The sequence below is a fragment of the uncultured Parabacteroides sp. genome (assembly GCF_947855115.1).
Taxonomy (GTDB): Bacteria; Bacteroidota; Bacteroidia; order Bacteroidales; family Tannerellaceae; genus Parabacteroides.
The window spans coordinates 1-57,671 of sequence record NZ_CANTZW010000011.1; the positions used below are offsets into that span (position 1 = coordinate 1).

The 57,671-nt window shown below is 41.0% G+C and carries 47 protein-coding genes (1 of these 47 running past the window's edge); 23 read left to right on the forward strand and 24 right to left on the reverse strand.

Translation table 11 applies throughout. The annotated features are described in order from the left end of the window. Positions 1-165 precede the first annotated feature (165 nt). A complete protein-coding gene (locus Q0110_RS08510) occupies positions 166-1,074 on the forward strand; it encodes an SMP-30/gluconolactonase/LRE family protein (RefSeq protein WP_297905835.1) in 909 nt (302 codons plus the stop codon). A gap of 138 nt (positions 1,075-1,212) precedes the next feature. Beyond that, positions 1,213-3,396: a ribonuclease R gene (rnr, locus tag Q0110_RS08515; RefSeq protein WP_297905718.1), complete on the forward strand. Its 2,184-nt coding sequence runs from the start codon at positions 1,213-1,215 to the stop codon at positions 3,394-3,396. 77 nt (positions 3,397-3,473) lie between these two features. On the opposite strand, the gene Q0110_RS08520 is transcribed toward rnr, so the two are convergent. The 19 genes from Q0110_RS08520 to Q0110_RS08610 all read right to left on the reverse strand — a co-directional run bounded on the left by Q0110_RS08520 (position 3,474) and on the right by Q0110_RS08610 (position 25,515). Further along, on the reverse strand, positions 3,474-3,686 hold the full coding sequence (locus Q0110_RS08520; protein WP_297905720.1) for an immunity 17 family protein: 213 nt from the start codon (positions 3,684-3,686) through the stop codon (positions 3,474-3,476). Between the two features lie 3 nt (positions 3,687-3,689). Further along, the gene (gene tsaE / locus Q0110_RS08525) at positions 3,690-4,109 is read right to left on the reverse strand and encodes a tRNA (adenosine(37)-N6)-threonylcarbamoyltransferase complex ATPase subunit type 1 TsaE (RefSeq protein WP_297905722.1); all 420 of its coding nucleotides are present in this window, start codon (positions 4,107-4,109) and stop codon (positions 3,690-3,692) included. Between the two features lie 162 nt (positions 4,110-4,271). After that, positions 4,272-5,822, reverse strand: a complete 1,551-nt coding sequence (locus Q0110_RS08530) for a PglZ domain-containing protein (RefSeq protein ID WP_297905724.1) — start codon at positions 5,820-5,822, stop codon at positions 4,272-4,274. Between the two features lie 167 nt (positions 5,823-5,989). Then, entirely contained in the window at positions 5,990-7,009 is a 1,020-nt protein-coding gene (locus Q0110_RS08535) for a cysteine peptidase family C39 domain-containing protein (protein WP_297905726.1), read from the reverse strand. Beyond that, the gene (locus tag Q0110_RS08540; RefSeq protein ID WP_297905727.1) at positions 7,006-7,563 is read right to left on the reverse strand and encodes a nucleotide disphospho-sugar-binding domain-containing protein; all 558 of its coding nucleotides are present in this window, start codon (positions 7,561-7,563) and stop codon (positions 7,006-7,008) included. Before Q0110_RS08540 ends, Q0110_RS08535 begins: the two co-directional genes overlap by 4 nt. Before the next feature lie 808 nt (positions 7,564-8,371). Further along, entirely contained in the window at positions 8,372-10,462 is a 2,091-nt protein-coding gene (locus Q0110_RS08545) for a S46 family peptidase (RefSeq protein ID WP_297905729.1), read from the reverse strand. Between the two features lie 8 nt (positions 10,463-10,470). After that, on the reverse strand, positions 10,471-12,774 hold the full coding sequence (locus Q0110_RS08550) for a carboxypeptidase-like regulatory domain-containing protein (protein WP_297905731.1): 2,304 nt from the start codon (positions 12,772-12,774) through the stop codon (positions 10,471-10,473). 72 nt (positions 12,775-12,846) lie between these two features. Beyond that, a complete protein-coding gene (locus tag Q0110_RS08555; RefSeq protein ID WP_297905733.1) occupies positions 12,847-14,367 on the reverse strand; it encodes a radical SAM protein in 1,521 nt (506 codons plus the stop codon). A gap of 139 nt (positions 14,368-14,506) precedes the next feature. Next, positions 14,507-14,665, reverse strand: coding sequence for a hypothetical protein (locus tag Q0110_RS08560; RefSeq protein WP_297905736.1), 159 nt, complete (start codon positions 14,663-14,665; stop codon positions 14,507-14,509). 80 nt (positions 14,666-14,745) lie between these two features. After that, on the reverse strand, positions 14,746-16,257 hold the full coding sequence (locus Q0110_RS08565) for a radical SAM protein (RefSeq protein ID WP_297905738.1): 1,512 nt from the start codon (positions 16,255-16,257) through the stop codon (positions 14,746-14,748). Between the two features lie 17 nt (positions 16,258-16,274). Then, positions 16,275-16,442 (reverse strand): hypothetical protein, encoded by a 168-nt coding sequence (locus Q0110_RS08570; protein WP_297905740.1) that lies wholly within the window; start codon positions 16,440-16,442, stop codon positions 16,275-16,277. Between the two features lie 18 nt (positions 16,443-16,460). Next, the gene (locus tag Q0110_RS08575; protein ID WP_297905742.1) at positions 16,461-17,426 is read right to left on the reverse strand and encodes a glycosyltransferase; all 966 of its coding nucleotides are present in this window, start codon (positions 17,424-17,426) and stop codon (positions 16,461-16,463) included. A 6-nt stretch (positions 17,427-17,432) separates the two neighbouring features. After that, on the reverse strand, positions 17,433-18,581 hold the full coding sequence (locus Q0110_RS08580) for an HlyD family secretion protein (protein ID WP_297905744.1): 1,149 nt from the start codon (positions 18,579-18,581) through the stop codon (positions 17,433-17,435). Positions 18,582-18,588: 7 nt separating this feature from the next. Further along, the gene (locus Q0110_RS08585) at positions 18,589-20,790 is read right to left on the reverse strand and encodes a peptidase domain-containing ABC transporter (protein WP_297905746.1); all 2,202 of its coding nucleotides are present in this window, start codon (positions 20,788-20,790) and stop codon (positions 18,589-18,591) included. Between the two features lie 10 nt (positions 20,791-20,800). Continuing rightward, complete coding sequence (locus Q0110_RS08590; RefSeq protein WP_297905747.1) at positions 20,801-21,520, reverse strand: glycosyltransferase; 720 nt, start codon at positions 21,518-21,520, stop codon at positions 20,801-20,803. Between the two features lie 2 nt (positions 21,521-21,522). Beyond that, positions 21,523-22,647: a glycosyltransferase gene (locus tag Q0110_RS08595; RefSeq protein WP_297905749.1), complete on the reverse strand. Its 1,125-nt coding sequence runs from the start codon at positions 22,645-22,647 to the stop codon at positions 21,523-21,525. Positions 22,648-22,662: 15 nt separating this feature from the next. Beyond that, positions 22,663-22,905, reverse strand: coding sequence for a hypothetical protein (locus Q0110_RS08600; protein ID WP_297905751.1), 243 nt, complete (start codon positions 22,903-22,905; stop codon positions 22,663-22,665). Between the two features lie 57 nt (positions 22,906-22,962). After that, positions 22,963-23,358: a DUF3244 domain-containing protein gene (locus Q0110_RS08605; RefSeq protein WP_297905753.1), complete on the reverse strand. Its 396-nt coding sequence runs from the start codon at positions 23,356-23,358 to the stop codon at positions 22,963-22,965. Positions 23,359-23,520: 162 nt separating this feature from the next. After that, a complete protein-coding gene (locus Q0110_RS08610; protein ID WP_297905755.1) occupies positions 23,521-25,515 on the reverse strand; it encodes a tetratricopeptide repeat protein in 1,995 nt (664 codons plus the stop codon). Positions 25,516-26,151: 636 nt separating this feature from the next. Here Q0110_RS08610 and Q0110_RS08615 point away from each other — a divergent pair. The 7 genes from Q0110_RS08615 to Q0110_RS08645 all read left to right on the forward strand — a co-directional run bounded on the left by Q0110_RS08615 (position 26,152) and on the right by Q0110_RS08645 (position 38,349). Next, positions 26,152-26,697: an RNA polymerase sigma-70 factor gene (locus tag Q0110_RS08615; protein WP_297905757.1), complete on the forward strand. Its 546-nt coding sequence runs from the start codon at positions 26,152-26,154 to the stop codon at positions 26,695-26,697. A 75-nt stretch (positions 26,698-26,772) separates the two neighbouring features. Then, the gene (locus Q0110_RS08620) at positions 26,773-27,702 is read left to right on the forward strand and encodes a FecR family protein (protein WP_297905759.1); all 930 of its coding nucleotides are present in this window, start codon (positions 26,773-26,775) and stop codon (positions 27,700-27,702) included. Between the two features lie 162 nt (positions 27,703-27,864). After that, positions 27,865-31,098, forward strand: coding sequence for a TonB-dependent receptor (locus Q0110_RS08625; protein ID WP_297905761.1), 3,234 nt, complete (start codon positions 27,865-27,867; stop codon positions 31,096-31,098). A 13-nt stretch (positions 31,099-31,111) separates the two neighbouring features. After that, positions 31,112-32,725, forward strand: coding sequence for a RagB/SusD family nutrient uptake outer membrane protein (locus Q0110_RS08630; RefSeq protein ID WP_297905763.1), 1,614 nt, complete (start codon positions 31,112-31,114; stop codon positions 32,723-32,725). Between the two features lie 62 nt (positions 32,726-32,787). After that, complete coding sequence (locus Q0110_RS08635) at positions 32,788-34,335, forward strand: glycosyl hydrolase family 65 protein (protein ID WP_297905767.1); 1,548 nt, start codon at positions 32,788-32,790, stop codon at positions 34,333-34,335. An 84-nt stretch (positions 34,336-34,419) separates the two neighbouring features. Then, positions 34,420-36,273, forward strand: a complete 1,854-nt coding sequence (locus tag Q0110_RS08640; protein ID WP_297905769.1) for a beta-L-arabinofuranosidase domain-containing protein — start codon at positions 34,420-34,422, stop codon at positions 36,271-36,273. 24 nt (positions 36,274-36,297) lie between these two features. Next, entirely contained in the window at positions 36,298-38,349 is a 2,052-nt protein-coding gene (locus Q0110_RS08645) for a beta-L-arabinofuranosidase domain-containing protein (protein ID WP_297905771.1), read from the forward strand. A 74-nt stretch (positions 38,350-38,423) separates the two neighbouring features. Here Q0110_RS08645 and Q0110_RS08650 read toward each other — a convergent pair whose 3' ends face one another. Then, a complete protein-coding gene (locus tag Q0110_RS08650) occupies positions 38,424-39,923 on the reverse strand; it encodes a potassium/proton antiporter (RefSeq protein WP_297905773.1) in 1,500 nt (499 codons plus the stop codon). 220 nt (positions 39,924-40,143) lie between these two features. On the opposite strand from Q0110_RS08650, the gene Q0110_RS08655 reads away from it, so the two are divergent. The 9 genes from Q0110_RS08655 to gldN all read left to right on the forward strand — a co-directional run bounded on the left by Q0110_RS08655 (position 40,144) and on the right by gldN (position 50,892). Further along, positions 40,144-42,804, forward strand: a complete 2,661-nt coding sequence (locus tag Q0110_RS08655) for a transglutaminase domain-containing protein (RefSeq protein ID WP_297905775.1) — start codon at positions 40,144-40,146, stop codon at positions 42,802-42,804. 90 nt (positions 42,805-42,894) lie between these two features. Next, on the forward strand, positions 42,895-43,686 hold the full coding sequence (locus tag Q0110_RS08660; protein WP_297905777.1) for an SAM-dependent methyltransferase: 792 nt from the start codon (positions 42,895-42,897) through the stop codon (positions 43,684-43,686). A 14-nt stretch (positions 43,687-43,700) separates the two neighbouring features. After that, on the forward strand, positions 43,701-44,264 hold the full coding sequence (locus tag Q0110_RS08665; protein WP_297905779.1) for a cob(I)yrinic acid a,c-diamide adenosyltransferase: 564 nt from the start codon (positions 43,701-43,703) through the stop codon (positions 44,262-44,264). 70 nt (positions 44,265-44,334) lie between these two features. Beyond that, on the forward strand, positions 44,335-44,556 hold the full coding sequence (locus tag Q0110_RS08670) for a DUF2795 domain-containing protein (RefSeq protein ID WP_005633363.1): 222 nt from the start codon (positions 44,335-44,337) through the stop codon (positions 44,554-44,556). A gap of 149 nt (positions 44,557-44,705) precedes the next feature. Then, the gene (locus Q0110_RS08675; protein ID WP_297905780.1) at positions 44,706-45,653 is read left to right on the forward strand and encodes a type IX secretion system membrane protein PorP/SprF; all 948 of its coding nucleotides are present in this window, start codon (positions 44,706-44,708) and stop codon (positions 45,651-45,653) included. Positions 45,654-45,656: 3 nt separating this feature from the next. After that, positions 45,657-47,084 (forward strand): SUMF1/EgtB/PvdO family nonheme iron enzyme, encoded by a 1,428-nt coding sequence (locus Q0110_RS08680; protein WP_297905781.1) that lies wholly within the window; start codon positions 45,657-45,659, stop codon positions 47,082-47,084. A gap of 51 nt (positions 47,085-47,135) precedes the next feature. Continuing rightward, complete coding sequence (gene gldL, locus Q0110_RS08685; protein ID WP_297905782.1) at positions 47,136-48,215, forward strand: gliding motility protein GldL; 1,080 nt, start codon at positions 47,136-47,138, stop codon at positions 48,213-48,215. A 6-nt stretch (positions 48,216-48,221) separates the two neighbouring features. Then, positions 48,222-49,790, forward strand: a complete 1,569-nt coding sequence (gene gldM / locus Q0110_RS08690; protein WP_297905783.1) for a gliding motility protein GldM — start codon at positions 48,222-48,224, stop codon at positions 49,788-49,790. Between the two features lie 10 nt (positions 49,791-49,800). Continuing rightward, entirely contained in the window at positions 49,801-50,892 is a 1,092-nt protein-coding gene (gldN, locus tag Q0110_RS08695) for a gliding motility protein GldN (RefSeq protein ID WP_297905784.1), read from the forward strand. A 70-nt stretch (positions 50,893-50,962) separates the two neighbouring features. Here gldN and Q0110_RS08700 read toward each other — a convergent pair whose 3' ends face one another. Further along, positions 50,963-52,150 carry a DUF418 domain-containing protein gene (locus Q0110_RS08700; protein WP_297905785.1) on the reverse strand — a complete coding sequence of 396 codons (1,188 nt, stop codon included), beginning with the start codon at positions 52,148-52,150 and terminating at the stop codon, positions 50,963-50,965. 106 nt (positions 52,151-52,256) lie between these two features. On the opposite strand from Q0110_RS08700, the gene Q0110_RS08705 reads away from it, so the two are divergent. Together Q0110_RS08705 and Q0110_RS08710 are read left to right on the forward strand one after the other, a co-directional pair. Next, a complete protein-coding gene (locus Q0110_RS08705; RefSeq protein WP_297905786.1) occupies positions 52,257-52,766 on the forward strand; it encodes a GNAT family protein in 510 nt (169 codons plus the stop codon). Continuing rightward, positions 52,763-53,389, forward strand: coding sequence for a chloramphenicol acetyltransferase (locus Q0110_RS08710; protein WP_297905787.1), 627 nt, complete (start codon positions 52,763-52,765; stop codon positions 53,387-53,389). The genes Q0110_RS08705 and Q0110_RS08710 overlap by 4 nt, the downstream gene beginning before the upstream one ends. Here Q0110_RS08710 and Q0110_RS08715 read toward each other — a convergent pair. Then, positions 53,386-54,003 (reverse strand): HAD family hydrolase, encoded by a 618-nt coding sequence (locus Q0110_RS08715; RefSeq protein WP_297905788.1) that lies wholly within the window; start codon positions 54,001-54,003, stop codon positions 53,386-53,388. The genes Q0110_RS08710 and Q0110_RS08715 overlap by 4 nt on opposite strands. Before the next feature lie 153 nt (positions 54,004-54,156). Between Q0110_RS08715 and Q0110_RS08720 the strand changes: the two genes are divergently transcribed. Continuing rightward, on the forward strand, positions 54,157-54,627 hold the full coding sequence (locus tag Q0110_RS08720; RefSeq protein WP_297905789.1) for a GNAT family N-acetyltransferase: 471 nt from the start codon (positions 54,157-54,159) through the stop codon (positions 54,625-54,627). Positions 54,628-54,655: 28 nt separating this feature from the next. Further along, positions 54,656-54,967, forward strand: coding sequence for a hypothetical protein (locus Q0110_RS08725; protein WP_297905790.1), 312 nt, complete (start codon positions 54,656-54,658; stop codon positions 54,965-54,967). Between the two features lie 19 nt (positions 54,968-54,986). On the opposite strand, the gene Q0110_RS08730 is transcribed toward Q0110_RS08725, so the two are convergent. Beyond that, positions 54,987-56,135 (reverse strand): acyltransferase, encoded by a 1,149-nt coding sequence (locus tag Q0110_RS08730; protein ID WP_297905791.1) that lies wholly within the window; start codon positions 56,133-56,135, stop codon positions 54,987-54,989. Positions 56,136-56,444: 309 nt separating this feature from the next. Further along, positions 56,445-57,302 carry a helix-turn-helix domain-containing protein gene (locus Q0110_RS08735; RefSeq protein WP_297905792.1) on the reverse strand — a complete coding sequence of 286 codons (858 nt, stop codon included), beginning with the start codon at positions 57,300-57,302 and terminating at the stop codon, positions 56,445-56,447. Positions 57,303-57,445: 143 nt separating this feature from the next. On the opposite strand from Q0110_RS08735, the gene Q0110_RS08740 reads away from it, so the two are divergent. Then, a protein-coding gene (locus Q0110_RS08740; protein ID WP_297905793.1) for an outer membrane beta-barrel protein crosses the window boundary here: on the forward strand, positions 57,446-57,671 show its 5' end (the start). 452 nt of this gene lie beyond the right edge of the window; 226 of the gene's 678 nt are visible here — the first part of the coding sequence; it begins with the start codon at positions 57,446-57,448; its stop codon lies off the right edge, out of view.

Here is a 57,671-nt window from a genome sequence, read left to right on the forward strand (position 1 = left end):
GGTAATTCTCTCAAAGTCCTTTGTATAAGGAACTAACAAAGGTATTCCAAAGTTAGAGAAATAATCTTTCATCATGGCATTATAAAACAAATTTATACCTTTGTAAACTCAGATTCATTGTATGGCATGAAAAAAATAGTTATTAATTTAATATTGGCATTTATCATGTTTAAAGGAACCTCTTGCACAAACGAGCCTGTTATAATCCAGCCAGATCTAGCGTTTCGGGCAAAAGCTACTACAGGAGAGGGGGCGATCTGGCATCCTGATCGCAATACGCTTTTCTGGGTAGATATAGAAGGCAAGACGTTGTATGAATATATGCCAGGGCTGGAAGACTGTCGTTCATGGCAATTTGACCGTATGGTATCTACCGTCGTGCCGGAAACGGACAGTACGGTAGTCGTCGCTTTACAAAACGAGATTATCCGTGTAAACTTAACGGATGGAAACCAGACCTCTATCGCCCCAATCCCAGACAATAACGGGAAAATTCGTTGCAACGACGGGAAATGCGACCCGTCCGGACGCCTATGGATCGGTACCATGGGATTTGGCGCACCTAAAGGAGCAGCCGGCCTTTACTGTGTCTGGGCGGACGGAACCGTGGAGACGAAGCTGACAAAAGTAACAATCTCCAATGGAATCGTATGGTCTTCCAACAAGAAATACATGTACTATAACGACACGCCTACCCGTAGAATCATTCGTTTCCGGTACGACAACAGTTCCGGAAACATATTGTACGACGGCATAGCCGTAAATATACCCGAAGGCTCCGGTTCCCCGGATGGAATGACAATCGATAAGGATGATAATCTTTGGGTAGCTCAATGGGGAGGTGGCGGTGTCTATTGTTACAATCCTTACACGGGAGACTTATTGACAAAAATAGTAGTACCGGCCCCACACGTCGCGTCATGCGCTTTTGGCGGGAAAAGGCTCGATACACTGTATATAACAACCGCCCGCGCCGGGTTAAGCGAGGAACAACTTGAAAAATACCCTCTAAGCGGCAGTGTATTCTGTTGCGCCCCCGGAGCAACAGGATTACCGGCGAATTGTTTCCATTAATAATCCGGAAGTATAAATCTAATTAACACAATTGTCAACCAAATATTGATTTTAATTGTTTCCTTTGTAGACATGGCATATAAAAGACGAGACATATCCCTGTCCCCCATAAAAAACAAATGCTAATAATTATACAGAATGGCAAAGAATAGACCTGCAAAAAAAGATAATAAGGAGAAAAAAGGTAAGAAGGACAAGAGCGCTGGTAAGCGCATGAAAAAAGAAGCGATGATCCAAGCTATCATCTCCGTTTTCCAATCCTCTCCCAAAGAACCTTTCAACTATAAACAAATCAGTAAGATCATCGGAGTCGAGAACCAAGTGCAAAAACGGCAAGTGGTAGACATCTTATATGACCTATCCGCGGAAGATATCATCACCGAGCTAGACCGCGGCCGCTACCGGCTCAACGGACTGGGGACCGTGGCCATAGGAACTTTCTCCCGCCGTAGTAACGGAAAGAACTCTTTCATTCCTGAAGATGGAGGCACGCCGGTATTCATCGCCGAACGTAATTCCGGCCATGCCATGGATGGCGACAAGGTGAAAGTGCAACTTTTCGCCAAACGCAAAGGCGCGGAACCGGAAGGCGAGGTCGTAGAAATCCTTGAGAGTAAGGAACGTACTTTCGTAGGCAAACTCCAAGTAACAAAGGGGTTCGCTTTCTTAGTCACGGAGAACAAGACGCTGGCAAACGATATTTTCATCCCTAAAGATAAACTGAAAGGGGGCAAGAATGGCGACAAAGCGATCGTACGTATCATAGAATGGCCCGATGGAGCCAAGAATCCGCTGGGTGAGGTTGTCGATATCTTAGGCATAGCCGGGCAGAATACCGCCGAGATGCACGCGATCCTGGCCGAATTCGGACTGCCTTACAAATATCCCTCCTCGGTAGAGAAAGCGGCAGATAAGATCCCGGAAACGATCTCTCCGGAGGAGATAGAGCACCGGGAGGATTTCCGGGAAATAACAACATTCACGATCGACCCGAAAGACGCAAAAGACTTTGATGACGCCCTTTCCGCACGCCGTTTGGATAACGGTAACTGGGAAGTCGGCGTACATATCGCCGACGTAACGCATTACGTGAAAACAGATGGTATCATCGACAAAGAAGCACAAAGCCGTGCGACTTCCGTCTATTTGGTAGATCGTACGATTCCAATGCTTCCCGAGCGGCTTTGCAACCAAATATGCTCCTTACGCCCCGATGAGGAAAAATTATGTTTTTCCGCCATATTCGAGTTAAATAGTGATGCCGTGGTACAAAATTCCCACATCTGCCGAACGATTATCAAGAGTGACCGCCGTTTTACCTATGAGGAGGCACAAGAGGTGATCGAGACCGGTGAAGGAGACTACAAAGAGGAGATATTGGCTTTGAACAACCTTGCCAAGAAATTAAGGGAACGCCGTTTCAAGAGCGGTGCCATCAACTTCGACCGCTATGAGGTTAAATTCGAGATCGACGAACAAGGGAAACCTGTCCGTGTTTATTTCAAGATCTCAAAAGACGCAAATAAGCTAATCGAGGAGTTCATGCTACTGGCCAACCGTACCGTAGCCGAATTCGTCGGCCGTCCTCCCAAGGGAAAGAGCAAGAAGACATTCGTCTATCGTATCCATGAGCTTCCAGACCCGGATAAGATGGAGAATTTCGCCTCTTTCATTCGTCGCTTCGGCTATAAATTGAAAACAGACGGAACAAAGACCGATGTATCCAAGGGAATCAATCTCTTATTGGACAATGTACAAGGGAAACCGGAAGAGAACCTGATCGAGACAGTAGCGATCCGCGCCATGCAAAAAGCCCGCTACTCCACGGAGAACATCGGCCACTATGGATTGGCTTTCGAGTATTATACGCATTTCACCTCTCCTATCCGACGTTACCCGGATATGATGGTACACCGATTGCTGGAACGTTATCTGGCAGGTGGGCGCAGTGTTATACAAAAGAAGTATGAGGAGCTGTGCGATCATTGCTCCAGCATGGAGCAAGTAGCGGCCAATGCCGAGCGTGCATCTATCAAATACAAGCAAGTGGAATTCATGCAAGATAAGTTAGGCATGGTATTCGATGGCGTAATCTCCGGTGTCACCGAATGGGGGCTTTACGTAGAGCTGAATGAGAATAAATGCGAGGGACTTGTGCCTATCCGTGATCTGGATGACGATTACTATGAGTTCGACGAGAAAAATTATTGCTTATTGGGCCGCCGCAAGAAACGTCAATATCGTTTGGGAGACCCGATTACAGTCAAGATAGCGCAAGCGAACCTCGAACGCAAGCAGCTCGATTTCCAATTAGCGGAATAAATCTGCCGGCGATACGACCGCCATAAGTATTCAAGTAAGTTAATTTCATGAGTTTATGAAATTAACTTACTTTTTTATTACCAGTAGGCCAGCCCCAACGCTCCGCAAGTAACCAATCCGGCCCCCAGCAACGCATAGAAGATACGCGCGCCGCCACGGCCCAACCAATTTACGAAAGTCATCGCCCCGCTGGTCTTAAAATACCAATCGAAATTAAAGATCGCCGCTACGATCGAGAATACACCTAGAGCGATAAACAAGACTAAGATAAAATACTCAGAAGGATCCATAACTTACTTAACCTCTACAGTACGCGAGCCATCCGGGTTCTCCGAGATCAAGACGTTCACCACGTCTCCGGGTAATAACTCTTCTATTTTCTCCGGCCATTCGATAAAACATAAAGCGCCGCTATAGAAATAGTCTTCCGTCCCGATATCCTCGGCCTCACTTAATTTATTGATCCGGTAGAAATCAAAATGATAGATCAATTCTCCTGTCGTACCACTACGGTATTCATTGATAATAGCGAATGTAGGGCTATTAATCACGTCTTCTACGCCTAGCTCCTCGCATATCGCCTTGATAAAGGTTGTCTTGCCAGCTCCCATCGGCCCTTGAAAGGCAAAAACCGTACGATCATCCATGCCGGCGATAAACTCTTTGGCTGCCTCATGGATCTTATCCAAGCTTTCTATTTTTATCGTGCTCATCTTATCTAACTTAACTATTTTCCAATCTTGTTCTCTATCCAATCCTCACTTTCCATACAACGATTTTATCTCATGATTCTTACGTATTCCATCATGGATAAACCGATTTCTTCTTGCGCAAAATTAAATAAAACCTATCATCCACGAACTTAAAAACGGCATTTATTTTGGTTCCATCGTAATAAACGGCACCAGCATCTCCTCCATCGAGATTCCTCCGTGCTGGAACGTATTCTTATAATAGGAAACGTAATAGTTGTAGTTATTCGGATAAGCGAAAAAATTCTCGCCATAGGCAAAGATATATTTACTGCTCAAATTTGGAGAAGGAAGCCCCACTTTTTCCGGGTCCCGGATATCGAAGACCTCTTTCGGGTTGTAGTTTAAGTTTTTCCCTACCTTATAACGAAGGTTGGTATTTGTATTCTTATCACCGATCACCTTGACCGGATTATTTACCCGAATCGTCCCATGATCGGTCGTAACGATCACCTTCGCCCCCCGCTCAGCGATCCGCTTGAACAGCTCTAGCGTGGAAGAATGCTGGAACCACGATTTAGTCAAACTACGATAGGCCGCCTCACTCTGCGCCAACTCACGGATCATCTTGCTTTCCGTACGAGCATGGGAAAGCATATCCACGAAATTCAACACGATCACATTGAGTTGATTACGGGTAAGAGACGGGATCGTGCCCAACAGCTTCTCCCCGTATTGAGAATCGTGTACTTTATTATATGAGAAAGTGTATTTCTTTCGAAAACGATCGATCAGGGTTTGAATCAACGGGGCCTCATTCAGGTTCTTGCCTTCCTCGCTCTCCTCATCTACCCACAAATCCGGGAACATCCGCTCTATTTGCGAGGGCATCAACCCCGAGAATATGGCATTCCGGGCATATTGCGTGGCAGTAGGTAGAATGCTATAATACAAGCTCTCGTCAAAAGTGAAATATTCGGCGAGTAATTCCTTTACGACTCTCCATTGATCCAAGCGGAAATTATCGATCAAGATAAAGAAGACCTTCTCGCCATTATCAAGCATCGGGAATACTTTTTTCTTGAAAAGATCGGGACTCATCAACGGACGATCGGCCGGGTTCTGTATCCAGTTCACATAATTTTTCTTCACGAACTTGGCGAAAGCGTTATTGGCCTCTTCCTTCTGCATGCGGAGCATATCGGTCATTGCCACTTGACTGCTTTCCAGTTCCAGTTCCCAGTACACCAATTTCTTATAGACATCCATCCAATCATCCGTCGTCAAGGAATCATTGATTTGCATACCGATACGACCGAAATCTTGCTGATAACCAACTGTTGTGGCCTCCGAGATAATCACGTTCTTATGGACATTCTTCTTGATGGAGAGAAGCAACTGGTTGGGATTTACCGGTTTGATCAAATAATCCGCGATCTTATTCCCGATCGCCTGGTTCATGATGCTTTCTTCCTCGCTCTTGGTTACCATCACCACCGGTACGTCTGGGGCGATTTCCTTGATATGCGACAGCGTCTCCAGCCCTGTCAAGCCGGGCATATTCTCATCGAGAAAAATAATATCAAAAGATTGCTCCTTGCAACAGTCTATCGCATCCTGGCCACTTACCACCGGAATCACCTCATATCCCTTATCCTGCAAGAACAATATATGCGGTTTCAACAAATCAATCTCATCATCCGCCCAGAGTACTCTGTCTTTCTTCGCTGCCATAAGCTTACTAGTTTATTTACAAAAATATAGATAATCCTTCATATAACAACGAATTATAGAGATGTTTCGTATATAGGATGATTTTTAACATATCAAGAAGCCGATATCTCGCTATTCAGAGAATAGCAGAGATACCGGCTCAATAAGCAAAGTGTTAACCTATTCTATTATGCAGGTTTTGATTCTTCTCGTTTTTGTACCTCGACAAACACCCAGTATATAATATATACAACTTCCTTTATTCGAATAAAGACAGACACCCAAAGAGCGATCGACAACGAAACAGCTCCAATGCCAATCCCCAATTCAAAACTAGGCCATCCAGAAAATGCTAATAAAGCGGAAATAAAGATTGCCCACGAACCAACACGCCAATTCCATGAAATATTCCGAACCATTTCAATTTCATCCTGGTTCTTTAATCTCCCCCAATTATGTATACCAAGTTCATCTCGCCAACAAACAGCCAGTTTATACAAAATTCCGGCAGAAATCAAGATTCCACACCATCCCCACAAAGAGGAATACATCTCTTCATACAACAAGAATCCAATGCCCACAATCCAGAATACCAAATTCAATATTCCCCATATACAAAACCAAGGGAAAATTCGTTTTATCCAACAAATATCTTTCTTGCAGTCGCAAGCTGATTCTTCTATCCAATCTTTCAACAACCTATTGCGACATTCAGCCCCTTTTCGCATCAATTTTAGTACAAGTTCTCTTAAAGCATTCCTATGTTCTTTCTCGGAAAGAAACCGTTCTCCCGCAAACAAATCCAATGTAATTCCACCGATCCACATCGCCTCCATTTCCTCTGGATAATATTGGTTTAACCCCCATGAGGTATCTCCTACCAAGAAACGCCTTCCATCAGAACCGTAGCAGACAACAAAATCCCTTACCCCATCATCCTTTTCCACAAAAATGATTACTGGAAACACAATCCTTTCCAATTGGGCCATTGTCAGCCTCCGTGTAATCGCCTCAAAACCCAACAAGCGTACGGCCTTCAGCAATCCCCCAATTTTTGTAACCCCTTTTGCTGTCTCACTCCATTCCGAAATCAGCCAAGGAGTAGTATCCCCATGATTATACCGAATTAAAGACCAAACACAAGCTACTCCCGTAGGGCATTGCTTAGCAAGAACAAACGTCTTTTTTATATGATCCAAGTCCATCATGCCAATAACGAGTTAATATAATCCATAGCCGTATCCGGTTCCGCAGCTATACGAGCCTTCATCTTCCGGACATTATCCTTATAATAATCATAATTTCCCCAGATCTCATCAATCTTTCTTTTGATCGACCCCGGTGTAGCCCAACGCATATTTCCTTTTAAACCCATCCCATGATATACAACTCGTGCGGCATTTCCCGGTTGATCCCAGTTTTTATCTAAGGGATAAACCAACATAGGCACCTCATTCGATATACACTCGGTAATACTATTCATCCCACCGTGCGTGACCATTAAATCACAATATTGAAGAAGATGCAATTGTGGCACCCTCTTAAAAAGATAAACATTTCGGGAATAAGGAACGAAATCTACCGGAAAGACATTTTTGCTGATTGAGATAACAAAAGAAGCAATTCCTTCCATTTCTCTACAAACTCTTCTCAACATCATAAAAAAGCGGACAGCAAGTTTCTTGTCATTTACACTCAACGTCCCTAAAGAGATATAAACAACCTTCTCACCGTGCCCCCGTAAGTCCACAATCCTATCCACACACTCTAAATATCTAGGAGAAAACCGCTCCTGCCTATTTTCTTCACCTAAAATTCTTTTGAAAGACAATGTACTCTCAACAACTGGAAAATTGAAGGCAGTTGAAGGAATGACAATCTCTTTACCTCCCCGAAATTCCACACCTCTCGGAGAGTACCTACCATAATCAATCTCTTCGCAAATATTTTTATGTAGAATTCCAGCCAGTAATCTCAAATGATACATGATATTTTTCCCGGGGAATAATATTTGATCAATATATGAAACGCACTTAGATTTCACCCGATACCATTTCCATACGAAGCAGGCGAGTCTATATCCCATATTTGTATACTGGGGAAGAAAGCCATAACAAATCGGGAATAAATACGCATATCTTGCTGTACTTTGCATGGTCTGTATACGTAACAAACGACCTGATTTCAGATAAGAATCATACAAGAACTTCTTATAAAAATGGTGTGAGTCCAAACATACCAGATCCGGTTGTATTTGCACTAACATTTGCTTATGCGCAAAACACTCTTCTTGGATATATCGCTTATCCTCTTTCAAACGAAATCGGGAGAGACAATAAAAGAATAAACAGAAACTAATCCTTACATATCGAATAGAAAAGCGACTAGGTAAGATGTGCCTCTCAATCGGGTAAGATTCAAATCCAGCTTTTCGTACCACTTGTTCATACTTCTTCTCACAAACAAATATTACCCTATTTGTTTTCACCAGCCTATTGGCCAGTAAGATACTGGCATTGTAATGCCCTGTAGCGGGAAATATATCAAACAAGATGGTTGCCATATTCAAATTATTTACGAATCATCAACTCCTTTATAATCGAATGCGCTTTCGCATATTTATCAATGATGAATAATACATAATGCATATCCACCGTAATATTGCGGCAAACAGATTCATCATATACCACATCACCAATCGTTCCTTCCCTATTACGATCAAAATTCAATCCAATCAACTCACCCGACGCATTAAATACCGGACTACCGGAATTCCCCCCGACCGTATGATTGGTTGCGATAAAACAAGTCGGAATCGTTCCATTCACCGCATAATCACCAAAATCTTTCTTCTCATAAAGTTCATGGAATAAGGAAGGAATAGCATATACCTCATTTCTTGATCTCGCTTTTTGGAGCATGCCATCCAAAGTCGTGTAATAGCTATGCGTTACATTCTCACTCTGATAGCCTTTTATGGTACCGTACGAGAAACGCATCGTGCCATTCGCATCCGGCCAACAATTCTCGGATCCGAGTAATTCCATTCGAGCAGCTACATACTCTTTCTTCAGCGAATCCAATTGTTGGCTTAACAAAGGGAGACAACACCATACCTTCTCAACATATAAACTGGTTATCTCATTGATCAAGGAAACCGCTGGATCTTTCTTTAGCAGATCAAGATTATTTTCCAACAAAGACCGAACCATCAAAGTATCCGATAAAACTGATTGCTCATAAATAGAATCAGCCCATTCATCAAGACTAGAAGCATTCTTTGTCAAAGAAGGAAAATGAAAATCCTTTGGTACATTCTTCAGATAGGAACGCATCACTTCCACAAACCACTCTTTGTCCATACTTAAAGATAGAGAATCACTTCTTTTCTGTGTTTCCCGTAAAAATCGATTTATTTTTTTCCAGTTCAAATGATCCTTATCCAATTCAGAAACAAATAAGGCTTTCTGCAACAAAGCGATCATACCCCAGCCATTCAAATACAAGCTATAAGGAATCGCATAAGCCACTTTCTCTTGCTCCACCCGCCTCATCCCTTCCAACAAGGAACCATATTGATTATGTAACATCGGATCTTTCTTCAAGCATGCTTCAAAAAGAGACTCTTCCTCCTTCCTCTTCCCAATGCCTTGGCTTCGACTCATACCGATGATAAATCCTTGGTATCTTTTCATCACATTACTAACACTCCCATATTGAGCCGTATTTCGCATCTTGAACAAAGCGTCCCGTTCCATGTAGGTGCTTAACAAAGTAAGGTATTTGCCCATCAGATCGATTTGAACCGGATAAGATACCTGGACCTGACTCAATAAAACCTCCGAATGCTTATACTGATCCGTACTACCCGGATATCCCAGCACAAAAGAAAAATCCCCTTCCATCAAAGGCCTCAAAGATATGGTAGCAACCTTCTTCGGCCGATAAGGAACATTTGTCGGAGAATAAGAGGCCGGCAGATTATCCGGACTCGCATAAATACGAAAAAGAGCGAAATCAGCCGTATGCCTCGGCCACATCCAATTATCCACATCTTTACCAAACTTTCCCAATGCGAACGGTGGAGCACCAACCAAACGGATATCCCGAAACACTTGGTATTGATAGAGATAATACCGATTACCCGAGAACATAGGAACGATCTTCCCCTCATATCCGGAAACCTTATCCGTATATCTCTTTTCCAAAACCTTAATCTTTTCCGTTCTCACCTTCTCTGGCATTCTATTTCCACGTTCAACGCACAAGGAGTCTGTTACGTCCTCCGTCCGTACTAAGAATCTCACCGACAATCCTTCTATCGGAATCTCTGTTTTTCCCTCAGCCCAATAACCTTCCATTATATAGTCGCATTCCTTGGTGGTCACTTGCTCTACATACCGGAGCGCACAATGGTAATTGGTCATCAACAAACCTTTATCAGAAACGATTACTCCAGAACAACCTCCACCAAAACGGATGATAGCATCTTTGAGACTAATCGAATCATCACCACATAAATCTTCTATGGGAAGAGACAAACCTCGTTCCTTTATATTCTCCCAATATGAAGCACTCGCATGGGGTAACCACACTCCTTCATCCGCATATAGGCAAAGACAAAAGGACAGGCTAATTATCACTAAAGAAAATCGTTTCATAAACCTAACTATTTACCAACTTTCATAATACCAGCATCCGTGTCCGAATTATTCAATCTCTTTTGAGTACCATTCTGTTTGCGACCAAAATTTAAGTTCCAAGATAGCTGTAACACAAACAATCTGGAAGCATCGTCTACACTATTGATTTTTCGAAACGAAGCATATCGGTTATAATTTCGGACCTCATGCTCTGTCGTAGAAAATGGATTAAACATTCCAACGCCAAACACCCAATCCTTATATTTATAATTTAGTAATATAGTCTGGACATTCTCTCCTCCATTCATCTGCTCACCCCAAAACGTGTTAAACGTACTATATTGCTCATACAGCAAACTCCACTGTTTATAATTTGCGAACAATGAAGCCCTATAATATAAATTTGTATAAGTATGCCTATAAGTATGACCCTCGCTTACAAAATAATTACTCCCCCCAGTCAGAGAAAGGCTAAAGATATCCCGGAAAAAACGGGTTTTAAACGTCAAAGAACCCATCAATTGATGTAAATGCTTTTGATTCAAGTTCGTTCGAACAAATCGATCACCTTCCATATACGTTTCTTCCATAATCGCATCAGGAAAATTCATGTACATCCCCCAAAGCGAAAGAGAACTTTTACCAAATCTAAACTCTGAGTTTAAACTGAATTTATAATAATCATAAGGTTGCAACTCTGGATTTCCCCGCTGAATCTGCAAAGAATCAATATATTGATCCACTGCGCTTATATCCGCTAAAGAAGGTGAATAATTCTCTATCGAACCATTTAACCGAATATAAAACTTATCTACTGGAGTATATGTAACAGAGACTGCTGGCCGGAATGTATAAGCCTCATACTTATCCACTCCTTCTTGTTTTAACCAAGAACGGTATACACCGGCCCCAACCGCATAATCCAACTTCTTGATCTTCCCCGCAAATTGCAAATAAGCATACGTATTCGCCTCTAGCATTTTATTCGCATAGTCCACAGTCCCAGCATATTTATTATTTACTGATACCTGCGTATGCTTCAAGCCAGCGCTCAAACGTCCCTTCTCCCATGATTTCTCATAAATAGCCTCGCCGATCAAGGAATATTTGTCTCCCTTCGCCAAAGAAAGAATGTCAGAGATCTCACGCCCATCCACCGTTTCCAAATAAGTACGATCATTATCGCTACGAATATAGGTGCCAACAAGATTCAGAAACAAGCTTTGTTTTCGTTTAAAAGAATGAGACCAATATAAATCCAACCAAGGGCGATCACTCTGGTTACTGCTCAAATCTGTCATTTGTACCACCTGATTCGGATGCCAGCTATTTTTCAAATTACTATAATAATCCTCACCAAATAATCCCCTATAATATCCGATTGTCACATTTATGTAATCACGTTCTCCGGCTTGTATGCTATAATTCAGCAACAACTGATGTATGTTATTTGTCAAGTTGCCTGGTTCAGGAATCTCTTCCTTTATGAGTTCCCGACCATCCTCGAAAAAAAAATGCTCTTCATTCTTTCGCCAGACATTATTGAACTTTCGTGCCATCCCCATGTAATTAAGACCAAACTCAGACTTTTTATAACTCAATTTTGATGATAAATTATAATTACCCATCCCCTTATAAGGAGACTGAACGACATTAAACGAAACCGATCCTCCCGCTTCGTGTCGCCGAACAATATAATTGAGTACTGCGCCCGCATTCTCATATCGCATACCTGGATTTTCTATATATTCAATCCGTATAATATCTTGCGGTTGTATAGCCATCAACTCCTGTTCCGTTACTTTTACGCCATTTACCCGAAGTTGAAGACTTTCTTTTGTAGTTAAGGATACCGTATTATCCATTAGATTGACATTTAATCGAGGTAATTGGAGCGTATTCAATAAATTGATACCATTAGTTGAAGCCGCCAATTGTTTTTGATTCGGGAAGATCAACTTCCGATCCGATTTATTTATGACATTAGCAGCAGTCACGGTTACCTCACTAAGAGACTCCACCTCTTCTCGCATAACCAACTTTCCTAAATCCAAAGACTTATATAGCCCCTTTAACTCCGTTACATTATCCTCATAACCAATCATAGATACAATAAGCCTATAATCGCCTGAAGTTATTTTATCCAATAGGAAATCACCTTTTAGATCTGTGGTAGTACCTAAAACAAATGTCGAGTCTTGCTTTTGTAGTACAACATTTGCAAATTCTACTGCATGTTCATCTTCTCCCCAAACAGATCCTTTAATCTTAATATTTTGGGCAGAACAGATACATACTGGCAATAAAAATAGTAATATCAGTATTCTCATATTCTTGAATTTAAATTATCACTACATTTCAACTATAAATACTGTAAACAAAAACATTTCATCTAACAGAGATCACTTATAATTTAATGGATGGAACATTGCAGGAGCATATTTACAACGAGGATCTGGATAATCCCAATTCTCCCAACCATAGGCTTTTACAATATCCACCCAACAACGATTTCTAGCACTAAAACACTTATCAAATAAATCACAACATTTACAATTACTATTATCTCGAATTGCAGATCTATCTAAATTTGCCAAATAAAGAGCTTGTTTAGAATTCCATATTTCAGAAATAGTCTGCTCTCTTATATTTCCGATTATAAAACAAGGATTCCAATATAATTGCTCACAAATTGTTACTTTTCCATCAGGCAATATAAACATATGATTATTTAACGCAGAGCAATAAGAGCCATCAAAACTTTCACTACCATTTTCACTAGTATAAAACACCCTATTATGAATAGATTTATTCAATAAAACAGGAAATCTAGAAGAAGTGACAATCTCCTTATCCATATAGCAAAACAACTCGTCTACTTCTTTTGCAGATAATTTCAATTTATTAAATTTTAATTCATCTAAATATAATGAATTACTAATTGGAGAAATTCTCCAGTCTGTTATATTTTTAAGACTTGACAAAAAGCCATATAATTCACATATATCTTTTTGTTGTGAATTTTTACTTGTTAACACTGTTGCTATTCTATATTTCAAACCACTTTCATCTAAAGCCTTTATCGACTTTTGCATATTTAATGAATAAGAGGATGAAACACTCAACAGATCTTCTAGAACAGGAGAGGATAATGTATCTATTGATACTTGAATAGGATTATTAAATTTCGTTGATTTAAATTTGCGGATCATCAAATTCGTTAAAGGATATTTTGTTGATATATATTCAGGAGTCATGCCACATTCAACTAACTTAGCCAATATAACATCCCAGTTCTTATATAGCAGCACCTCTCCCCCTATCAAGTTTATTTGACGAATACCTAATTTTACAGCATTATCAATAAGAGCCAATATCTCATCCATAAACAAATATGTATCAATTTTCGTATTTGTATCCGCATAACAGTATTTGCATTTTGTCACACAATAATTTGTAAGCATCAATGTCAAGTTAAGTGGAGAACGATACAATCGTGATGTTTTTATATCTATATTATCATCACAAGTAAGAATATCTTCAGTATATTCCCTAAAAAAAGAATCTTGATATTTACCATATTTAGATAATGGCATCAAGAGATTTTTAGGCAATCTGATTTTTTCTTGTCTCCAGATAACATAAACTGGAGTATCATTCTCCAAAAACGGATGAATCAAATTTGCTATTTGAGATTTAGTCAGATTCAACCTCTCAGACAGTAACACTAAATTTTCCGACAAGCTTCTCTTATATGTAAAAAAACTAAATATTAAAGCTTGTACTGGATGCAAAAATGAAATCCAGTTTTTAGAACTATATTCATTAACTGTCTCTTTTGAATATAACACAATCCTATACTTATCATTTGTCATCATATAGTCAGGATTCAATACATAAATATCATTATAAGATACATCCATATATATTAGTATTTGAGGTATTTAAATAAAATAAAGAGAGAAGCATCCATAATATCCAGAAGAAAGCTTCCCTCTTTAATAAGAATAATACTCCTAAGAGGATCTATTTACACCCAGACAAACAATCGAGTTTTAAGTCTCAATTGTATAAATGCCCTATGCCGCAACCTAAAAGACAACCGCCATCGTCATCTTCGTCTTCACCACCTTGAACTTCCATAAGTTCATTAATGTCAAGCTCTTGAGCCTCCTGATTTGCAGCTAAATCTTTTTGCTGCTTCTCTTGTTTTGTGTTCATGACAATAAAATTTTAATTAAATTGAGATCATTACAAATATATCACTACAAAATCCGAAAACACAAGACTACAAATAGAAATCATTCATAATCTAAATTATTTCTCATTTTATATGCTTTTTCGCATCTAGGATCAGGATAGTCCCAATTATTCTTACCATAAGCCTTTATTATATCAGCCCAACAACGATTTCTATTGCTAAAACAAAGATCAAATAGTTTACAATATCGACAAGGACTACTTTCCTGTATGTTTTCTCTCTGAATATAAGCTAACTGCAAATTCTTATCAGACATCCAAATCTCTTTTAGAGAAGAAGCGTTGACATCTCCTGTTATAAATAGAGGATTCCAATAAAGTTGCTCGCAGATACTCACCTTTCCATCAGGTAAAACGAACAAATGTGTATTTAAAGCGGAACATACAGCTCCTTTGAATTCCTTACTATCTATCAAGCAAGTATAATAAGATTTATCAATCGCTGTTCGATTCAACAAAATTGGGAATGGAGATTGTGAAGATAAAACGTTATTCACATAACGAAAAAGCATCTCTATCTGAAATCTTTTCAATTTGATTTTAGAAAAAATATCATAATCAATCATTATAGAATTTACTGCCGGAGATATACGCCAATCACTCAAATGAGATAATGTAATTAAAAAATCAAATAACTTTCGTAGTTCTTCTTCTCTTCCATTACAAGAATACAAGACTGTTGCCACATGATAAGTTATACCACTTTCATCTAATAAACGAAGTCCCTTTTCCACTCGTTCTAAATAATCAGCATTAACTTGAAGGCTACTACACAATATATCAACATCATAAGCATCCAAGGAAATTTGCAAACAATTGGTATATCCCGTATTTTGTAGTCGGACAATTAAATCTTCTGTAAGTGGGATTTTAGTTGAAAGATATTCTGGAGACATACCCTGATCAACCAACTCTTTCAATAATATATCCCAATCTTTATACAAAAAGATTTCTCCTCCCATCAAATTGATTTGACGTACTTGCATTAACTTTGCTTCTTGAATCAATTCTAACCAACGGTAAACAGGAACTAAATGCTGGACTTTCGTTTGAACATCCGCATAACAATATACACAACGAGTCACACAGGTATTATTCAACATAAATGTAATCATTAATGGGCCAGAATAAAAACGGCGAGTGTCCAAATCAATCTCTTGGCAATCAAAATCGACCTTCATCAATCGAGAAGGAGTGAAAGGTGTTGTTAAATGTTTTTTTTGTACCAAAATATTCTTTGGAAAAAGAATTCGTTTCCCCTTCCAATTCACATAAATGGGTGTTGGATTTTCCAAATAAGGAATTACCAACCGAGAAACGGACTCCACATCCTTTTTAAAAAAAGATGAGATCAACCCGATATTTTCCCCTAATGTACGATCATAGGTAAAGAAACTGAACAACTTCGCATGAATCGGATGAATGAAGCTGTTCCAGTTTCGAGAACTATAGGCGTTAACACTCTCTTTCGCATACAAAGCGATTCTATGTATATCATTTCGTAATACATAGTCTGGATTTAATACATATACTTGATCTTTATTTAAATGCATCGCCTATATTTTAAACACTAATACACTCCTGCAAGGAAACAGCCTAAACCACAATCACCTGCATCCTCATCAACATCTATGCCTCCTTCGATCTCCAAAAGCTCATCCAAATCCAGATTTGAGGATTCCTCACTCTCATCCATGATCTCTTCTTCCAGTAATACTACTTTCTTCTTTTCTTCCATGTCATTTACTTTTTAGAGTTAACCTATTTCTTTTAATTGTTCTTCTATCAAATTCAGATATCTCTGATATCGGATTAAGGCTTCCGGATATAAATGAGGTTCTTGGGATCTCAAGTGCTCCAACATTGTTAAATAAGAAAGACGAACATCTTCCGGTAAAAAACGCAATTGAATGGAAGCAAAATGGAACAACCATATAATTTTAACATATAGCCAACTGAGTAATTCGACTTGTAATGGATTCATCATATATGGTACTGTAAATTTCATCAGCTGCTCTGCTATATACATTAATGCCTCATACCTTTTTCTATAATTAATGCTATTCATGGTAGATCCTTCCCGCTGGCGATATCCATAAAAGTTAAAATCTATTACTTTTACACTTTGAGCATAACAAAATGTTTGCGGAACCCACAATTCGTCCTCGTGAATGGTTGCCTCAAACCGGATATGATATTTCTCCAACATAGCTCTTTTATACAAATAAGTGACAATCATGGGAGAAAACGCATTTTGCTCATTTAATCGGACTAAACATTCCGGGCCAGATAACACGTCATCGAAAATGGATTTATTAGTTCGCTTATATCGGTCTATGCGTTTTCCATTATGATAGCAGAAAAGAACATTCCCCATCACCATATCGACATCAAAATCCTCCGCTATCTTTACCAAACGCTCATAAGCGGACAAGATCACCCAATCATCACTATCCACAAAAGCTACATATTTACCATTCGCCATACCTAAACCAACATTCCGAGCCATCCCCTGCCCTTGATTGCGTTGCCGAACTAGCCGAATACGAGAATCCTTATCCGCAAACGCTTGAGCGATCTCTCCTGAACGATCTGTGGAACCATCATCAACCAAGATAATCTCAATATCACGTAATGTTTGCCCTATAAGGGATCTCAAGCAGATATCTAAATAAGATTCCACATTATAAATCGGAACAATAATCGATAACATGTATCCCATAAGCCTCTATTCTTTTTTATGTAAAATTTCACTGATAGGTGTAAATATCCTAGAAAGGACACTCCGACTAGAAGTCACAATTTCCGCATTCCCCGCCAATCCCACTTCATACGGAATTTCTTTTCGGGCAGTTGTCCGTAATGAATCTGGAAAATGTATTTCCAAGGCATAACTCTTATTATACGGTACATAAGAGATAGAAGCCACATTGCCTAATAAATATCCATAGGTATGTGCCGGATATTTCACTAATTCAATATTTACCGGATCACCCACATGAAGTCCGGTTACTTCTTGTTGTGTTAGGCGCATACGTCCTACCCACTCTCCTTTATTGCTTGATAATATAGAACAAATCGTATCCCCTTCATTAACCAAATTTGTTATCGCCCAACGATTTCCCATAATAATCCTACCGGAGGCCGGACTTTTTATTAAATATTTCGCTTCCCATGCACGCAAGCCGTTTACCATGCGCTCATAAGCCAACTCTAATTGCTTCAAATTCCTTTGCCGTAAAACTTGTCTATCTATGGATAAATTAAAAAGTTCCCGTTCTACTCGTAATATCTCCAATTCATTCTTTTCGGGATGTTTTTTTAAAATCAATAGCTCCTTTTGCAAAAATTCCCGTTTGCGAGGATATACATTAAACTCATCTTCTATATAACAATCATTTACTGCCTTCGTGAATTGCTCATAAGCTCCGGTCATCTCTCCCATGATCAAATCCAATGGATACCGTTCCAAGTATTTCTTATTCCGTGTACGATAGAACCACTCTACATTAGTTAATACTTGGCAAAAATAACTCACGTCCTTTAAAGAAGCTTGGTTACGAATCATGGCAATCGTATCGTTTTTCTTTACTAAAGAGCCATCTTCTACAAAAAACTCATCGATCGGTCCGGAAGATTTTGCCATCACCCATCTTACATTCGCCAAATCATCTATCATAACCGTTCCTTCTACCGTATCCGTATATTGAAACAAGGCCGTTCCAGCCAATAACAACCCAATAATACCATATAACAGATAACTACCCGTATGTACCAACCAATCCGGCGCATCCCCCAATATATCCGAAACATCCCGGTTATAAAGTTCTATGAGGTGGAAATCCCGTGTTTCTTGTTTTTCTTTACGCTCTTCCATGCTCCCGTTAATTACTTAATTCAAGTTGGTTTCTAACTAGCTGGTAATAATCTCCTTTTAAAGCGATCAACTCATCATGCGTCCCGTTTTCAATAATACGACCTTGTTTCAACACAACAATTTGATCCGCATTCCTAACGGTACTTAATCGGTGCGCTACAATAACAACCGTCTTCTTTTCAAAAAAACGATTTAGATTTTCCTGTATCGCTCGTTCATTATTTGTATCTAAAGCATTGGTTGCCTCATCGAAAAAGATAAAATCAGGATTTCGATAAATAGCCCGTGCAATCAAGATCCTTTGTTTTTGTCCTTGACTCAAACCTTGCCCAGTACTACCAATCCGACTATTGTATTTTAAAGGAAGCGACTCTATATATTCCCGGATATTAGCCATCTCTACCGCATAAAACAACCGTTCTTTATCAACCGTACCGTCTCCTTGAGCGATATTATTGGCAATCGTATCATTAAAGATATACCCTTCTTGCATGACTACTCCGCAATGCTTTCTCCATTCCTTAAAGCTGACACGACTTAATAAAGTGTTACCCAATAAAATAGCCCCTTCAGTTGGAGGATAAAAACCTAACATTAATTTAATTAAGGTAGTCTTTCCACTTCCACTTAATCCGACAATAGCCGTTGTTTTACCCGCAGGGATTTCCAAGGATAAATCTTGGATCACTCGTTTTGACTTTGTTGATCCATATGTAAACGAGATATGATCCAACCGAATGGACTGATCACCCGCTATTTCATTCTGGTATACCCGATCTTCCAGTTCTTCATCGTCTTTACCATGAATCTCGCCCAAGCGTTCTAAGCTGAGACGAGCATCTTGTGCTTGTTGCATAAAAGAAACTAATTGCTCAACAGGACCTTGCATTTGTCCGATTATGTATTGGATAGACAACATGGCTCCCAATGTAATTTGCCCATCCAATACCGCCGTAGCGGACATAACCGTGATCAATATATTTTTCACCTCATTTATTAAAACCGCACCAACTTGTTGCCACTGTCCCAGATTTAAGGAGTTAACACTGATATGAAATAAAGAAGCTTGAATACTTTCCCATTCCCAACGCTTTTGCTGCTCACACCCCAACAATTTAATATCCTGCATTCCATAGATCATTTGCATTAAATAATTTTGGTGTATAGACATTTGCTCAAAATTTTTCCGGTTTAAATCGGCCCTTCGTTTCATGAATAGTTTTACCCATAGAACATATAGCACACTCAGCCCAAGGAATAACAGAAAAATTCGCCAACTATAAATAGCTAAGACTCCTCCAAAGACAAACATCGTTAAGGTCGCAAACAAAATATTTAATACGGATTGAGTGAGAAAGGATTCTATCCGTTTATGATCTTCTATACGCCGGATTAAATCTCCTGCTAACTTACTATCAAAGAAGCGCATAGGCAAACGCATTAATTTAGCCAAGAAATCAGAAATTAAAGAAACATTGACCCTTGAACTGATATGTAACAAGATACAGCGACGGATCACTTCAATCAAGGTCCGGCTAAAAACCAAGACCAATTGAGCGATCAATACCAATTGGATAAAATCCAAATTTCGATGCCCTATACCTTGATCTACGATAGTCTGGGTCAAAAAGGGTAAAACCAGCTGCAAGATACTTCCCGCCAGCAAACCAAATAAAAGCTGAAATACTATTTTTTTATACGGGCGAACGTATTTCAGCAAATGCCAAAGCGATAAACGCTCATAAACAATCGGCTCGGTATCATAGAACTGCGGGGTAGGTTCTAATAACATGATAACCCCTTTCTCCAAACCACCTTGCCGGGTACTCACCCAGCAATTCTTGAATTCTGCCTCCTCGTATTTTATAAGTCCATAGGCCGGATCTGCGATGTGAAATATAAATCGTCCTTTCTTTTGGGTAATCTTATACAAGACCACAAAATGAGCTTGATTCCAATGCAATATACAAGGAAGTTTCGATTGTATCTTTAATTTATTAAGCGTAGTGCGCATTCCGGTTGCCCGAAAGCCTATACTTTCAGCGGCCTCACTTAATCCCAACAAATTTACCCCAGTCCGCAGTAAAAAAGAGCTATCCCTCAATTGTCGCACAGAAAAGTTTTTTCCATAATGTTTAGCGATCATACGCAAACAAGAAGGACCGCAATCCATAGCATCTAACTGCCGGTAAAAGGGAAATTTCTTCATATGGCTTCCTTTAATTAACTATTTTCTTTAACTGGCTTGCCCAACAAGTCGTAAAATAATGAATAGCCCAAGCCGATGCTTTCCTCAACTCATAATCATCCGGCCGTTTTCCTTGGAGCAGAGCCCTGCATTCCTGCGTAGAAAAAGGAGCCACCTTTTCATCTGACATCAGATGGATTTCACTCCGATAAGTAGACATTTCATACAGGTTCGACAGAAAAATCGGCCCCGTAGACAATACCACATAAGCTATCTTATCACGAGGCAATACCTCAGGTATAGGAACACTCATGACATGATCTATCAGTTCTCTCATAAAAGGATGCCCAGCTTTCACCGCCATCAAAGCATTCCCTATACAAATATCACGATGAGCGTACACCGCATGGGAAGAAGGCTCCAATCCCAAGCAACATGTATGATCTCCTAATAAAGAATCGAATGGTTTCCGACATTCATAATCACAATCTACGTAAAACCCACCCATCTTATATAAGATAAGGTAACGTATCACATCCCAACGTTGTACGTCATAAGGAAAACGCTTAAAAATCTCCTCATATTCGGGATAATAAGTATGTACAAAACAATCCATTCGTTCATCATCCCAAAGAATATACTCCCAATCCGGATGATACCGCCGCCAGGTATCAGCCAACTTTCTGAAAATGGCAGGATAAGGCTTAAATTTAGCAGACCAAATTTGATGTATGATTTTAGGTACTTCCATATTTATCTCTTTTTAAGGTTCTCACAATGGCAAAGCAATGAATCTATAGCCTGATTCATACTTGCGTTTTTACAAATAAATAATTCTCTCATTTCTATCAGTCTTTTTGATATAGATCGTTTATTATCAATTATTTGCTGGATTTTTTCATACATGGAATTTACTGTCACATTATGCATATTACCTCTTGCTCCCAGTTTATGATAAACGATACGAGCTGCATTACCACATTGGTCAAAATGAGTGGCTTGTGGATAGACAAGCATAGGCACACCCGCTAATACACATTCCGTTAAAGTATTCATCCCCCCATGAGTAATCACTAAATCGCAATAATGCAATACATCAGATTGATTCATCCACTTAAAAATTCGCATGTTTCGGGGTAAAGGCATCAAATCCAAAGCATGGATTTTGCCATTAATGGAAACTACTAGCTCATATTCCGGATGTCGCTCACAGAGCAGCCTTAGTATCTTATAGAAATGACGCACTTTTAAAGAGTCTGAAAATCCTTGATAAGTGCCCAAGGAACAATACAATATAATTTTTCCCTCTATTTTTCTTTTCTCAAGAAATGAATATAAAGATTGCCTTTGTCTCGGAGAGGTATATACATTCTTCACCTCACTCCAAAAAGGACCTACATTCTCAACCAATGAGTTAACTTCCCCCGGATAATCCAATGGAGTAGCGGCTAATACCAATTGCTTTACCGAAGTTGTTTTGTTTTTTTTCGATTTTAAAACCCATAAGAAATTGCACACAAAATCACTAAATCTTGAATTTGTCGGGATAAATCCCGAATCCAGTGGAGGTATGCCTTGCCGTTTTAATCCGGAAAGCGCAGACTCCACATAGATAAACGGGATTCGTAAATATTCATAGAACCCGGCACGGTCTCTCAAGACCTGATCCAACAAGACCAAATCAGGGAAACACTCTTTCAAGCCATCTGGATACCAAATCTTGCCAATCCCTTCTCGCTCTAGATAGCTTGAGAATATAGATCTTGAGGTATGGGTGTAAAACACCTTATGCCTCGCTTTTCTCAAGGCTACAGCCAAAGCCAAGGTCGGCTTTACATGGCCTGTTGCATTCAATATATCAAAAAGAAATACTGCCATATTTTTTATATTAAACTAAGCAATTGCCTCACAGCACATACGCACCTTACAGCTTTCGCAACGAATCTTACCGAATACATCCATAATGCTATCGCCCTCATAATAATAGGTCTCCCGGTACTCATCGTAGTTGATTTGTAACATTAACTCATTTCGCAGATAAGAAATATACTCGAAGAATGTACTACGAGACAACTCAACCTTCTTCGCAAATCTTTCCGGACTCCCTGTACGTTCTTTCTGTATCAGGAGATCCATATATAGCATCTTTTTTAGATCTACGTATTTCATGACAATGAAATATTAAAAGGGTTACTACTTAATCTCAAAATTCCCAGTCAAAAGATCTCCCCATTGATTGGTTAGATCTAAAGTACAAGCCCCCTTAGGAATACTTGATAAATCTATTGTAATCAGATAGGCCTCCGATGCCGGATACATCTTTTCGTAAGAAAATCCATCAGCTCCTGTAATATGAACCGTGATGTCTGAACGTCCGGTCGTACATTCGATGGTTAATAAGGTTCCATTGATAGAGGCTGTTACCGGAATTACAGTTATAATGGATCTTAACCCTTCTTTCCAGCCCTCTCCATCAAAGTCTATATCATCTCCCATCATCTTAGCAGACAAGTTCAATGCATAAATACAGGTCAACAGACTTACTAATAAAAAACTGATACACTTTTGTACTAATTTTAATCTTCTCATATCCATATTATTTTAAGGTTACTCTATTGCAAAAGTAGAGTAAATATCTGGATATGTCCTAAATTGAATCGGGACACTTTAAGGACATGATAATACCATCAAAACATTAATACACAAAAACTTATACTTATAACACCTTCGGTCATGCGGACACTCAAGCCTTTAGTAGTTTATAAGGAACACATCCAGCGTTATCTTAGCATCAAGGGATCCTTCTTTACTTTGATTTATACGTTCACGGATACGAGATTTCTTTTTGGTAACGGAAGGCCCGGAAATACAAAAGACATCCGCGATCTGAGAAGTGGTAAGGCCAGCTTTTATTAGGCAACAAACTTGAATATCCATTTCAGTCAAGGAAGGAAACTCTCCTCGCAAACGAGAATAGAAATTATTATGCAATACATTCAGATTCTCAAACAAAAGCGTCCAATCAATGGGTTGGCGAGGATTCTCCCGTAGCTTCTTAAAAAAATCAACATGCTTATTTATGTAATCGATCAAAAAAGCCTCCCGTCCTTTGAGATATAAATTTTGACCAGACAGTTTCTCTAACTTAATGACTCTATCATCATTTTGTTTTGCCATTTGAATATATTCATCAATCTTAGATTGGTATTTTCGATTTTTAGAGACTAAGAACTGAACATTATCCTTCAAATCATTGATTTGAATCTTTTTATCTTCCTGATCTTTAGATAGAGATTCTATCAAGTCTTGATTCTCTCGTATTTTCTCTTCATTTTGTTTTGCCAATTGAGTATATTCATTTATTTCATATTGGTGCTCTTGATTTTCGGCTTTTAAAAACTGGACATTAACCCACAAATCATTGATTAGATTTTTTTTATCTTCCTGATCTTTAGATAAAGATTCTATCAAATCCTGGTTTTCTCGTATTTTCTCTTCATTCTCATGCAAATTTGATAAGTATTCCTGAATCTCCTCCTCTGATTTCCTTAAGTTTCGTTCTTTCAGCCATAACTTACGTTGATAGCCAAAAGCGATCAGCCCAAGCAAAACAACCGTGATTATTCCACCCCAGAGGATCGATTTCTGCAACCGATCTTTTTCTAGCAAAAGGGTTTTCTTCTCATTTTCCAATTTCTCATTATCGTATTTCTCTTGCGCTTCCGCTATGGCCCGTGTACGATCGATATTATTTATAGAATCATTATAATGGCGGTATTGCTCAATATATGTAAAGGCGTCATCATATCGCAATTGTTTCTTTGCAATAAAATACAATGCCAGATTCACGGTACGGATTCTACCCATGTTTGAAGTGTTTAGTGACTTCTTAAAATAAACCTCCGCTGAATCAAGTTCTCCCATTTGATAGAAAACAGAAGCAATACCTAATCTTACAGTAGAAGAATTTATCGTATCTCCCAACTTTAAAGTTAAAGCCAAATCTTCTTTTTTACATTCTAATGCTTTCGTATAATTTTTTTCTAACCTATAAATTGTACCTAATTCTCCAATAGCCATTGCTTGCATCTTTAGGTCATCAATCAACACCCCATTCTCTAACGACCGCTCAAAATAGTAACGTGCACTATCCAATTGCTCACATTCTGCAAATGTCCGTCCCAACTCCGAATAAGCATGCGACCAATCATCTCTACGGGGAACTCGCGCGACATAATAAATGGCTTCCCGAAACAGTTCTAATGCCTGGTCATAAACTTTTTGCTCCCGATAGACACGTCCCAGCGTCTGGCAAATCAACGAGGCGAACAACGGATCATCAAAACTTCCTATCAAATCTCTCGCTCGCACATAGCAAGCAGTCGCCTCCTCCAACCGAGACAAATCCCTACATACCGCTCCTTTATAAAACCAAGCCTGCGCCTTCCTTCGCCCATCTACCCTCGGATCGAAATAACGAAGAGCGATATTGATCAACGAGTCTGAGGTATGTTTCTTATAATTCTTATCACACGCTTGCGTATAGAGCAAGCACCATGTGGCATCATTCAGCTTATCCGAAGGGGAGGGCTTAGGCATCTTTTCCAATAATGTCAATGCGCTATCCGGATGATCCCACATTATGGAGTCAATCATAGCCAGCTCGGGAGAAATCTCCTTGGCCTCTTGATGACAGGAGAAACCAAAAATAGCACATAATAGCATTAGAACAATTACGAATCTCATAATAGCAAACGTATGTTTCTTATAGGTTAATGAGTGGCAAGATACAAAGAAAAATCATACAATGGGGCTTATTGTCTATGTTTCTCCATTCACAATTCTTGCACTTTGACCTTTCTCAAAAACACGTACGTGAATTTTCAAAAACATGTACGTGTTTCCGGAAAAACATGTACGTGTTTGGAGTAAAACATGTACATGTTTATAAAAAGCTATTTATCAATGAATTGAATAAGCTGTTTTTAAATAAGACTTATTGTTAATTATCGAAATGTCAAATGAATAACTTACGGCTTGTCAAGCCACAAGCTTACGGCTGAGGGTAACCGTAAGCTTACGAGTTGGGGTATGAAATTAAGAAAGCCATACTTAACCTCCTCATTAGGGAAACCTAAGGTATATAACGCAAACTCCTTGTCATATCCCTTAATCGTTAATAACCACTCTCACGTAAACTCTCAAAACTCTGTATACCGATAGGTAAGCTTCGCATTCCTGTTTCCATAAAGCCTAATGATTTAATGCTTTTCACAAAGATATGCTTTCTTCACCGCTCAATCCGTTCTTAACATCTTTTTTAGTCCGAATCTGTTTTTCTATCTAAAAATTTCTACATTTGTCAATCAATCTACATTGAAAATGAAAGGAGTTGACTTCAATAGTATTTATGAACGAAATTACCGACGGTCATTTCTGTTTACAAAGTCATATGTACACGATGATATGGCAGCGGAGGATATCGTGGCAGAATCTCTTGTGAAATATTGGAGATTGTCTACATCCCAAAAGGCTGAGACTTCAGAGGCACTTCTTCTTACCATATTGAGAAATAAGGCTTTAGATTATTTACGCCATAAAGCAATCCATGAATCCGCAATTGAAAACATTACAGAACTTAATAACCGTGAACTAAACATTCGCATATCCACGCTTGAAGCATGTGATCCAGAACAAATATTCTCCCGAGAAATACAAATCATCATTCACAATACCTTAAAATCACTACCTGAGCAAACCCGTAGGGTATTCGAAATGAGTCGTTTTGAAAATAAAACCGTGAAAGAAATCGCAGAAGAAACCAATCTTACCGTAAAAGGAGTAGAGTACCACATAACCAAAGCATTAAAGGTATTACGAACCAATTTAAAAGATTACCTTCCTTTACTTTATTTTCTTTTTTCCTAATTTTTTTCATTTTCCCACTAGGGATCTATCGCATAGCATCGTTTTTATAATACAAAACGATATTGATAGATTTTCATGGAACAATTATTACAACGATATATTAGGGGTGAGGTTTCCGAAGAAGAGAGACTGAAAGTAGCGTCATGGCTAGATGAGAGCCCAGAGAATATGCGTGAATTTCTGGCTTTACGTAAGTTATATGATATCTCTCTTTGGCAGACAGATATGGACAAAAGGCTGTCTGTAAAAAGCCACTTCTCGCAATATAAAAGAATAGTTGTTGAGGTTGTAAAGATCGCCGCAATCCTTTTAATCGGTTTTTGGGGAAGCAAACAATTATTGACACTGCGCTCAGGCAAGTCACAAAAACACACCATTCATGTACCTGCCGGACAAAGAGTAGAGACAACCTTAGCCGATGGTACACATGTATGGCTAAATTCCCGTTCTACTTTAAAATTTCCCGAGCAATTCAGCACAAACTCCCGAAATGTGGAATTAGATGGTGAAGCTTACTTTTCCGTCCAGCACAATGAAAAAAGCCCATTTATCGTACAAACCCCTAAATATGCGATCCAAGTATTAGGGACAGAATTCAACGTGAAAGCTTATCACGATAGTCCTCTATTTGAGACAGCTCTTATAAAAGGAAGTGTAGAAATAAGCTCTCCGGAGCTATCACAAAATGTACGTCTAAAACCAGATGAGATCGCTATAGCCAATAACGGAAGGCTAGAAACGTCTCATATACAGAATTACAATTATTTTAAATGGAAAGAGGGGCTATTCTGCTTCGAAAACGAATCGATCCAAAGTTTAATTGACAAACTACAACTTTATTATGATGTCCGGATAGACGTACAATGCCCAGCTTTACTCCAGTATCGTTATTCCGGGAAATTCAGGATAAAAGATGGAATCGACCATGTACTAAAAGTACTCCAGTTAAAACACAAATTCACTTATACGAAAAATGAGGAAAAGAATCTGATTATAATAAAATAAAAACATTTATTCTCTACTTAAATCAATATGCCTATGAAACAAAAAAATCCGTTAAACTAATAGGTACAAAAAACCGGGAAATGTTGCAGCATCTCCCGGTATAGGTCAGTACCTCATTATCCTTAAATTATTTAGTACTAACATTAAAAACATCACAAATGTATGAAAAATAAAGTATTTCGAGTCATGAAGTTAACTTTAACAACGCTATTTATTTTCACTTCCGGGTTATTAGCTTCTGTTCGCTCACAAAATATGCGTGTTAACTTTACATTGAACAACGCTAAAACACACAATATCTTGGAAGAGATAGAAAAACAGACAGATTATCTTTTCATTTACAACGTTGATGAAGTTGATCTTAACCGAAGAGTCTCAATCACGGCCTCAAATCAAACCGTAGCGGAGATTTTATCTAATGTCTTCAAAAACACAGGTATTGTTTATGCGATGGAAGGTAACAATATCTTTCTGATGAAAAAAGAGGCAAATAAAGAATCATCCTCCCAGCAAAGTAAAAAAAGAATCACAGGAACCGTAATTGATAAAAACGGAGAGCCTATCATAGGAGCCAATGTGCTCATAAAAGGGACTTCTACCGGAACTATTACGGACTTTGATGGAAAATATACATTGGAAGTACCAGAAAAGGCCATTATTCAGATTTCATACATTGGGTATCTGAGTCAAGATGTCGTTGTAAACGATCAGAAAGAAATAACTGTTCGTTTGGTAGAAGACACACAAAGCTTGGATGAAGTTGTTGTTGTCGGTTATGGTACTCAAAAAAAAGGAGAGGTAGCGAGCGCCATTTCTTCTATCAAATCCGAAAATTTCATCAAAACACCGTCCACTGACCCTGCCCAACTTATTAAAGGACAAGTACCGGGCTTAAGTATCATCACGCCAGACGCAAATCCGACATCCACGTCCGAGATCTCTTTAAGAGGAATCACAACTTTAAAAGCCAGCGCAAGTCCACTTGTATTAATTGACGGTATTCCCGGCGATTTAAATTCAGTATCTCCCGATGATATCCAACAAATAGACGTATTAAAAGACGGTTCTGCCGCCGCGATCTATGGAACACGCGGAACAAATGGCGTAATCCTGATCACGACAAAAAATGCCCTAGGAGAAATGCCGACAGAAGTAGATGTAAACGCATACATATCTACACAACAAATAATAAAAAGACTTCCTTTCATGAACGCGGATGAATACCGCCAACGAGTAAAAGAAGGTGTAGCCGGAGCCCAAGACGATGGTTCTACAACGGATTGGCTAGACCAAGTAACCCGTACTCCATTTACTCAAATCTACAATATCAGCTTACGAGGGGGGAGCCGTACCACGAATTATGTCGCCAGCTTTGAATATAGAGGTCTAAACGGATTAATCAAGCGGACCAATAACCAAATGTATTATCCTCGTATTGAAATCACACATCGCATGTTTAATAACAAGTTAAAATTAAACGCTAGTTTAAGTGGATATAAACAAAGTTACTTCTCTGGTTCTGATGGAGGAAGCTATAACAGCGAGGTTTACAGAAATGCCTTGATATACAATCCGACAACACCAGTATATACCGCAGATGGGAAATATTCGGAAAGTACTAAAAACGAATACTATAATCCTGTAGCAATGTTAAATGAGGTTGAGGGAGAAAATCAAGCGACCAACTTAAGAATGTTCGGAAATATCACTTACACACCGATAGAAGGTTTGGATATTAAATATCTTGTTTCTTCCAACACATATAATCAAGCACGAGGGTATTACGAGACACAAAACCATAAATCAACCTGGCGGGATGGGAAAAATGGTTACGCATCTCGCGGAACAACACGAAAGACACAAGATTTATCCGAGCTAACAGTTCAATGGAGAAAAACATTATTTGAGGATCACTCTTTCACGTTATTAGCGGGTTATAGCTGGCAAAAAGATACGTACCAATATTATTATATGCAAAACTATGATTTCCCTTCTGATGATTATACATATAACAATATGGAGGCCGGACAAGCCTTGAAAGATGGGAAAGCCACGGAATATTCAGAAGCAAACGAAAGTAGGCTGATTGGTTATTTCGGTCGTTTAAACTATAGTTACAAAGGTAAATATATGCTAGCAGCCAGTATCCGTCATGAAGGATCCACTAAATTTGGCGCAGATCACAAATGGGGAAATTTCCCGTCTATATCCGGCGCATGGAATATTAAAGGTGAAAATTTCCTGAATGATGTAGATGAACTATCTGCTTTAAAATTACGTGCAGGTTTCGGTATAACCGGTACGGTTCCCGATGATCCCTATATGTCCTTGAATACACTAAACTTCGGTACATATGTATATTACAACGGACAATATATAAAAACCATCCGCCCAGATTCCAACGCTAATCCAGATTTACGATGGGAGAAAAAGAAGGAGGTTAACGTTGGTATAGATTTTGGTTTCCTTGATGATCGTATCAGTGGTAATATCGATTATTATAATCGTAAGACAGAGGATTTGCTATGGGACTATACCGTACCATCTCCTCCTTATCTATACTCTAGTATGGTGGCGAACGCAGGTTCGATGAGAAATTCAGGTATCGAGGTCGGTATAACCGCAATACCTGTACAAACCAAAGATTTTCAATGGACAACCTCGGCCAACTACTCAACAAATAAAAATAAGTTATTATCACTATCTAATGATCAGTTTATATCTAGTGGTTACTCAGATCAGGGATCCACAGGAGAACCATTACAAACCACTACACATCGTATTCAGGAAGGTGAACCAATAGGTAATTTCTGGGGATACAAAACAATTGACATTGACGATAACGGACATTGGATCATAGAGGGAGCGGATGGTAACCCCAAACCGATCTCCGAGCAACAGCCAACGGATAAACAGGTGATCGGTAACGGCCTACCTAAGCACTACCTAAATTGGAACAATTCTATCAGTTGGAAAGGCTTCGATTTTAGTGTAACCATGCGCGGAGCTTTCGGATTTGATATTTTAAATATGCCACGCTTACAATATGGGGCTCCTGTCATGCTAGCAAGAGGTAATGTACTAAATGAGGCATTCGATACAAAATTTGGTAAATCCCCTTTGGCGATAGATCAAGAACTTCAATATGTAAGCTACTACATCGAAAAAGGGAACTATTGGAAAATAGACAATATTACCCTTGGTTATACATTTAATTTCAACACATGGATTAAACGGTTAAGGATATATGGGACGGTCTCTAACTTAGCCACCATTACAGGATATTCCGGAATCGACCCCGAGGTCAGCTTAAGTGGTTTGGCCCCAGGCGTAGATAACAAAAACCGTTATCCGTCCACCCGAACTTACACATTAGGAGTTTCTGTTAAATTTTAAATCGTAATAAGCCATGAATACTTATATAAAAATTCTTTTAAGTACTTGTTGTTCTTTTAGTATACTTTCTTGCAGTAACAATTTGGATGAGACTGTATATTCGAAAGTAACAGAACAAACATACAATTATACAGTAGATGATTTTACTCCTTCTATAGCAAGTGTATATAGTTATTTACGTAGCCAATCAGATCATTGGGGATATTTTTGTGCACAAGAAGTAAGTGCGGATGCTATCGTTATGCCACCCAATGCCTCAGGCTGGGATGATGGAGGCGTATATCGCCGTATGCATTATCAAACCTGGAACTCAGAGCAAGATCATGTAAAAAATATATGGTCTTGGTTCTATCAAGGTGCTTTACTATGCAACAAAGTTATCGAACAGATTGAAACAGGAGTGATACCTACACCTTCCGACACAGAAAAAACACAAGGATTGGCAGAACTTCGGGCTATGAGGGCTTACTACTATTGGCAAATATGTGACAATTTCGGAGACGCTCCTCTCGTTACAACTACCGCTATGGATTTACCCGCCAAAAACACACGCAAAGAAATTTTCGACTTTGTCGAAAAAGAACTTACAGAGGTAATACCTAGCTTAAGCGAAGAAGTAGGAGGCAATTATTACGGGCGAATGACAAAATGGGCAGCCAAAGCACTATTAGCCAACTTATACCTAAACGCAGAAGTTTATGTAAATGAGGCACGCTGGAATGACTGTATAACCCAATGTGATGATATCATAAACAGCGGAAAGTTCACTCTAGCAGAAAATTACAAGGATCCTTTTAGGGCCCAAGGTGTCGAAAGCTGTAAAGAAATTATTTTCACTATCCCTTATGACGAGAATTTCGCTACGGGAAATAGTATATTTATGTTTTCTTGGCACGGCGAACTAAAAAAGAAATACAATACGATTGACACACCTTGGGGATGTGGATCCGCTATGGGAGTTACCCAATTTATAGACACTTACAATGAAAATGATTCACGTTTAACCGATACTTGGCTCATGGGACAACAATTTGCCGCTGATGGTACCCCCTTATATGGAACCTATGATAAAATGGGAGAACTCCTGATTTACACGAAGGATATCCCTAGCGGTAATTATACCAGCGAGTTAGAAGGTTACAGGATGAACAAATTCGAGGTAGCAGAAAACTCATATTCCAATTCAAGCACAGACATTCCGGTATTCAGATATGCGGAAATTCTGATGATGAAAGCAGAATGCTTATTACGTACGGGAAAATCCGGCGCTGGCACTTTGGTTACCCAGGTACGTCAACGGGCGTTTAAGGATAACCCTGAATTAGCGACAGTAACAGACTCTCAATTAGCGGAAAATACTTGCTATCAATATGGCTATGTGGAAGATTATAAAATCGTAGATAAAGGAAACACAGATCCGGTTCAATTTGGAAGAATGTATGATGAACTGGGCTGGGAATTTGCTTGGGAAATGCACCGCCGCAGAGATGCCATTCGTTTCGGTATATATACCACAAAAAGTTGGTTATCCCATAAGCCTGAGGGAGATTATCGTTCAGTGTTCCCTATTCCTGAAACTGTATTGACCTCAAATCCGAACCTGGAACAGAATCCTAATTACTTATAAACAAACTGATGTCCAATCTAGGTGTCCTTCTAAAGGAAGGACACCTACAATAAAATCATTATATGATCAAGAATCATACACACGTTTTCTATTTGCTTATTGGATTTTGTTTTTCTTTAAATATTCAAGGACAGGTTTTAGATCGTCATTTATCTGATTCATATGTAGATAAATTCAATCAGCAAGATGAGGAAATGTACATACAATCCATACCAAACAAACAAGCTAAAGATTTTCTCGCCGAAAATATCCCTTTTTTCGAATGTCCAGACAAAGACATCGAAGAGATTTATTATTTCCGATGGTGGACTTATAGAAAACACATAAAAGAGACTCCAGAGGGATTTATAATAACAGAATTTCTGCCTGAAGTCTCTTGGGCTGGAAAATATAACGGCATTTGTTGTCCGGCATGGTTTCATTTCAGGGAAGGAAGATGGCTACATAGACAACGTTACTTGAATGATTACGCTTATTACTGGTTAAGAGGAGGAGGTGATGTTCGATCGTATAGTTTTCCTGTAGCCAACGCAATCTACCAATATTTTTTGGTCACAGGGAATGACTCCATATTAAAAGACCTATATCCTGAGTTGGTCTCTAACTTCAACGGATGGGAAAAAGAAAAATTTAATTCCGAAACTGGTCTTTTCTGGCAAACAGACAATCGTGATGGCATGGAAATCTCTATCGGAGGAAATGGCTATAGAGCGACCATTAACTCTTATATGGCAGCAGAAGCAAATACTCTTGCTTGGGTAGCAAAGAAAAAGAATGATCCTCAAGGACCCTATTTCTGCGAGAAAGCCGAGACGATCCGTAACAGAATGTTCGATTTATTATGGGACGAACAGGCATCCTTTATGAAAGTGCTACCTATGGAGAGCAACGCGATATTACGTGATGTCAGGGAATTGCATGGTTATACGCCTTGGAGTTTTGATCTGGCAAGCCCTTCTTATGCTGTCGCATGGAAATTTCTAATGGACAAAAAACATTTTTTTGCTCCATATGGTCCTACAACCGCTGAACAGTGTCATCCAAAATTCAAGGTTGTCTATGAAGGACACGAATGCCAGTGGAATGGTCCATCTTGGCCTTTCGCCACAGCCATGACATTGACAGGATTAACGAATTTACTGAATGATCAAGAACAAAGCTATATAGCCAAAAATGATTTTTTGACATTACTGAAGATATATGCAAAAAGCCAACATCTTACATTAGATAATGGTAATGTTATTCCTTGGATCGACGAGAACCTAAATCCTTTTACGGGAGATTGGATATCCAGAACCATGTTGAAAAATCACCAACCTAAAGAGAGAGGCAGAAACTACAATCATTCCTCTTTTTGTGACTTGGTCATAAGTGGACTGGTAGGAATTCGTCCGCAAAACGAAGATGTTCTTATCGTCAATCCTTTGATACCAAATGGTATATGGGACTATTTTTGTCTAGATCATATAGTGTATCATCATAAAAAAATATGTATTCTATATGATAAAACAGGAAAAAAATATAATAAAGGAAAAGGATTCTTTATCTTCGTCGACGGAAAAAAAGTAGCATCAGCAGAATCATTGACAAAAATGGTTTGTAAACTTTAAATTTTTTATTATAAATCAGACCTATAACATCAATAGGTCTTCATATAAAACATTGATTAGATTATAACTTTAAATCTCAAAAAAATGAAACAGTTCGTATTATTATCTTTGACATGTCTAACATTATGGGGATGTAAACAATCACCCCATAAAGAAGCACCTTTCAAAATGATTGATCAGGTAGACTTCTCACAAGTTCATATACAAGATAATTTCTGGTCTCCCAGGTTAAAGAAACATATATCGGCCACTTTGCCTGTTTGTATTGATCAGATCGAGAATCAGACAGGGCGCATCCGCAATTTTGAAAACGCGGCAAAAAGAGAGGGGGAGCATTCTGGTATTTTCTTTGATGACTCCGATGTATACAAAGCGCTGGAAGGTATGGCATACAGTTTGATAAACAATCCAAATCCAGAGTTGGAGAAAAAAGCGGATGAATGGATCGATAAATTCGCAGCCGCCCAACTACCGGATGGATATATCAATACGTATTACACATTGACCGCTCCGGAAAAACGATGGACAAATATGGACAAGCATGAAATGTATTGTGCCGGACATATGATAGAGGCAGGAGTGGCCTATTATAAAGCTACCGGAAAACGGAAGCTACTAGATGTTTGTATACGAATGGCCGATCACATGATGAGTATCTTCGGACCGGGTAAAAGAGATTGGGTACCCGGACATGAAGAAATTGAGTTGGCCCTTGTCAAACTATATCAAACTACAGGTGAGGAAAAATACCTGGATTTCGCAGATTGGTTGATCGAGGAACGAGGACACGGGCATGGCTCGAAAGGCGGGGAAGGAGATTGGGACCCATTCTACTACCAAGATGACAAGCCAGTACGTGAGATGACAGATATCTCTGGTCACGCTGTTCGCTGCATGTACTTGTATTGCGGTATGGCAGATGTAGCCGCATTGAAGCAAGATTCCGGATATATCGCATCTTTGAATCGGTTATGGGATGATGTCGTACTCCGAAACATGTACGTTACCGGAGGTATTGGTTCCTCACGCCACAACGAAGGTTTTACGGAGGATTACGACCTGCCGAACCTAGACGCTTACTGTGAGACTTGCGCCTCGGTTGGAATGGTTCTATGGAATCAACGGATGAATCAATTCACCGGCGATTCCAAGTATATCGATGTCCTCGAACGATCCATGTATAATGGAGCATTGGCTGGCATATCGCTAGAGGGAGATCGTTTTTTCTATGTTAACCCCTTGGAATCTAAAGGAGACCATCATCGCCAAGCATGGTATGGTTGCGCTTGTTGCCCAAGCCAGATATCCCGTTTCCTCCCATCTATCGGTAACTATATTTACGGAACCTCGAATGAGGCGATTTGGGTGAATCTGTATATAGGAAATTCTACGGAAATAAATACGGATAAAACAAATGTCATGTTGAGGCAAGAGACCAATTATCCTTGGGATGGGAACGTGAAATTAACCGTAACGTCTTCTTCCCCATTGAAGAAAGAGATACGTTTACGTATCCCCGGTTGGTGTAAGCAGTATACTTTATCGGTAAACGGACAATCAACAAACGCCCCAGTCCAAAAAGGATACGCTGTCTTGAATAAAGAATGGAAAGATGGAGACGTAATCTCCTTATCAATGGAAATGCCAGTAGAATTGGTAACCGCAGATCCAAGGGTTAAGCAAAACGTAGGTAAACGTGCCATACAGAGAGGGCCTCTCGTATATTGTATGGAAGAGACGGATAACCCACAGGATTTTGATAATCTGAAAATTGCGACGAATACATCGTTTAATACTCAATTTAACCCGGAATTATTAAATGGAGTCATAACGATAAAGGCCATGACAAACGAACAACCTATCAACTTGATCCCTTATTACGCATGGGATAACCGGGATGCCGGGAAAATGAAAGTATGGATTGATTATAATGAATAAAATGAACTATTAAATTATCAACTTATGAAACTTCTTCCTAAAATATTGGTATTATCACTTACCATGATCACCACAGCTTCTATAGCTTCAGATCACCATCCTGCCGGAAAAACAACTGTTTCCATCAATTATCCGAACAACCGTTATCCGCTGCTACAAAAACCGTATATAGAATTACCGATTGGTTCTATCCAACCCGCAGGCTGGATACAGGAGCAATTAGTACGGATGAAAAACGGGATGACCGGAAATTTGGATCAAGCATACGAGAAAGTCATGGGTTCCCGTAATGGTTGGTTAGGTGGCGATGGTGATGTATGGGAACGTGGCCCTTATTGGATAGATGGCCTCTTGCCACTAGCCTATATACTCAATGACCAAGCGCTTATTGACAAGGTAAAGCCTTGGGTAGAATGGACCTTGGCCTCTCAAAAGCCCAATGGTTATTTCGGACCGGACACAGACCGGAGCTATGAGCCGGGATTACAACGGGACAACTCGCAAGATTGGTGGCCTAAAATGGTAATGCTGAAAGTAATGCAACAATATTACTCAGCGACCGGCGATACACGGGTCATCGATTTCTTTACCCGATATTTTAAATATCAATTGGCGGAATTACCTCAAAACCCATTGGGTAAATGGACTTTCTGGGGAGAACAAAGAGGAGGCGATAATCTAATGATCGTTTATTGGTTGTATAATATCACGGGCGATAAGTTCTTATTGGATCTAGGAGAATTGATTCACAAACAAACGTTCAACTGGACTGATATCTTTTTAAACCAAGATCATCTGTCTCGCCAACTCAGCTTGCACTGTGTCAATCTGGCGCAAGGATTCAAGGAACCGGTTGTTTATTACCAGCAGAATCAAGATCCGAAACAGATATGCGCCGTTAAAAAAGCGGTCAAGAGTATACATAATACGATCGGACTTCCGACCGGGCTTTGGGGAGGCGACGAGTTGCTTCGTTTCGGTGAACCGACTACCGGCTCCGAATTATGTACAGCGGTAGAAATGATGTTTTCATTGGAAGAAATGCTGGAAATAACCGGAGACGTTCAGTGGGCTGATTATCTGGAGCGAGTAGCCTACAACGCACTACCGACTCAGGTGACAGATGATTACTCGGCCCGCCAATATTATCAGCAAACCAACCAAGTAGCCGTTACCCGCGAATGGCGTAATTTCTCTACGCCACACGATGACACGGACATCCTATTCGGAGAACTTACAGGTTATCCTTGTTGTACCTCCAACTTGCATCAAGGCTGGCCCAAGCTGGTTCAAAACCTTTGGTACGCCACGGCAGATAATGGAATAGCCGCTTTGGTATACGCACCTTCAAGTGTCAAGGCTAAAATAGCCAACGGCTTGACCGTACAAATAGAAGAGGAAACGGCTTATCCGTTTGACGAGACCATACATTTCAAATTCGCCTTTGAGGATAAAAAAACAAAGAAGGCCTTCTTCCCCTTCCATATTCGTATCCCGGCATGGTGCAACCAGCCTGTGATCAAATTGAACGGCGAGAATATCGTTGTGGACGCTTATCCCGGGGAAATCGCACGTATTAACCGGGAATGGAAACAAGACGATATACTAACGGTGGAACTTCCTATGCAGGTAGCAGCAAGTCGTTGGTATGGAGGCAGTGCGGTAATTGAGCGGGGTCCATTGGTTTATGCATTGAAGATGAACGAAAAATGGGAGAAAAAGACATTTGAGGAAGAAAAAACGACTCAATATGGTAACTGGTATTATCAGGTGACTTCAGATTCTCCTTGGAACTATGCGCTTACACATAAATCCTTGGAACCAGACCAAATCAACAAAAATTTTGTTGTAGAAAAGAAAGAAGTGACCTCTGGTTATCCATGGAATGTAGAAAACGCGCCAATCACAATCAAGGCAAAAGGCAAACGACTCAATGGCTGGTCTTTATATAGAGGTTCAGCCGGTTCCATCTCTTATTTTACCCAGCAAGGCAATGATATGGGAGAGGAAGAGGAGATTGAGTTAATCCCCTACGGATGTACGACCTTACGTATAACGGAGTTCCCGGTACGTTAGAAACAAATCCATAAAAAAATGAGAGTAGCCTCTTTAGTTGTCTAGGCTACTCTCATTTTTAAACACGGACGCTATTAGTTTTTCTTCATCGTATAATCCTTCACTCCTAAGGAGTCATAAGCTTGCAAAAGAGCCTCATCGTTATCGGAAATCATTAACAGCTTGTCATTCTCCTTTAATTCCGTATTTCCTTTCGGGATGAAATAGCGTCCCTCCCGTTTTACCATTACCGCCAAGGTATGATCCGGTAATGTCAATTGCATCAATTTATTCCCATGAGCTAACACTGCCGGAGTAATATCAATCTCGCTCATAGCACTTTTGATATCCTCGGGAAGCTCGATACCAAACTCATCCTTCCGTTCCGGCTCATCCACCATATCCAGCCATTTAGCGGCTTTAGTAACCGTAGTTCCTTGGATCAACAGAGATAGGATCGTGATAAAGAATACGATATTAAAAAACATTCCGGCATGCTCAATACCAGCGATCATCGGGTAAGTAGCGAAAATAATCGGAACCGCCCCGCGTAATCCCACCCATGATATATATAATTTACCTTTGAATGAGAAATTCTTATAAGGTATCAAACAGAGAAATACGCTGATCGGACGGGCGATCAAGATCATAAAGACCCCCACCATCACACCTACGCCTGTCACCGGTAATAACTCATGCGGATTCACCAGCAAACCCAACGTAAGGAACATCACGATCTGCCACAACCAAGCGAAACCATCAAAGAACGTTCCTATACTTTTCTTATGAACGATCTTAGCGTTACCCACCACTAAACCAGCGATATAAACAGCTAAATAACCATTACCCTGACATAAGGTCGTAGCGGCGAAAGTGAAAAAAGCCGTAGCCAACAAAAGGATTGGATACAAAGACTCATTATCTATATTGATCTTATTAATAATCAAAACAGCCAGTTTCCCCAATAAGAAACCGACGATAGCTCCCACCGATAATTGAACGACCAAGGATAACCCGGCCTCCCAAATATTCATCCCCCCGCTTTGTATGTAAGCGATCAGGAGCAAGGTGAGCATATAAGCCATCGGGTCATTACTACCACTCTCCAACTCCAAGGTAGGACGCAAACGTTCTTTCAAATAGACCCCTTTACTACGCAGGATAGAGAAAACCGAGGCTGAGTCTGTAGAAGACATTACCGCCGCCAACAATAAAGATTCCGGAAAAGTCAAGGTGACATATCTGCCGAACAAACCAAATAACCAGTAGATAAACCCACCCGTGATAAATGTCGTGGCCAGTACCCCTAACGTGGCCAATACCACACCTTGCGAGGCGATAGGCTTAACCTCCGCTATCTTCGTATCCATACCACCCGAGAACAAGATGATACTCAACGCCAGCATACCGATAAACTGAGCCGCGTTCGGATCGCTGAACTGGATGCCCAGCCCATCACTGCCAAACAGCATGCCCACACCAAGGAATAATAACAAAGCGGGTAAGCCGAAACGATAACCGGCTTTACCGGCGAATATACTTAAAAACAGGATCACGGAGGCTATTAATAGCACTTGCTCTGGATTTTGAAACATACGCAAAACGGGTTTTATGATTAGTGATTTGATACTTTGTTACAAAGTTCGTAAACTTTTTGTTATTATAATCACGCCAAAAGAAGAAATCCGGTCCCAAATTCACAGGATAACTAAATTTATTCTTCCTATAGAAAAACAAATCTTTCTTACAAATTGTTCGAGAATTTTTCTATCTCGCATAGAATCATTACTTTTGGCAAACATACATATCCGCTTTATGAACAAAAAACATCTATTCGCACTGTTGCTTACATTACTCGTATGGACGAGTTGTAACAACCAACAACATTTTATTACCGATGCCGCTTATCGGGCTGAGGTTGAGAACGATTTCCAAGCGAAACAGGCCGCTTTACCTAACGGAAACCTTTTCGCAGTATTTAACAATCAAATGACCCCTGAAGAGAGGGAGGCGTTAACCTTTATGTATGCCTATATGCCGATTGGAGACATCACGGATTATAGTGGCGACTTCTATTTGAAGAACATCCGCTCCTCTTTCCAGGCCCGGAATGAGATGCCTTGGGGCGATAGCATCCCTGAAGACATCTTCCGTCATTTCGTATTGCCGGTACGAATCAACAACGAGAACCTGGATGAAAGCCGTATGGTTTTCTTCGATGAGTTGAAAGACCGGGTGAAAGGGCTCTCTCTGTACGATGCCGTGCTGGAAGTGAACCACTGGTGCCATGAGAAGGTAATTTATACCCCTTCCGATAGCCGCACAAGTTCTCCATTGGCATCTGTAAAGACTGCCTACGGTCGTTGTGGCGAGGAATCTACCTTCACGGTAGCCGCTTTACGTTCCGTGGGTATTCCGGCACGCCAGGTATATACACCTCGCTGGGCGCATACGGACGATAACCACGCTTGGGTAGAAGCTTGGGTTAACGGCAAATGGTATTTCTTCGGCGCTTGCGAGCCTGAACCTGTATTGAATCTGGGTTGGTTCAACGGCCCCGCTTACCGGGGTATGTTGATGCATACGAAAGTGTTCGGTAAATACTATGGCCCGGAAGATGTCATGGAACGTACCGATGGGTACACCGAGATCAACGTAATCGATAATTACGCACCTTCGGCTAAAGCGATCATCACGGTTACAGATGCCAATGGCAAGCCGGTAAAGGACGCTTTGGTTGAGTTCAAGATTTATAACTACGCCGAGTTTAATAGCGTAGCTCGTAAAAAGACGGGCGAGGATGGTAAATGTTCTTTATCCACCGGAAAAGGAGACATGTTGGTATGGGCCAGCAAAGACGGCAAATTCGGCTACAGCAAGGTCTCTTTCGGCAAGGATGGAGAAATCACGATCGCATTGAACAAGGAACCGGGAGATATAGAAACGATTACCTTGGATATCGTTCCACCGGTAGATGGATCTATCCCCGCGGAGGTTACACCTGAACAAAAAGAGGCGAATGCCAAACGCTTATTGGAGGAAGACGCTATCCGTAATAAATATGTAGCGACTTTCTATACAGAAGAGAAAGCGGAGGCTTTGGCGAAAGAATTGGGTATCGACCCGATGAAGACGGAAGACTTCATGATCGGTAGCCGGGGAAACTGGATGGAGATCGAGAAATTCTTACGGGAAACTCCTGCCGAGAAACGTGCGCAGGCAATGGCGTTATTGGATGCCGTATCCGCAAAGGATTTACGTGACACGCCAGCGTCGGTTCTCGCAGATCATTTAAATAATACGCCGGCCGTTGAAAGCGAGTGGTTCAATGAGTATATCATGAATCCTCGTGTAGCCAATGAGTTCCTGACTCCTTATAAGAGTTTCTTCGCATCGAATGTTGACCCATCCCTGGCGAAACAAGCCGTAGAAAATCCGCAGGCATTGGTGGATTGGGTGAAGAACAACGTATCTATTAATGATGCCTTAAATGCGCAACGTATCCCAATCATGCCGATAGGTGTCTGGAAATCCCGTATCGCCGATAAAGGATCACGTAATATCTTCTTTGTGGCTGTAGCGCGTAGCTTGGGTATCCCGGCACGTATCGAGCCGGTAGCTCGCAAAGTTCAATATTTCAAGGATAACGCCTGGGTAGACGTAGATTTCGAGGCTGCCGTACAGACTACCGCTAAGCAAGGAAAGGTAATAGCTTCTTACCAGCCGATCAAGGCGTTGCAAGACCCGAAATATTACAGTCATTTCACGATTGCCAAGGTTCTGCCGAACGGTACCTTACAGACCTTGAATTTCGAGAGAGGAGGCAATGTTGACATGGGCTTGGGAGATACTTGGAGTGGATTATTGAAGAAACCGTTATCTATAGATGAGGGTAATTATATGTTAGTTACCGGTACTCGTATGGCAAACGGTAGCGTATTGGCCGAGATCGAGTTCTTCAACGTAGAGGCCGGTAAGACGACCCCGATCAAACTAGAGATGCGCGAGAGTAAGGATGAGATACAAGTGATTGGTAATTTCAACTCCGAAAATAAATTCAAACGTGCGGACAATGGCGAGGAGACCAGCCTGTTAGCTACTACCGGACGCGGCTATTATATCGTAGCGCTTCTCGGTTCCCGCCAAGAACCCACGAACCACGCTATGCGTGATATCGCCGCCGTGAAGAAGGAACTGGAAGATTGGGGACGAGGCATCGTTCTTCTATTCCCGGACGAGAAGGGTTATAAGAACTTCGATCCGAAAGAGTTCGGTGATTTGCCGGGTACGATCACGTACGGTCTGGATATCGACGGAGCGATCCAAAAGGAAATGGCTACAGCGATGAAATTACAGAATGCCAACACATTGCCGATATTCTTGATCGCCGATACATTCAACCGTGTCGTATTTGTCTCTCAAGGCTATACGATTGGTTTGGGCGAACAGTTGATGAAAGTCATACATAAGTTATAACATTTTGTTTCACGAACATGATCCGATCGTCTCCTCAATGCGAGACGATCGGATTATTTGTAGTATTTCGAGTCTAAATCTCACAAGCAAATGCAGATCATACCAAAGATTAGCACATTACGAAAAGGATCTCTTTTATACCGTAGTATCCGCTACCGTAGAGGATTCGGAGTGCACTCACCTTTTGTTTTTAATCTTATCACGAAGGTTATCGAGGAAAAATGTTCTTACTATAGTTTTTACGATATAGAGCTTTTACGCAAGCAGTTATTATTCAGGGAAGAAAAGATCACCTATCCGGACTGGCAGAACAAAGGGGAACTAAAGACTCGCTCAATTGGCGAGATCGTGAAACGGGAAGCTATCAAACCGAACCATGGCGCTTTATTATTTCGCCTGACAAACTATTTCAAGTCTAAAAATATCCTCCAACTAGGTACCACCATGGGGTTGTCTACCTTATACCTAACCTCTTACGCCACGGGGCTGAAATGTATCGCCTTGGAAAATATACCGGAGTTCGCCACGATCGCCCGCCAAGCATTCGCTAAAGAAGGACGTAACCCGGTTGATTTGCGTATTGGTAATTATAAGGATTTACTACCCGAGGCCTTAAAAGATATAAGTAGCCTTGATTTTGTTTTTTTCAATACTTTATATGAACAACAGAATAACCTCTGGTTGTTTAATGAATGTATAAAACATGCGCAAAACGATACGGTATTCGTTTTTGAAGGAATCAAGGCGAACCGGGAAATGCGTGAATTTTGGGAAGAGATTCGCATATGCCCGGAGGTGACGGTCACTTTAGATCTTTATTCATTAGGGATCGTTTTATTCAATAAGAAATTACACAAACGAGATTATATTGTTTATTTTTAGCAAATGAATCAAATATGAAGAAAAGTATTATTTATACCGGAACAGGCGATAAAGGAACCACTTCACTGGTAGGTGGGCAACGAGTGTCGAAAGCGCACGAGCGGATCGAGAGCTATGGCACCGTAGACGAACTAAACTCTTTTATCGGATTATTGATCACAGCCTTGGAAGACGAGAAAGATACTGAATTCTTATCATTTATCCAACATAAACTATTCACGATCGGCTCTTACCTAGCTACGGATCAAGCAACTACGGAGTTAAAAATCGAGAGTAAAGTAACCCCCGAGAGTATCGAGCGAATCGAGCGGGAAATAGATCGTATGGATAACGAACTGCCTAAAATGCGTGCGTTCATCCTTCCAGGAGGATGCCGTTCGGCCGCTCTCGCCCACGTTTGCCGTACCGTTTGCCGCCGTGCCGAACGACAGATCTATCGCTTGGCCGAAAACTGCCCTGTGGAAGAGCCCGTATTGATATTTATAAACCGTTTATCTGACTATTTCTTCGTTTTAGCGAGAAAAGAATGCATAAATAATAACGGTAAAGAAATTATTTGGGATTATACTTGTGTATAATAAATAAAATCATATTTTCGCGGAAAAATAGAGAACCAAATCGCTTCGGCGGTTATTAAACTTGACAGCTATGTATTGGACATTAGAGTTAGCTTCAAAATTGGAAGACGCACCTTGGCCTGCGACGAAAGATGAACTTATTGATTATGCACAACGTTCTGGCGCGCCATTAGAAGTAATTGAAAACTTGCAGGAAATGGAAGATGAAGGCGAGATTTATGAGTGTATGGAAGATATCTGGCCGGATTATCCAAGTAAAGAAGACTTTTTCTTCAACGAGGAAGAATATTAATTCAATTGATAATTTGACAATTGATAGTTAAGAAATAACAAGGAACGAGGTGGCGGACGATCAAGCTCCCCCGCCTCGTTGTTTTTTTGAAAAAAATACAATTTATCGGGATTTGCTGCGTTTGTAGTTACAACGTGAAGTGAATGTAAATGAGAAGATATCTTCTTTCGATCATGGTCCTTTTGTGTACCTGTACGGGAATCGTACGGGCGCAGTATGACGCACGCTTAAGTCAATATTTCATGGCGAAACCGTATTACAACCCAGCGGTGGCCGGAGCTACGGAAGACTTGAATATATTGGCACTCGCCCGTCTGGAAATGATCGGCGTACATGGGGCACCTAAGTCGTTCTTCATCACCGCAGATATGCCGCTCACTTTAGGCAAGACGAATCACGGTATCGGATTAGTCGTATTTACCGAGGCGATCGGGCTCTTCCTGAATACGCATGTAGGGGCGCAATACGCCTATAAGCAGAAATTATTCGGAGGGGTATTAAGCGGAGGTTTGCAAATCGGTTTAGTCAATCAGTCGTTCGACGGAACCAAGGTAGTAACGGTAGATTCCGAGTATCATCAAGAAACCGATGCCGCCATCCCGGTAGAGCAGGTCAGCGGTATGGGGCTGGATATGAACTTCGGTATTTATTATACCCATAAACGTTTTTATGCCGGGTTCGGCATGACACATATCACTCAACCGGAACTTCAATTGGACGAGAATGCCTATACCTATATAGGTCGTTCACTTAATTTAATGGGTGGATACAATATTCAATTAAAGAATCCGTTGATAGAATTACAGCCCTCGGTATTTTTGCTGACAGACATGCAAAGTTTTCATGCGGACATTACCGCTAGGCTGGAATATAACAAGATGTTTAACGGAGGTTTTTCCTATCGGGTGAATGAATCGGTGGGCATTATGTTCGGTATAAAGCTAGGTCGTTTCCAAGCAGGTTACGCCTTTGATTTCCCGACCACGGCCCTAGGCCGGGCAAGTAGCGGCAGCCACGAGCTATGCGTCAAGTATGCCTTAAAGCTAAACAAAACGCAGACAGGAAAAAATAGACATAAAAGTGTACGTATATTATAGTATATGAAAAAAGTATTATTAGTACTTGTAATGGTAGCTTTGTTTACCTCCTGCGGTAAGTCCCTTCGGAATGCCGGCGGTGAGGTGACAGGTGTCAGATCGGTAGCGTTCAATGAACCAGCGCCATATGGGATGGTCTTGATTAAAAGAGGTTCATTCGAAATGGGGCCTGCCGATAAAGATTCCTTATGGGGAATCATGCCGGAGACGAAAGGGGTTTCTTTCGACGCATTCTGGATGGATCAGACAGAGGTGACGAACGCCAAATATCGCCAGTTCGTTTATTGGGTGAGAGACTCTATCATTCGCGAACGCTTGGCTGATCCGGCTTATGGAGGCAACGATTTGTTCAAGATCACGGAAGACCGCTATGGGGAACCTGTCACTCCGCATCTAGACTGGAGCCGTCCGATTCCCTGGAAACGGGCGAACGAGGATGAGCAGCGTGCGATAGAAAGTGTCTATTACACCAATCCTGTTACCGGAGAGAAAGGTTTGGATCCCAGACAAATGATCTATAAATACGAGTGGTATGATTATACCGCGGCAGCCCTTCGTAAGAACCAACTAAACCCGGCAGACCGGGTACGTAATACGGATATTCAAGTAGATCCGAACGAGGTAGTCATGATTTCCAAGGATACCGCCTACATTGACGATGAAGGACGTGTGATCAATGAGACGATCACCCGGCCGTTGAGTAGCGAATGGGATTTCTTGAATACCCGTATCGTTAATATATATCCGGACGAGAATTGCTGGGTGAACGATTTCAAAAACGCATACAACGAGCCATATACCCGAATGTACTTCTCACATCCGGGTTATGACGACTATCCCGTAGTCGGTATTTCTTGGGAACAAGCGACCGCTTTCTGCGTATGGCGTACTAATTTATACAAAGAATCCTTGAGTTTGCCGCCCGGACAATTGATCGAACCGTTCCGTCTTCCGTCCGAGGGAGAATGGGAATATGCCGCCCGGACAGGCAAAAATGAAAATAAGTTCCCTTGGTCTACCGATGAGCTTCAAGATAGTAAAGGTTGTTTCTTGGGTAACTTCAAGCCGGGTAAAGGTAATTATACGGAAGATGGCCATTTGATTACCTCTCGGGTAGGTTCTTTCGCCCCGAATGAGTTCGGGCTATATGATATGGCAGGAAACGTAGCGGAATGGACTTCCACTTCTTACTCCGAATCCGGTCCGAGTCAAATGAGCGACATGAATCCGGATTTGCGTTACAACGCCGCCAAGAATGACCCATACGCCATGAAAAAGAAGGTCGTGCGAGGTGGTTCATGGAAAGATGTCTCACAATTTATCCGTTCAGACATGCGCACCTTCGAATATCAAAATGAGAGCCGTTCTTATATAGGTTTCCGTTGCGCACGTACCCAAATAGGATTCTCTCGCTCCAAGGGGAAAAAATAAGCGGGATTTATATATTTAAAGTTTTGAATCATCTAAGACAATAATACGACGATGGGAAAATATAGAAGATATAAAAACAGACTGGAGATGTTCCTTTCCAGTGAAAGAGGGAAACGAGTATTGAACTTCCTGTATAGCTGGGGTGCGTCCATCGTAATCCTCGGTGCGTTGTTTAAGTTATTGCACTTGCCATACGCTAACCAAATCTTGTTCGTGGCAATGATCACCGAGTCTATCGTATTCTTTATCTCGGCGTTCGAGCATCCGAACAAGGAATATCATTGGGAAGATGTTTTCCCCGTATTGAAATCCAAGAACCCGATGGATCGTCCGGATTTCACCGGCACGCCGATCTCGACCATGATCAATTCTACAGACAATGTGGAAGATGACGAGATAGCGGACGGGATAAATATCGGTTCAGTCGGGTCCAAGGCGAGTATACAGGGAGGCGGTTCTTTGAATATTGCCGGAAACTTAGACGTGACGGAAGATGATACCAAGAATTTATCCGAAAGTATCAAGAAACTAAGCGGAGCAGCCGAACAAATTTCCAAGATGGCAGAATTGACGGAAGCGACCCAGAAATATTTGGAACAATTATCCAGTATGTCCGAGAATATGGAGCGTTTCAGCCAAGTGACCAATTCCCTTACAAATGTATCCGATACGTTGTTGAACTCTTATAAGAGCATCACGGACAATTCCGATGGTATCAGTCAGAATTCTCGCGGCTACGTACATCAGATGGAGCAACTCAACCGTAACGTATCCGGATTGAACACGATTTATGAGATACAGCTAAAAAGCATCAGTTCGCAGATCGAGTCTATTGAGCATATCAACAGTGGCTTGAGCCGTATTCGCGAGATGTATGACGGATCGGTAGTAGACAGTTCCGTATTCCGTAACGAAACAGAGAAGATGACTCGCCAGCTAGCCGAGTTGAATCAAGTATACAGCCGCTTGCTACAAGCGATGACGGTAAATATGGGTTATCAACAACCGGCACAGCCACAACAACAACCGATGTATCAGCAGCCACAGCAACCCGGTTACCAACAGCAATATCAACAACCGTATGGTTACCAGCAACAACAGGCTCCGTATACAAACAACCCAATGAAGTAAAGAAATATGGCAGGAATATCAAATAATCCCAATTCTCCCCGCCAGCGGATGATTAACCTGATGTATCTGGTGTTCATCGCCATGATGGCATTGAATGTGTCATCAGAGGTGCTGGATGGTTTTGAGTTGGTGGAAGGTAGCTTGCGAACTTCTATCGATAACTCCTCCCGCCGGAACAAGATCGTAGCGGACGAGATGGAAGCTTATTACCAAGAAAACCCCCTGAAGGTGGGTGAATGGGCCTTAAAAGCCCGTGAGGTAAAAAAGGCATCCGATAGTCTCTATACGTATATACAAGATTTAAAGACCCGTATCGCTCAGGAGGCCGATGGAAAAGACGCTGATGTCAACAATATCGAGCATAAGGACGATTTAGAGGCCGCTTCGCGCGTGATGTTATCGCCGGTAAGTAAGGAAGGTAAAAAGCTGAGAGCGGAAATTGATAAGTACCGTATCTGGATAGGTGGTTTTATAGAGGACTCAATGAAAACCGCCGTATTAGAGGCGAGCCTAAGTACGACCCCTCCTCATAAAGCAGGTATCAATACCCGAACTTGGGAAGAGGCATTATTTGAGAATATGCCTGTCGCGGCAGCCATTACTTTGCTAACAAAAATGCAAAGTGACATTCGCTACGCCGAAGGCGAGGTATTATCGAATTTATTGAATAGCGTAGACGTTCGAGACTATCGCGTAAACCAGATCACGGCACAGGTTATCCCGGAAAGCCAGATCGTAATGCGAGGAAGCCAGTACAAAGCTAATATCGTATTATCGGCGGTAGACTCCACGAAACGTCCTACGATCTATGTAAACGGAAAAGAATTACCTTACGAAAATAAAGGCGTCTTCACGGTAAATACCGGAACTGCCGGAACTTTTCCTATCAAGGGTTATATCGAGATGCCCAATAGTGACGGTAGCATCATGCGCCGGGATTTTGAGAGCGAGTATTTCGTAACCGAGCCGACAGCGACTGTCGCCCCTACATTAATGAACGTATTATATGCGGGTATAGCCAACCCGATGCGTATCGCCGTTCCGGGCGTGCCTAGCGGAAACGTGACAGCTAGCATGACGAACGGTACGCTTACCCGTAAAGGAGACACGTGGGAAGCCCGTCCTTCTAAAGTAGGTACCGAGGCTGTGATTACCGTGAACGCTCGTATGGCAGATGGACGGAATATAGAGATGGCGAAGACCTCTTTCCGGGTACGTGCCCTCCCCGATCCTCTACCTTATATCGAGTATAAAGACCAGAATGGGAATGTCCGTAAATTCAAGGGAGGTATGATCGCCAAACGTAGCTTGGTGGAAGCGGACGGTATCCTTGCCGCTATCGATGATGATTTGCTGAATGTGAAATATACGGTATTACGGTTTGAGCTGACTTTCTTCGACTCTATGGGCAACGCCATTCCCGAAGTGGCAGAAGGAACTAACTTCTCGCAACGCCAGAAGAACTATATCCGTAACTTGAGCAAAGGTAAACGTTTTTACATCACACGCGTAGTAGCGAAAGGTCCGGATGGTATCGAACGTACCATACCGACTATCGAAGTAATTGTAAATTAAGATTTGCAGTATGAAACATCTGTATTACATAGCCGCTTTGGCCGCCACTTTTTTAACAACGATGCCTCTTCACGCACAAGAAGAAGTAGAGAATGAAGCTACCGAGCAACAACAAACGCGTCGCCGCTCTCCTCAAGCCAGTCGTGGAGAAAGGAATGATAAGAAAGATACCGGCTTACCCGAACTAACTGTCCGGGCTCAAGATATGAACGAACGTTTGACGCAGGAGATCGGAAACGCTCGCTGGATGCGTATCATTTACCGGCAGGTGGATTTAATGAAAGAGCAGAACGCTCCGCTCTATTACCCCACCCGCCCGATGAACGGGCAAATGAACCTTTTCTCCGTGATCTTCCAGCTTTTAGGAGAGAACAAAATCAAAGCCTATGAGTATCTGGATGGATACGAGGAATTTGATGACGCTCATTTGATTAACTTCAAGGATCTGCTGGATCGTTTCTATATCCTCTACGAGGAGGTTCCGGGAAGAGCGGGCGAAGAGCCTTCTTTCGTAATCAACGAAAGCGACATACCGGCTGCCGATGTCAAATCTTATTATGTAAAAGAAGCCTGGTATTTCGATCAAAACAACTCCTCTTTTGATGTCAAAATATTGGCGATCTGCCCAATCTTAACCTCAACAAGTGATATAGGCGAGACAACTATGCCCATGTTCTGGTTGCCTTACGAGAATATACGTCCATATATCAGCAATTCATACATCATGACGTCAAATATGAATAACGCCATGACTTTTACGATGGACGATTATTTCCGTCGCCGTATGTTTGAGGGCGACATAATCAAGACCCAGAACTTGATGAACCTGCCATTGCAGGCCTATTGCCCGACACCGGATTCACTAAAGAACGAGCAGGCTCGTATCGAAGGCCAGTTAACCAGCTTTGAGAAATCACTCTGGTATCAACCGGACACAACTCAAGTGGCGGCCAATAGCAAGGAAGCTAAGAAATCTGCCAAAAAGAGTGCCCGAAAGAATAAAGGCGCAACCAAGGAAGCCGCTCCCGAAAAAGCCGCTAAGATAAAAGCCCCGAAAGCAGAGAAATCCGCTCCGATACGTAGCGTAAGACGCAGAAGATAAAAGAGATATATAGATAATAAGAAAGCCCAATCTCTTTGTAAATCAGAGATTGGGCTTTCTTATACAATTTCTATTTAGAGCCTATCCAAGTCCATTTATGCCAGATGGCTTCTAACGGGCCATGCTTATGTCGCTCCGACCACCATTTGCAGAATCGTACTTGCAAGAAGAAAAAAGCGATACCGATAAACATGCTGACCGTATAACCACAGTAAGGAGCCAAGTTCAAACCGACGGGAAAATAGATCAGTGCGCCACCAAACGATTGTGTCACATAATTCGTTAAACTCATCTTTCCATACGAACGCAAGATGGAAGTGAGACGTTTAAAAGCCTCCCTTTGGTAAAGCAATACAAAGGAAGAAACTAATACAAACGTGAACGCAAATTTCTGCCACATGTCAAAAACAACCCCTGCCGTCTGGCGTACGATAACACTATCTGCCGTATCCAGCAACAAGACCTTCAACTGGTACAAGGGACCGAAAGTAATCGCGGCGATAATCAAAGTCTTTACCCAAAAACGAGAATTCTCTTCCGAGGGTATAAATAATTTCTTACGCCCAATCAACATACCCAGCATAAACAAGCCGCAAGTCTGCACATACCGGCCAGCTCCAACGGCCCAAAGCAGGCTAGCCTTTTGGCCCAACGTCACGTTCTGCCAGATGAAGTTCCATAAATCTCCTCGTTTCGTATGTTCTGCCATCTCAGCGTACATAGCTCCTACCCCTAAATTGGGCAACTGATAATCCGGATTAAACAAACTGGCAATGTAATGATACCATTCCACCGGTTGCAATAAAAAGATAACAGCCGTTATTAAAACCGCCTTATCGCTCCATTTACGTACGATAAACAAAACGATACCCACAATCGCATAAAGCAGCAAAACGTCTCCCGCCGGATAGAACGCTGCGTTTAAGGTCGCAAAAACAGTCAACAACAACATTCGCCAAAGGAAACGGTAACCGAAGTCCTTTCCTTTCACTTGCTGGTTCGAATATTGTATATAAAAGGTAAAACCAAATAACAAGGCGAAAATGGAATACGATTTCCCGGCAAACAAGCCGAATATCACCGTAAACACACCTTCATTCAATACATTCAGCCATCCTGGAAGTGTAGCAGGATCCGGATAAACCGGGTAAATAAAATGTTCCACATGATGTACTAACAAAATAGCCAAGACAGCAAAGCCACGTAGCGCATCTACCACCTCCACACGAGGTGATTTAGAGATTGTTGTTTGTCGCATAGATTATAAGATTCATGATATTAGGTTACAAATATAATCTTTTAATCTTAATGTGCTGAATCTTCGGGAATGTATTACTTTCGCGAAGTAAATCATTTGATAAAATATGAATATCAGACCCGCACGATTAGAAGATCTAGGCGCATTGATGGAAATCTTTGAGCAGGCCCGTCGATTCATGCAAGAACATGGCAACGGAAACCAATGGATCAATGGTTATCCATCTGCCGAATTGATAACGAACGAGATCAAGTCCGGACATTGTTACGCATGTGAAAATGAGCTGGGTGAGTTAGTAGGAACTTTTTGCTACATCGAGGGAGTCGATCCTACCTATCTAAAGATCTATGAAGGCAAATGGCTGAATGATGAACCTTATGCCGTGATCCACCGCATGGCTTCCAACGGTAAGCAAAAAGGAATTTCCTCCGAGTGCTTGGAATGGGCATTCGCTCATTGCGGTAACCTCCGTATCGATACTCACCGGGATAATATCGTCATGCAAAACATACTGAAAAAGCATGGTTTCAAGCAGTGCGGTATCATTTACATCGCAAACGGCACGGAACGTATCGCATTCCACAAAACAGTAACCCCAACAAATAAAGAATCATGAAGTACCATCCTATCGACCTAGAGCATTGGAACCGAAAAGAGCATTTCCTGTTTTTCAATTCCATGGACGACCCTTTTTTCGGATTGACCTCCCCAATAGACGTGACATCTATTTACAAAGAGGCTAAAGCGGATCACGCATCTTTCTTTCTCTATTCCTTACATAAGATTATGACAGCCGTCAACGAGGTGGAAGAGTTTCGGTACCGGATTATCGACAAAATCCCGGTGTGCTTCGACCAGATACATGCAGGGACAACAATCGGACGGGAAGACGGGACTTTCGGTTTCGGCTTCATCGAATACACCCCGGACAGGCAGCAATTCCTCCAAAACGCACGGAACGAAATCAAACGTGTACAAGCTCTCACCGGCCTTTGTAAAGACAAGGAATCAGACCGGCAAGACCTAGTTCGTTTCTCCCCGGTCCCATGGATCGCTTTCACGGAGATGAAACATGCCACTTCTTTTCGCACGGGCGATTCTGCCACCCGCATATCTACCGGAAAGCTGACCGAGAATAACGGGCATTGGATACTTCCTGTCTCCGTTACGGCCCATCATGGCTTGGTGGATGGCCGACATGTATCAATTCTCTTAGATCGTATAGCGGATAAAAGTTAGAGCCGTTTTATATCTTCCGGCATATCAAAATAATAATCCGCGTCTATCGGTTCCTTGGCACGGCATCCCCAAACCGCCAACCCAAAATCCACCCCGGCACTTTGGGCGCAGTACATGTCGTAAGGGCTGTCGCCGATATAAATCGCCTCATGCTTATCGATCCCGGTCTTCGCTAAATAAGCCAGCATAGGATCGGGCGAAGGCTTTGGGCGAGGAGCGTCTGTCACGCAAATAATCGTATCAAAATAATGAGTAATCCCGAAAGGCTCGAAATCGTTCGCAAACTCAACCGGATTCTTCGATGTGATAATACCGAGCTTATATCCTTTCTCCTTCAACGCATCCAGCAAGGGGACAATTCCATCAAAAAGCTTCACCGAACCAAAGTGTTTCTTAAATAGGCTATTCCAGACTTTATTCCCGGCAGTGGTATCCTCTACACCGAGTTTCTTCAAAGTCACCTCACCCGGTATCCCCAACGCAAAAAGCAAATCTGAGAATTCTACTTCCCTGTGTTGTAACACCCGGATCGTCTCTTGCAACGAATTCAGCACACAACGTTCCGTATCCAATAATGTTCCGTCTACGTCAAAAATAATATGCTTATAGCCCATCTCTCATTACTTTTAATTCAACTCATTTACTACTCTCTGATACAAAAATCTCAATTCCCTACCATTCAAACAATGATATAAATCAGAAAACAATAGTTTCGTCACCAATTTATTTATTAATTCGCGATAAATAAAATTCATCGAGAATCATTTATGGAAAATATCTCTTATACTTTTACCGGCATTGAACTTCGAGAGCGGACCGACGAAGTAATAAGTTCACTCACGACAATATGGGAACGATCCGTCCGGGCAAGCCATGACTTCCTGAAAGAAGAGGATATATCAGCGCTCATGCCTTTCGTACAGGAAGGACTAAAGCAGATCCGGATACTTATTATAGCAATAGAGAAAGATCAATATATAGGCTTTATGGGAATACAAGATCAGAAGATCGAAATGTTGTTTCTCTCGCCTGCTTATTTCGGGCAAGGCCTCGGCAGGCAATTCATAGAACTGGCTATTCATACCTATAAAGCCCACTATGTAGACGTTAATGAGCAAAACACCCAAGCCCTTCATTTCTACGAACACCTAGGCTTTGAGGCATTCCAAAGAGACGAGACAGATGAGCAAGGCAATCCGTTCCCGATCCTAAGAATGAAACTAAAAGAATCTCGATAATTACGATAATCAATAGTATAACACATTTATGAGCTTCGCTGGCCATGTTTCCGATATGATACGCCGGAGCAAAGAGAGCAGGAATACTCTCGACAGACTTCGCGAACGGACCCGGGAGGCCCGGAAAAGGTATATTGGCACCGGGGAACCCAAAGAACCAGAGATTACCCTCGAAGAACTTTTACGAATAGAACGCCTGCTAAAAGAACGGGAGGCACAAGAACAACGTTACCGTATCCGGGTCACGATATTGATCATAAGCGTTTCTGTAATCATCATCTTATTGAGCATAGAGATCCTAAAAACTTATTTATTCCATACAACCGTATGTGCGGGGTAGCACATACGGTCATAGCAACTTATTTGCGCACTTTCAAAAAACGCTTTGTCAAATATCTGCGAACCGGCTCGTCATAAAGTTTCAAGCTGACGTAAGCCAATACGATACTTCCGATAACTAATGCTAACGCTTCCGGCCACGCTTCCGCAAAAGTAAGATTCTCTTTCTTCGCCCACCCATAATATAAGTATATAAGCGGATAATGTACCATATACAAAGGATAAGAGATATCACCCAAAAATTTACAGATACGAGCAGAATGCTTATCGGTCGTTTTCCCGGAAGCCCCCAGATAAACAAGTATAGGGAATATAAGGATCGCACATACAGAATCATAAATACCGTTCATCCATAAAGCCTCACCATTACCGACATACGGCATAGAGAGTAAAACGACGATCGCCAAACTACATATCCAAAAAGCACCTTTGACATGAACGGGCTTAAAGACACGAGACATTAACAATCCCACAGAGAAAGAAAATAACACACGCAAAAAACCACCGATCAAATTGTACTCTTCCATCGTCCAACCTACACCCAGATGGCCTGCGCCGGAAAAATTGAATACGGCGAACGAAGCCAACCCGACTCCCGCCAACACGATAAGTGCCGTAAGTGCCTTCGTCGACATCCGACGAATGAACAAAGCGTACATAATATTTCCGATATACTCAAAGAACAAAGACCAACTAGGACCATTCAGAGGAAACATCTCGCCATTTCCACGGATCTCCGGCCCGGAACCCGGTACAGCCGGTATCAGGAATAGATTGATAAGTAAAGCCAACATCACCATGGATATGGAGACATGCGTGCCGTCCCATTTCTCACACCCTTGTATGCAAAATGCGATAACCCCCAAAACGGCTCCAAGTATAACCATCGGATGCAAACGGATCAATCGGCGTTTGATAAAATCCTTTGTTGTCATTGTTTTCCACCGATCGTCATAAGCATAACCGATCACGAACCCTGACAGGATAAAGAAAAAATCCACGGCTAGATACCCGTGATTAAATCGCTGATCAATAGGGCTCGTCGCAAAAGCTTCGAATACATGATAAAATATAACCATTAAGGCGGCGACACCTCTCAATCCATCAAGAAGGTCATAATGGGGTTTTGTGTCCGCAAACGCGGCTGCTGAGATTTTTGAGTTTGACATTTAATACTTTGAGCTTATTGTTAACTATATATATTTTCTAATTTCCGCAAAATTACAAAAAGCCCTCATTTTTCACGTTTTTAGATCGTTCTTTTTTGCTTGGTTTAGGAGAATTAATGATTTAGATATCAGATTATACGCTCAAAAGGCAGAAAAAATGAAATACTGAACCGGATCATGGCTAATCTCTAGTTATTAGATGGTTGTTTAGTATCAACTCATAGATTTCGTCTCTAAAACCTCGAGTTACAGATATTTTATATGAATTACGTTCAACTGATTTCCATCAATGGTACAATAAAAAAACGATCAATCGTTTCGATATTCTTTAGGTGACATTCCGGCTACTCGCTTAAAATATTTTCCGAAAAAAGATTGCGAAGGAAAATTTAGTTCATTGCTGATTTGTTGTATTGTCAGATTTGTAGAACGTAGCAAAGCCTTAGCTTCCAATATCACATAACTATCAATCCATTCGGCAGCGCTCTTTCCACTGTATCTCTTTATGATCGTAGATAAATATCCGGCAGATAAATGTAATAAGTCCGCATAAAAAAGAACTTTTCTCTCCCTCTTATAATGCCGTTGAACTTCCATAGAAAAATTTCGCATAAGAATCTCTTCTTTCGACAATATTTTATTTTCTACGAGTTGGTGAAAGTAATATCCCATTCCATATAAAAACGCACAAGTCAAATGCTTGATTATCTCAGCTTTATTGGGATGATCAACTTCAAATAATTTACGAACCATTGTGCAATAGGATGATATGGCCTCCATTTGTCTCGATGTCAGTTTAAGAATAGGACACTCTTGCAATGCCATATAAGTCTGAAAATTATGAGGAAGCCCTAAACTACTGACAAACCTATCAGACATAAATATGCAAGTGCTATGGTAATCATCGCTCATGAATTCTTGCTCAAGTATCTGTCCGGGAATATTAATAGACATTGTATTACCTTCCATATTACAAGGAGACAGGTTTATTTTACCTCTACTTTCCCCACAAAAACAAATACAGCATACATACATATCGATTTTAAACGGATCGGATGAGAATTTCTTCTTTGTCACATCGAATATAAAAAAATCATCACCGATACATTGTACAGACCGATTGTTGCGTGCGCTCAGAGGTAAATTCAATAACGCTATTTTATTCATGATTCTAAATTTTGAACACAAATATAGGACAAACCATTAATATCATATTAAAAATTAAAACTTTCGTCCAAGATCTTCAACGAAAAGACCTTTATCAAAGTTCATTAAGTATCTATTTTTGCATCATCTTAAAATTACCGTAAATGAGCAAAATACGAATTATCGCTATTGTATTCGCATCAGTCTGTACTCATATTTCCTATGCGCAACTGTCGGAAATCCCTAATGGGGAAGCATTCTCGCAAGAAAAGCAAAAGATCGTGTTCACTGGTGGTGCAATACTGGAAAACAATTTATCTGGCTTTTTCCATTCGGGAGTGGAAAATGGAAATAGCATTATGAAAGCAGGATTTAGTATCGGCGGCTTCT

Coding starts and splice junctions, on each gene's coding strand:
- Q0110_RS08560 (WP_297905736.1), bottom strand. CDS start 14,665: ATGAACACAAAACAAGAGAAGCAGCAAAAAGATTTAGCTGCAAATCAG.
- gldL (WP_297905782.1), top strand. CDS start 47,136: ATGGGAAAATATAGAAGATATAAAAACAGACTGGAGATGTTCCTTTCC.
- Q0110_RS08660 (WP_297905777.1), top strand. CDS start 42,895: ATGCAGATCATACCAAAGATTAGCACATTACGAAAAGGATCTCTTTTA.
- Q0110_RS08700 (WP_297905785.1), bottom strand. CDS start 52,150: ATGCGACAAACAACAATCTCTAAATCACCTCGTGTGGAGGTGGTAGAT.
- Q0110_RS08605 (WP_297905753.1), bottom strand. CDS start 23,358: ATGAGAAGATTAAAATTAGTACAAAAGTGTATCAGTTTTTTATTAGTA.
- Q0110_RS08600 (WP_297905751.1), bottom strand. CDS start 22,905: ATGGATCTCCTGATACAGAAAGAACGTACAGGGAGTCCGGAAAGATTT.
- Q0110_RS08655 (WP_297905775.1), top strand. CDS start 40,144: ATGAACAAAAAACATCTATTCGCACTGTTGCTTACATTACTCGTATGG.
- Q0110_RS08645 (WP_297905771.1), top strand. CDS start 36,298: ATGAAACTTCTTCCTAAAATATTGGTATTATCACTTACCATGATCACC.
- Q0110_RS08575 (WP_297905742.1), bottom strand. CDS start 17,426: ATGGGATACATGTTATCGATTATTGTTCCGATTTATAATGTGGAATCT.
- Q0110_RS08535 (WP_297905726.1), bottom strand. CDS start 7,009: ATGATGGACTTGGATCATATAAAAAAGACGTTTGTTCTTGCTAAGCAA.
- Q0110_RS08550 (WP_297905731.1), bottom strand. CDS start 12,774: ATGAGAATACTGATATTACTATTTTTATTGCCAGTATGTATCTGTTCT.
- Q0110_RS08720 (WP_297905789.1), top strand. CDS start 54,157: ATGGAAAATATCTCTTATACTTTTACCGGCATTGAACTTCGAGAGCGG.
- Q0110_RS08665 (WP_297905779.1), top strand. CDS start 43,701: ATGAAGAAAAGTATTATTTATACCGGAACAGGCGATAAAGGAACCACT.
- Q0110_RS08625 (WP_297905761.1), top strand. CDS start 27,865: ATGAAAAATAAAGTATTTCGAGTCATGAAGTTAACTTTAACAACGCTA.
- Q0110_RS08725 (WP_297905790.1), top strand. CDS start 54,656: ATGAGCTTCGCTGGCCATGTTTCCGATATGATACGCCGGAGCAAAGAG.
- Q0110_RS08545 (WP_297905729.1), bottom strand. CDS start 10,462: ATGAAACGATTTTCTTTAGTGATAATTAGCCTGTCCTTTTGTCTTTGC.
- Q0110_RS08590 (WP_297905747.1), bottom strand. CDS start 21,520: ATGGAAGTACCTAAAATCATACATCAAATTTGGTCTGCTAAATTTAAG.
- Q0110_RS08630 (WP_297905763.1), top strand. CDS start 31,112: ATGAATACTTATATAAAAATTCTTTTAAGTACTTGTTGTTCTTTTAGT.
- Q0110_RS08555 (WP_297905733.1), bottom strand. CDS start 14,367: ATGGATGTATCTTATAATGATATTTATGTATTGAATCCTGACTATATG.
- Q0110_RS08570 (WP_297905740.1), bottom strand. CDS start 16,442: ATGGAAGAAAAGAAGAAAGTAGTATTACTGGAAGAAGAGATCATGGAT.
- gldN (WP_297905784.1), top strand. CDS start 49,801: ATGAAACATCTGTATTACATAGCCGCTTTGGCCGCCACTTTTTTAACA.
- Q0110_RS08620 (WP_297905759.1), top strand. CDS start 26,773: ATGGAACAATTATTACAACGATATATTAGGGGTGAGGTTTCCGAAGAA.
- Q0110_RS08680 (WP_297905781.1), top strand. CDS start 45,657: ATGAAAAAAGTATTATTAGTACTTGTAATGGTAGCTTTGTTTACCTCC.
- Q0110_RS08715 (WP_297905788.1), bottom strand. CDS start 54,003: ATGGGCTATAAGCATATTATTTTTGACGTAGACGGAACATTATTGGAT.
- Q0110_RS08730 (WP_297905791.1), bottom strand. CDS start 56,135: ATGTCAAACTCAAAAATCTCAGCAGCCGCGTTTGCGGACACAAAACCC.
- Q0110_RS08710 (WP_297905787.1), top strand. CDS start 52,763: ATGAAGTACCATCCTATCGACCTAGAGCATTGGAACCGAAAAGAGCAT.
- Q0110_RS08735 (WP_297905792.1), bottom strand. CDS start 57,302: ATGAATAAAATAGCGTTATTGAATTTACCTCTGAGCGCACGCAACAAT.
- Q0110_RS08565 (WP_297905738.1), bottom strand. CDS start 16,257: ATGCATTTAAATAAAGATCAAGTATATGTATTAAATCCAGACTATGTA.
- Q0110_RS08530 (WP_297905724.1), bottom strand. CDS start 5,822: ATGGCAGCGAAGAAAGACAGAGTACTCTGGGCGGATGATGAGATTGAT.
- Q0110_RS08640 (WP_297905769.1), top strand. CDS start 34,420: ATGAAACAGTTCGTATTATTATCTTTGACATGTCTAACATTATGGGGA.
- Q0110_RS08580 (WP_297905744.1), bottom strand. CDS start 18,581: ATGGAAGAGCGTAAAGAAAAACAAGAAACACGGGATTTCCACCTCATA.
- Q0110_RS08675 (WP_297905780.1), top strand. CDS start 44,706: ATGAGAAGATATCTTCTTTCGATCATGGTCCTTTTGTGTACCTGTACG.
- Q0110_RS08670 (WP_005633363.1), top strand. CDS start 44,335: ATGTATTGGACATTAGAGTTAGCTTCAAAATTGGAAGACGCACCTTGG.
- Q0110_RS08615 (WP_297905757.1), top strand. CDS start 26,152: ATGAAAGGAGTTGACTTCAATAGTATTTATGAACGAAATTACCGACGG.
- Q0110_RS08510 (WP_297905835.1), top strand. CDS start 166: ATGTTTAAAGGAACCTCTTGCACAAACGAGCCTGTTATAATCCAGCCA.
- Q0110_RS08635 (WP_297905767.1), top strand. CDS start 32,788: ATGATCAAGAATCATACACACGTTTTCTATTTGCTTATTGGATTTTGT.
- Q0110_RS08650 (WP_297905773.1), bottom strand. CDS start 39,923: ATGTTTCAAAATCCAGAGCAAGTGCTATTAATAGCCTCCGTGATCCTG.
- Q0110_RS08705 (WP_297905786.1), top strand. CDS start 52,257: ATGAATATCAGACCCGCACGATTAGAAGATCTAGGCGCATTGATGGAA.
- Q0110_RS08610 (WP_297905755.1), bottom strand. CDS start 25,515: ATGAGATTCGTAATTGTTCTAATGCTATTATGTGCTATTTTTGGTTTC.
- Q0110_RS08595 (WP_297905749.1), bottom strand. CDS start 22,647: ATGGCAGTATTTCTTTTTGATATATTGAATGCAACAGGCCATGTAAAG.
- Q0110_RS08585 (WP_297905746.1), bottom strand. CDS start 20,790: ATGAAGAAATTTCCCTTTTACCGGCAGTTAGATGCTATGGATTGCGGT.
- rnr (WP_297905718.1), top strand. CDS start 1,213: ATGGCAAAGAATAGACCTGCAAAAAAAGATAATAAGGAGAAAAAAGGT.
- gldM (WP_297905783.1), top strand. CDS start 48,222: ATGGCAGGAATATCAAATAATCCCAATTCTCCCCGCCAGCGGATGATT.
- Q0110_RS08520 (WP_297905720.1), bottom strand. CDS start 3,686: ATGGATCCTTCTGAGTATTTTATCTTAGTCTTGTTTATCGCTCTAGGT.
- tsaE (WP_297905722.1), bottom strand. CDS start 4,109: ATGAGCACGATAAAAATAGAAAGCTTGGATAAGATCCATGAGGCAGCC.